This is a genomic window from Synechococcus sp. WH 8101 (genome assembly GCF_004209775.1).
Classification (GTDB): Bacteria; Cyanobacteriota; Cyanobacteriia; order PCC-6307; family Cyanobiaceae; genus Synechococcus_C.
Window position 1 is genome coordinate 2174034 of the sequence record NZ_CP035914.1, and the last position, 57305, is coordinate 2231338.

The 57305-nt window shown below is 63.5% G+C and carries 51 protein-coding genes, 1 tRNA gene and 1 pseudogene (2 of these 53 cut by a window edge); 28 read left to right on the plus strand and 25 right to left on the minus strand.

Features of this window, described 5'->3' with window-relative positions; genetic code table 11:
* The 5 genes from SynWH8101_RS11655 to rpsT all read right to left on the minus strand — a co-directional run.
* Positions 1 to 2857: the 5' portion of a DNA-directed RNA polymerase subunit beta' gene (locus SynWH8101_RS11655; RefSeq protein ID WP_130129899.1), read on the minus strand. 1238 nt of this gene lie to the left of the window's left edge; the window shows 2857 of its 4095 coding nt (coding positions 1-2857); its start codon is at positions 2855 to 2857; the stop codon falls past the left edge of the window.
* Positions 2858 to 2906: 49 nt separating this feature from the next.
* On the minus strand, positions 2907 to 4811 hold the full coding sequence (locus tag SynWH8101_RS11660; RefSeq protein WP_130129900.1) for a DNA-directed RNA polymerase subunit gamma: 1905 nt from the start codon (positions 4809 to 4811) through the stop codon (positions 2907 to 2909).
* Between the two features lie 49 nt (positions 4812 to 4860).
* Entirely contained in the window at positions 4861 to 8154 is a 3294-nt protein-coding gene (gene rpoB, locus SynWH8101_RS11665; RefSeq protein WP_130129901.1) for a DNA-directed RNA polymerase subunit beta, read from the minus strand.
* A gap of 265 nt (positions 8155 to 8419) precedes the next feature.
* Positions 8420 to 9205, minus strand: a complete 786-nt coding sequence (locus SynWH8101_RS11670; protein WP_130129902.1) for a TatD family hydrolase — start codon at positions 9203 to 9205, stop codon at positions 8420 to 8422.
* A 73-nt stretch (positions 9206 to 9278) separates the two neighbouring features.
* The gene (gene rpsT / locus SynWH8101_RS11675) at positions 9279 to 9581 is read right to left on the minus strand and encodes a 30S ribosomal protein S20 (protein WP_130129903.1); all 303 of its coding nucleotides are present in this window, start codon (positions 9579 to 9581) and stop codon (positions 9279 to 9281) included.
* 129 nt (positions 9582 to 9710) lie between these two features.
* Between rpsT and hisD the strand changes: the two genes are divergently transcribed.
* Complete coding sequence (hisD, locus tag SynWH8101_RS11680) at positions 9711 to 11033, plus strand: histidinol dehydrogenase (protein ID WP_130129904.1); 1323 nt, start codon at positions 9711 to 9713, stop codon at positions 11031 to 11033.
* 9 nt (positions 11034 to 11042) lie between these two features.
* Here hisD and rpiA read toward each other — a convergent pair whose 3' ends face one another.
* Both rpiA and SynWH8101_RS11690 read right to left on the minus strand, forming a co-directional pair.
* A complete protein-coding gene (rpiA, locus tag SynWH8101_RS11685) occupies positions 11043 to 11738 on the minus strand; it encodes a ribose-5-phosphate isomerase RpiA (protein WP_130130511.1) in 696 nt (231 codons plus the stop codon).
* A gap of 57 nt (positions 11739 to 11795) precedes the next feature.
* Entirely contained in the window at positions 11796 to 12905 is a 1110-nt protein-coding gene (locus SynWH8101_RS11690) for a trypsin-like peptidase domain-containing protein (protein WP_254427959.1), read from the minus strand.
* Positions 12906 to 13007: 102 nt separating this feature from the next.
* Here SynWH8101_RS11690 and grrP point away from each other — a divergent pair, with 102 nt between their 5' ends.
* Positions 13008 to 13925: an extracellular substrate binding-like orphan protein GrrP gene (grrP, locus tag SynWH8101_RS11695; RefSeq protein WP_130129905.1), complete on the plus strand. Its 918-nt coding sequence runs from the start codon at positions 13008 to 13010 to the stop codon at positions 13923 to 13925.
* Positions 13926 to 13998: 73 nt separating this feature from the next.
* Complete coding sequence (grrA, locus tag SynWH8101_RS11700) at positions 13999 to 14364, plus strand: GrrA/OscA1 family cyclophane-containing rSAM-modified RiPP (protein WP_130129906.1); 366 nt, start codon at positions 13999 to 14001, stop codon at positions 14362 to 14364.
* A gap of 13 nt (positions 14365 to 14377) precedes the next feature.
* Here grrA and SynWH8101_RS11705 read toward each other — a convergent pair whose 3' ends face one another.
* Both SynWH8101_RS11705 and SynWH8101_RS11710 read right to left on the minus strand, forming a co-directional pair.
* Positions 14378 to 15409, minus strand: coding sequence for a mechanosensitive ion channel family protein (locus SynWH8101_RS11705; protein ID WP_130129907.1), 1032 nt, complete (start codon positions 15407 to 15409; stop codon positions 14378 to 14380).
* 42 nt (positions 15410 to 15451) lie between these two features.
* A complete protein-coding gene (locus tag SynWH8101_RS11710; RefSeq protein WP_254427960.1) occupies positions 15452 to 18586 on the minus strand; it encodes a glycosyl hydrolase family 18 protein in 3135 nt (1044 codons plus the stop codon).
* A 193-nt stretch (positions 18587 to 18779) separates the two neighbouring features.
* Between SynWH8101_RS11710 and SynWH8101_RS11715 the strand changes: the two genes are divergently transcribed.
* From SynWH8101_RS11715 to SynWH8101_RS11745, 7 genes and pseudogenes are all read left to right on the plus strand, one after another.
* Positions 18780 to 19049 carry a hypothetical protein gene (locus SynWH8101_RS11715; RefSeq protein ID WP_130129909.1) on the plus strand — a complete coding sequence of 90 codons (270 nt, stop codon included), beginning with the start codon at positions 18780 to 18782 and terminating at the stop codon, positions 19047 to 19049.
* Between the two features lie 73 nt (positions 19050 to 19122).
* Positions 19123 to 20310: a cyclophane-forming radical SAM/SPASM peptide maturase GrrM/OscB gene (gene grrM, locus SynWH8101_RS11720; RefSeq protein ID WP_254427961.1), complete on the plus strand. Its 1188-nt coding sequence runs from the start codon at positions 19123 to 19125 to the stop codon at positions 20308 to 20310.
* 116 nt (positions 20311 to 20426) lie between these two features.
* Positions 20427 to 20894, plus strand: a complete 468-nt coding sequence (gene rimP / locus SynWH8101_RS11725) for a ribosome maturation factor RimP (protein ID WP_130129910.1) — start codon at positions 20427 to 20429, stop codon at positions 20892 to 20894.
* A gap of 51 nt (positions 20895 to 20945) precedes the next feature.
* Complete coding sequence (gene nusA / locus SynWH8101_RS11730; RefSeq protein WP_130129911.1) at positions 20946 to 22337, plus strand: transcription termination factor NusA; 1392 nt, start codon at positions 20946 to 20948, stop codon at positions 22335 to 22337.
* Positions 22334 to 22615, plus strand: coding sequence for a YlxR family protein (locus tag SynWH8101_RS11735; RefSeq protein WP_130129912.1), 282 nt, complete (start codon positions 22334 to 22336; stop codon positions 22613 to 22615). Before nusA ends, SynWH8101_RS11735 begins: the two co-directional genes overlap by 4 nt.
* A 62-nt stretch (positions 22616 to 22677) precedes the next feature.
* Positions 22678 to 26022 (plus strand): translation initiation factor IF-2, encoded by a 3345-nt coding sequence (infB, locus tag SynWH8101_RS11740; protein WP_130129913.1) that lies wholly within the window; start codon positions 22678 to 22680, stop codon positions 26020 to 26022.
* A 20-nt stretch (positions 26023 to 26042) separates the two neighbouring features.
* Positions 26043 to 26600: pseudogene (locus tag SynWH8101_RS11745) on the plus strand (low-complexity tail membrane protein); the annotation flags it as partial.
* A gap of 30 nt (positions 26601 to 26630) precedes the next feature.
* Here SynWH8101_RS11745 and SynWH8101_RS14205 read toward each other — a convergent pair.
* On the minus strand, positions 26631 to 26900 hold the full coding sequence (locus tag SynWH8101_RS14205) for a DUF3493 domain-containing protein (protein ID WP_370587031.1): 270 nt from the start codon (positions 26898 to 26900) through the stop codon (positions 26631 to 26633).
* A 29-nt stretch (positions 26901 to 26929) separates the two neighbouring features.
* On the opposite strand from SynWH8101_RS14205, the gene SynWH8101_RS11750 reads away from it, so the two are divergent.
* Both SynWH8101_RS11750 and SynWH8101_RS11755 read left to right on the plus strand, forming a co-directional pair.
* Positions 26930 to 27002 (plus strand) — tRNA-Thr (locus SynWH8101_RS11750).
* A 47-nt stretch (positions 27003 to 27049) separates the two neighbouring features.
* Positions 27050 to 28165, plus strand: a complete 1116-nt coding sequence (locus SynWH8101_RS11755) for a DUF389 domain-containing protein (RefSeq protein WP_130129915.1) — start codon at positions 27050 to 27052, stop codon at positions 28163 to 28165.
* Between the two features lie 99 nt (positions 28166 to 28264).
* On the opposite strand, the gene psbA is transcribed toward SynWH8101_RS11755, so the two are convergent.
* Complete coding sequence (gene psbA / locus SynWH8101_RS11760) at positions 28265 to 29344, minus strand: photosystem II q(b) protein (RefSeq protein ID WP_007100687.1); 1080 nt, start codon at positions 29342 to 29344, stop codon at positions 28265 to 28267.
* Between the two features lie 163 nt (positions 29345 to 29507).
* Between psbA and SynWH8101_RS14210 the strand changes: the two genes are divergently transcribed.
* The 4 genes from SynWH8101_RS14210 (at position 29508) to SynWH8101_RS11775 (ending at position 30979) form a co-directional block, all read left to right on the plus strand.
* A complete protein-coding gene (locus SynWH8101_RS14210; protein WP_165380986.1) occupies positions 29508 to 29648 on the plus strand; it encodes a hypothetical protein in 141 nt (46 codons plus the stop codon).
* A gap of 33 nt (positions 29649 to 29681) precedes the next feature.
* Complete coding sequence (locus SynWH8101_RS11765) at positions 29682 to 30035, plus strand: hypothetical protein (RefSeq protein WP_174719519.1); 354 nt, start codon at positions 29682 to 29684, stop codon at positions 30033 to 30035.
* Between the two features lie 105 nt (positions 30036 to 30140).
* A complete protein-coding gene (locus SynWH8101_RS11770; protein ID WP_130129916.1) occupies positions 30141 to 30518 on the plus strand; it encodes a hypothetical protein in 378 nt (125 codons plus the stop codon).
* A gap of 89 nt (positions 30519 to 30607) precedes the next feature.
* On the plus strand, positions 30608 to 30979 hold the full coding sequence (locus SynWH8101_RS11775; protein WP_130129917.1) for a hypothetical protein: 372 nt from the start codon (positions 30608 to 30610) through the stop codon (positions 30977 to 30979).
* Here the strand turns inward: SynWH8101_RS11775 and SynWH8101_RS11780 are convergent.
* Complete coding sequence (locus SynWH8101_RS11780; RefSeq protein WP_130129918.1) at positions 30958 to 31956, minus strand: aspartoacylase; 999 nt, start codon at positions 31954 to 31956, stop codon at positions 30958 to 30960. The genes SynWH8101_RS11775 and SynWH8101_RS11780 overlap by 22 nt on opposite strands.
* On the opposite strand from SynWH8101_RS11780, the gene SynWH8101_RS11785 reads away from it, so the two are divergent.
* From SynWH8101_RS11785 to SynWH8101_RS11795, 3 genes are read left to right on the plus strand one after another with little or no spacing between them, the layout of a single operon-like run.
* Positions 31955 to 32947: a glutathione S-transferase C-terminal domain-containing protein gene (locus SynWH8101_RS11785; RefSeq protein WP_130129919.1), complete on the plus strand. Its 993-nt coding sequence runs from the start codon at positions 31955 to 31957 to the stop codon at positions 32945 to 32947. The genes SynWH8101_RS11780 and SynWH8101_RS11785 overlap by 2 nt on opposite strands.
* Positions 32944 to 33600, plus strand: a complete 657-nt coding sequence (locus tag SynWH8101_RS11790; RefSeq protein WP_130129920.1) for a DUF2301 domain-containing membrane protein — start codon at positions 32944 to 32946, stop codon at positions 33598 to 33600. Before SynWH8101_RS11785 ends, SynWH8101_RS11790 begins: the two co-directional genes overlap by 4 nt.
* Positions 33597 to 35507: an ABC-F family ATP-binding cassette domain-containing protein gene (locus SynWH8101_RS11795; RefSeq protein ID WP_130129921.1), complete on the plus strand. Its 1911-nt coding sequence runs from the start codon at positions 33597 to 33599 to the stop codon at positions 35505 to 35507. Before SynWH8101_RS11790 ends, SynWH8101_RS11795 begins: the two co-directional genes overlap by 4 nt.
* On the opposite strand, the gene SynWH8101_RS11800 is transcribed toward SynWH8101_RS11795, so the two are convergent.
* On the minus strand, positions 35488 to 35973 hold the full coding sequence (locus SynWH8101_RS11800) for a hypothetical protein (protein ID WP_165380987.1): 486 nt from the start codon (positions 35971 to 35973) through the stop codon (positions 35488 to 35490). The genes SynWH8101_RS11795 and SynWH8101_RS11800 overlap by 20 nt on opposite strands.
* Positions 35974 to 36136: 163 nt before the next feature.
* Here SynWH8101_RS11800 and SynWH8101_RS11805 point away from each other — a divergent pair, with 163 nt between their 5' ends.
* Positions 36137 to 36355: a CP12 domain-containing protein gene (locus SynWH8101_RS11805; protein ID WP_130129922.1), complete on the plus strand. Its 219-nt coding sequence runs from the start codon at positions 36137 to 36139 to the stop codon at positions 36353 to 36355.
* A 110-nt stretch (positions 36356 to 36465) separates the two neighbouring features.
* On the opposite strand, the gene SynWH8101_RS11810 is transcribed toward SynWH8101_RS11805, so the two are convergent.
* Positions 36466 to 36648: a hypothetical protein gene (locus SynWH8101_RS11810; RefSeq protein ID WP_130129923.1), complete on the minus strand. Its 183-nt coding sequence runs from the start codon at positions 36646 to 36648 to the stop codon at positions 36466 to 36468.
* 93 nt (positions 36649 to 36741) lie between these two features.
* Positions 36742 to 37731: a GTPase ObgE gene (gene obgE / locus SynWH8101_RS11815; protein ID WP_130129924.1), complete on the minus strand. Its 990-nt coding sequence runs from the start codon at positions 37729 to 37731 to the stop codon at positions 36742 to 36744.
* 60 nt (positions 37732 to 37791) lie between these two features.
* On the opposite strand from obgE, the gene SynWH8101_RS11820 reads away from it, so the two are divergent.
* Entirely contained in the window at positions 37792 to 39018 is a 1227-nt protein-coding gene (locus tag SynWH8101_RS11820) for an ABC transporter ATP-binding protein (protein ID WP_130129925.1), read from the plus strand.
* Between the two features lie 17 nt (positions 39019 to 39035).
* Here the strand turns inward: SynWH8101_RS11820 and SynWH8101_RS11825 are convergent, their stop codons facing one another.
* Both SynWH8101_RS11825 and SynWH8101_RS11830 read right to left on the minus strand, forming a co-directional pair.
* Positions 39036 to 41432 (minus strand): endonuclease MutS2, encoded by a 2397-nt coding sequence (locus tag SynWH8101_RS11825; RefSeq protein WP_174719520.1) that lies wholly within the window; start codon positions 41430 to 41432, stop codon positions 39036 to 39038.
* Positions 41429 to 41800 (minus strand): VOC family protein, encoded by a 372-nt coding sequence (locus SynWH8101_RS11830; RefSeq protein WP_130130517.1) that lies wholly within the window; start codon positions 41798 to 41800, stop codon positions 41429 to 41431. Before SynWH8101_RS11830 ends, SynWH8101_RS11825 begins: the two co-directional genes overlap by 4 nt.
* Before the next feature lie 128 nt (positions 41801 to 41928).
* On the opposite strand from SynWH8101_RS11830, the gene SynWH8101_RS11835 reads away from it, so the two are divergent.
* Positions 41929 to 43233: an NHLP bacteriocin system secretion protein gene (locus tag SynWH8101_RS11835; protein WP_130129926.1), complete on the plus strand. Its 1305-nt coding sequence runs from the start codon at positions 41929 to 41931 to the stop codon at positions 43231 to 43233.
* Between the two features lie 120 nt (positions 43234 to 43353).
* Here SynWH8101_RS11835 and SynWH8101_RS11845 read toward each other — a convergent pair whose 3' ends face one another.
* From SynWH8101_RS11845 to SynWH8101_RS11865, 5 genes are all read right to left on the minus strand, one after another.
* Positions 43354 to 45120 (minus strand): TolC family protein, encoded by a 1767-nt coding sequence (locus SynWH8101_RS11845; RefSeq protein ID WP_254427962.1) that lies wholly within the window; start codon positions 45118 to 45120, stop codon positions 43354 to 43356.
* Positions 45117 to 45353, minus strand: coding sequence for a hypothetical protein (locus SynWH8101_RS11850; RefSeq protein ID WP_130129928.1), 237 nt, complete (start codon positions 45351 to 45353; stop codon positions 45117 to 45119). Before SynWH8101_RS11850 ends, SynWH8101_RS11845 begins: the two co-directional genes overlap by 4 nt.
* A gap of 10 nt (positions 45354 to 45363) precedes the next feature.
* Positions 45364 to 45609 carry a hypothetical protein gene (locus SynWH8101_RS11855; protein ID WP_130129929.1) on the minus strand — a complete coding sequence of 82 codons (246 nt, stop codon included), beginning with the start codon at positions 45607 to 45609 and terminating at the stop codon, positions 45364 to 45366.
* Positions 45610 to 45685: 76 nt separating this feature from the next.
* Positions 45686 to 46687 (minus strand): porphobilinogen synthase, encoded by a 1002-nt coding sequence (gene hemB / locus SynWH8101_RS11860; protein WP_130129930.1) that lies wholly within the window; start codon positions 46685 to 46687, stop codon positions 45686 to 45688.
* 56 nt (positions 46688 to 46743) lie between these two features.
* Entirely contained in the window at positions 46744 to 47733 is a 990-nt protein-coding gene (locus SynWH8101_RS11865) for a DnaJ C-terminal domain-containing protein (RefSeq protein WP_130129931.1), read from the minus strand.
* 135 nt (positions 47734 to 47868) lie between these two features.
* On the opposite strand from SynWH8101_RS11865, the gene SynWH8101_RS11870 reads away from it, so the two are divergent.
* From SynWH8101_RS11870 to SynWH8101_RS11880, 3 genes are all read left to right on the plus strand, one after another.
* A complete protein-coding gene (locus tag SynWH8101_RS11870; protein ID WP_130129932.1) occupies positions 47869 to 48243 on the plus strand; it encodes a hypothetical protein in 375 nt (124 codons plus the stop codon).
* A gap of 82 nt (positions 48244 to 48325) precedes the next feature.
* A complete protein-coding gene (locus SynWH8101_RS11875; protein WP_130129933.1) occupies positions 48326 to 49990 on the plus strand; it encodes a SulP family inorganic anion transporter in 1665 nt (554 codons plus the stop codon).
* 41 nt (positions 49991 to 50031) lie between these two features.
* Positions 50032 to 50289, plus strand: a complete 258-nt coding sequence (locus SynWH8101_RS11880; RefSeq protein WP_130129934.1) for a Nif11-like leader peptide family natural product precursor — start codon at positions 50032 to 50034, stop codon at positions 50287 to 50289.
* On the opposite strand, the gene SynWH8101_RS14215 is transcribed toward SynWH8101_RS11880, so the two are convergent.
* Positions 50282 to 50443 carry a hypothetical protein gene (locus tag SynWH8101_RS14215; RefSeq protein WP_165380988.1) on the minus strand — a complete coding sequence of 54 codons (162 nt, stop codon included), beginning with the start codon at positions 50441 to 50443 and terminating at the stop codon, positions 50282 to 50284. The genes SynWH8101_RS11880 and SynWH8101_RS14215 overlap by 8 nt on opposite strands.
* Before the next feature lie 399 nt (positions 50444 to 50842).
* Between SynWH8101_RS14215 and SynWH8101_RS11890 the strand changes: the two genes are divergently transcribed.
* Positions 50843 to 52000 (plus strand): THUMP domain-containing protein, encoded by a 1158-nt coding sequence (locus tag SynWH8101_RS11890; protein WP_130129935.1) that lies wholly within the window; start codon positions 50843 to 50845, stop codon positions 51998 to 52000.
* A gap of 47 nt (positions 52001 to 52047) precedes the next feature.
* Positions 52048 to 53415 (plus strand): cation:proton antiporter, encoded by a 1368-nt coding sequence (locus SynWH8101_RS11895; RefSeq protein WP_130129936.1) that lies wholly within the window; start codon positions 52048 to 52050, stop codon positions 53413 to 53415.
* Here SynWH8101_RS11895 and SynWH8101_RS11900 read toward each other — a convergent pair.
* Positions 53381 to 53797 carry a phage holin family protein gene (locus tag SynWH8101_RS11900; RefSeq protein ID WP_130129937.1) on the minus strand — a complete coding sequence of 139 codons (417 nt, stop codon included), beginning with the start codon at positions 53795 to 53797 and terminating at the stop codon, positions 53381 to 53383. The two genes, SynWH8101_RS11895 and SynWH8101_RS11900, sit on opposite strands and share 35 nt — an antisense overlap.
* Positions 53794 to 54273, minus strand: coding sequence for a DUF883 C-terminal domain-containing protein (locus tag SynWH8101_RS11905; protein ID WP_174719521.1), 480 nt, complete (start codon positions 54271 to 54273; stop codon positions 53794 to 53796). The genes SynWH8101_RS11900 and SynWH8101_RS11905 overlap by 4 nt, the downstream gene beginning before the upstream one ends.
* Positions 54274 to 54373: 100 nt before the next feature.
* Between SynWH8101_RS11905 and smc the strand changes: the two genes are divergently transcribed.
* Positions 54374 to 57305, plus strand: the 5' portion of a protein-coding gene (gene smc / locus SynWH8101_RS11910) for a chromosome segregation protein SMC (RefSeq protein ID WP_130129938.1). It continues 680 nt past the right edge of the window; 2932 of the gene's 3612 nt are visible here — the first part of the coding sequence; the start codon lies at positions 54374 to 54376; the stop codon falls past the right edge of the window.

Here is a 57305-nt window from a genome sequence, read left to right on the forward strand (position 1 = left end):
CGGCTTGACCGGCGCTGATCTCGTCGCCGTCGACGATGCGCTGCCCCACACTGACAGTGGGCGTGCCGGTGGTGCTGAGGGTCACCGTGTCCTCCTCCCGCTCCACAATCAGACGGCGCACGGGCTCACCATCCAGCTCCTCGGGCATCTGCACCACACCCTGCTGTTTGCAAAGAATCTGGGTGGTGGCCACCACATCGCTGGCTTTGATCGACTGACCATCTTCAACCTGCAGCTCGGTATGCGTCGAGCCATGGCTGGAGTCGGAGATGGTGTCGCGCCGCACCAGAATGCTTTCCAGAATCACCAGGTGGAGGCGCTCAATCGTCTTGGCCCGCTTGTCAGGAACCGCTTCCACATCCACCGTCATCTGCGGCGTGGTGTCAAAGGTTTCGAGCATCAGCTGGGTTCGCAGCAGCTCCACACCCTCCACCGACTTCACGAGTTCTCCGTCTTTGAACGCCAGACGCTGAGAAGCTTTCACCCCCAGATGGGGCCCCTTGGGTTGCTTCACATGCGACAACTCGGGCAACTGCGCTTCATTGGGAATGGTGTATTCCTCAACGGGCCGCAGCAGCAGACCCATCCCTTCTGGGGTTTCCACGGTCTGAACAAAGACCATGGCATCACTGCTGATGCCCTTGGCGATGGCCTCACCGGGATTCACCATCACACCCTCACCCTCAAAACGCTCGAGCGCTTTCTTGTCAGAGCAGAGGTGGAAACTGCCACTGCGCACAATGATCTCGCGCAGAATGTCATTCTTCTGCGTCACCGTCACAATGCCGGCGGTCTGACTAAAGATGTCCTTCACCACCTCGGTGCCGGCTTCGATCCACTGCCCGTCTTCGATCATCAACAGGGAGATGTCCTTGTTGATCTCGTGGGTTTCCTGAGGGATCCAGAGCAGGGTGCCCCCCTTGTTCACCTCGTAGCCGTTTTTGGCGGAACGCGCTTTTTTGATGGCTAAGCCAGGCGCAAAGCGCACCAGACCACCTGTCTGCGTGCGGAACCGATCGTCTGCCAACTCAGCGACGACCTCACCATGGCCGATCTTGCTGCCGGGGATCGTGTTTAGGCGATAACGAGTGCCGTCTTTGGCCTCCAGGTGCCAGATTTCGCCGGCATGGGTGGATTCGCCCAGCAGCTTGAAATCTTTGAGCGTCATCGCCGTGGTGACGATCTGCACCTCGCGTGAATCACCGAGGGAGTCACGCAAACGCACTTCACCGCCATACTCACTGGCCTGGCTTGCCTCAGCCAACACCTGCCCCTCGGTCACCTGGGCACGAGCTTCCACAACCGGACGGGCATTGGGAGGCAGGTTGTACACATCGCCAGCCAGCACCCAAAGGCGTCCCAGCCTCTGGGCCTTGCGCGTGATGTTGCCCTGACGATCCGTGACCTCTTTCGGCTGAATCACCTTCTCGTAGCGCACCTGACCGGCGAGATCGCAGATCACATCCTTGGTGGCTTTCTCCACGCTCTTCTTCACCGCACCGGCGGCGATCTGAGCGACTGTCACATCGGCACGAATGTCCTGACCGTTATCAACGAACAGCAGCGAGCCGTTGGTGACTTCAATTTTCTGTGCTTTGCCCTTACCGCCACTGGGCTTGATCGTGAGCGTGAAATCCACCTCAGCCTGCTGGGCATTGACGCCGTGGGGTGTGCGGTAGGGGCGCACTCGGGCCTTGGGACCGAACTCCACCGTGCCTTCGAGAGTGGAGCGCACCACACCAGTTTCAGCGGTGGACACACCTCCGGTGTGGAAGGTACGCATCGTGAGCTGGGTTCCCGGCTCACCGATGGATTGGGCGGCAATGATGCCAACGGCTTCGCCGAGATCCACCAGCTCGTTGTGGGCCAGTGCCCAGCCGTAACACTTCCGGCAGACCGAACGATTGGCCTCACAGGTGAGAGGCGACCGCACACTCACGGCCACCACACCGGCTGCCTCAAAACGCTTGGAAAGCGGCGGATCGATTTCAGCATCACGCTCAGCGAGCACTTCACCATCCGCACTCACCACCTGGGCGGCGGTCAGACGACCCACCAGACGGCTCCCGAAGCGGCCGTCTTCAGCTTTCACAAGAATCGATCGGGTGGTGCCACAGTCGTCTTCCCGGACGATCACATCCTGAGCGACGTCCACCAGTCGACGGGTCAGGTAACCGGAATCAGCGGTGCGAAGAGCCGTGTCCACCAGGCCTTTCCGTGCTCCGTAAGACGAGATCACGTACTCGGTGACCGTGAGTCCCTCACGGAAATTGGTGCGGATCGGCAGGTCGATGATCTCCCCCTGCGGGTTGGCCATCAGACCGCGCATGCCCACCAGCTGACGCACCTGCGACATGTTTCCGCGGGCGCCGGAGTTGGCCATCATCCAGACCGAATTGAGCGGATCGTTCTGGTTGAAGTTCTTCTTGACCGCATCCACAAGACGCTCATTGGTCTCGGTCCAGGTGTCAATCACCTTGGTGTGACGCTCCACCTCCGTGATCTCACCGAGGCGGTACGACTCCTCGGTGGCCGTGATTAGTTCTTCCGCCTGACCGAGCAGATCCTGCTTCGCTTCGGGGACCTTGAGGTCATCCACCGAAATGGAAACGGCAGCCTGCGTGGCGTAGCGGAAGCCCAGATCCTTCAGCTGGTCGGCCATGGCGGCCGTGGCAGCGGTGCCATGGGTTTTGTAAGCCCAGGCCACGAGCTGCTTCAAACCCTTCTTATCCACCACCCGATTGCGGAAGGGCGGCGGTGTTTTCGCCAGCGCTGGCGTGCTGATTGAGGCAGCTGCGGCTTTCGCTTTGGAGGCCTTGCTGGAGGACTTGCGGGACTTGGAGGGAGTGGAGGACATGAGCGCGATCAGATCGGGGTGAGGAGACAGGCGTTGCGAAAGAAGGGCTTCAGGTGGCCGCCACCGCGTCAATGATTGTGTGATTCATCACCACACGACCAACGGTTGTAAGGATGTAGCGACTGATCAAGGCACCGTCTTCGTCAAATCGATCGCGACGGAAGCTCCACTGTTCAAAGCGGGTGCCATCGCTAAGAGTTTCACTCTGGATGGGCTCATCACGCTCTTCATCGTCTTCCACTTGACCGTTGAAGCGGACCCAGACCCAGTCGTGCAAACCAATGCGCTTATCTTCAAAGGCATGGATCACATCTTCAAGACCAGCGAAGGTGCGGGAGCGATCGCCGAAAGCAACGGGTTGCTGATCGGGTTGTAGCGCTGTGAGGTAGTAGGCACCAAGCACCATGTCCTGCGACGGCGTGATGATCGGGTCACCGGTGGCCGGAGAGAGAATGTTGTTGCTGGCAAGCATGAGCATGCGCGCTTCGGTCTGAGCCTCGATCGCCAAGGGAACATGCACGGCCATCTGGTCACCGTCGAAGTCGGCGTTGAACGCAGGGCAGACGAGGGGGTGGAGCTGAATGGCTCGCCCATCAACCAACTTGGGTTCAAAGGCCTGAATCCCCAGACGGTGAAGCGTCGGTGCACGGTTGAGCAGGATTGGATGGCCATCAATCACCTCTTGCAGCACCTGCATCACCTCATCATCGGCGCGCTGAATCAACTTTTTCGCCGCTTTGATGTTGTTGACGATGTTCTGGCGGATCAGGCGATGAATCACGAATGGCTGGAACAGCTCGATGGCCATTTCCTTGGGAAGACCGCACTGATGCATCTTCAACTTCGGACCCACCACAATCACAGAGCGACCGGAGTAGTCGACCCGTTTGCCGAGAAGGTTCTGACGGAAGCGCCCCTGCTTGCCCTCAATGATGTCGCTGAGAGATTTCAGTGGGCGATTGTTGGCACCAACAACGGTGCGCCCCCGACGCCCGTTATCGATCAGGGCATCAACAGCTTCCTGCAACATCCGCTTTTCGTTGCGAACGATGATCTCAGGAGCAAGAATCTCCTGCAGACGCGCGAGGCGGTTGTTGCGGTTGATCACACGACGATAAAGGTCGTTGAGATCGGAAGTGGCGAAACGGCCGCCATCCAGCTGCACCATCGGGCGCAAATCGGGCGGAATCACCGGAATAACATCCAGCACCATCCATTCCGGGCGGGCATTGGTGGCGATGAAGTTGTCGATCACCCGTAGGCGTTTGATCAACTTGGCACGCTTCTGCCCCTTGCTACCGGCAATCTCCTCGCGCAGCTGCTCAGCAACTGACTCAAGCTCCAGGTCTTCGAGCAGCTGCTTGAGAGCCTCGGCGCCGATGCCCACGACGGGCTCGTTCTCAATCTCAGAATCCTCGGCGTAGATCTCATCTTCGATCTCCAGCCACTCGTCTTCCGTGAGCAGCTGCTTGTATTTGAGATCCTTGTGATCGCCCGGATCGAGCACCACATAGCAGTTGAAGTAGACAATCTGCTCCACATCCCGCAGGGGCATGTCGAGAAGGATTGCCACATAGCTCGGGATCCCCTTCAGGTACCAAACGTGGGACACCGGAGCAGCCAGTTTGATGAAGCCCATGCGGTGACGACGCACCCGGCTCTCGGTCACCTCCACGCCGCAGCGCTCACAAACGATGCCGCGGTGGCGCACCCGCTTGTACTTACCGCAGTGGCACTCCCAGTCTTTGGACGGTCCGAAAATCTTTTCGCAAAACAGCCCGTCCATCTCGGGCTTCAGCGTGCGGTAGTTGATGGTTTCAGGCTTGGTGACCTCACCCACCACCTGTCCATTAGGCAAGGTGCGCTGACCCCACTCCATCACCCGATCGGGCGATGCGAGCGTGATCTTGACGTAGTCGAAGTGGTTCTCGGTGCGGAGGTTGCTGTTGGTCATGGGCGGTTAAGGGAGAAGGAGCGGTCTGTCGGTGTGAACATCGGATCCATCAGTCTTCGTCGTAATCCGCAACCCCGAGTGATTCGTAGGTGGGACGACTGGGGGTGCTGCGACGGGGATTCACGTCTTGCATCAGATCCACTTCCTTGCCTTCATCGGTGAAGACCGCGATATCAAGACCTAGGGACTGAAGCTCTCGCATCAGCACCTTGAAGGATTCCGGAGTCCCAGGGCGAGGAATCGGCTTGCCCTTGACGATGGCGTTGAGCGCCTCGTTGCGGCCCTGCATGTCATCGGATTTGACCGTAAGCAGTTCCTGCAGGGTGTAGGCGGCGCCGTAGGCCTCAAGCGCCCACACCTCCATCTCACCCAGTCGCTGACCGCCCTGTTGGGCCTTACCGCCGAGGGGCTGCTGGGTGACCAGGGAGTAGGGACCGGTCGAGCGGGCGTGGATCTTGTCATCCACAAGGTGCACCAGCTTGAGGAAGTGGGAGTAACCAACCGCAACAGGCTGGTCAAAGGGTTCACCGGTGCGGCCGTCACGGAGCAGCAGTTTGCCGGGGTCATCCGGGTTGTAGATCCAGTCTTTGCCGGGCTGGCTCGCAGCCTCCTTCAAAAAGGCCTCCACGGTCTGCTGCGACTTCTCAGCCCCATACATCTCATCGAAGGGCACCACCTTGACGCGGCAATCGAGGTTGGAAGCGGCCCATCCCATCAACAGCTCGAACACCTGCCCCACATTCATGCGGCTCGGCACACCGAGGGGATTGAGAACAATGTCCACCGGGGTGCCATCGGGCAGATAGGGCATGTCTTCCCGAGGAAGGATGCGGCTGATGATGCCCTTATTGCCGTGGCGGCCAGCCATCTTGTCGCCCACCTGGATCTTGCGGCGCTGGGCCACATAGACCCGAACCACCATGTTGGCGCCGGGCGGCAGTTCATCGCCCTGCTCACGGGTGTAGATGCGCACGTCGACGACGCGGCCCCGTTCGGTGCTGGGAACACGAAGAGAATTGTCGCGGACGTCGCGGGCTTTTTCACCGAAGATCGCGCGCAGCAACTTCTCTTCCGGAGGCTGATCCGACTCCCCTTTTGGCGTCACCTTGCCCACCAGAATGTCGCCGCTTTCAACGAAAGCGCCGATTCGGATGATGCCCATCTCATCCAAGTTGCCGAGGCTCTCCTCGGCAACATTGGGGATCTCACGAGTGATCTCCTCAGGTCCGAGCTTGGTCTGCCGCGCCTCGATCTCATACTTCTCGATATGCACCGAGGTGTAGAGATCCTCGTTGACCAGACGCTCACTCACCAGAATCGCGTCCTCGTAGTTGTAACCCTCCCAAGGCATGTAGGCGATCAGGACGTTTTGGCCCAGGGCGATTTCGCCACCTTCACAGGCGGAGCCATCGGCCAGCACCTGACCCACGATCACCGGGTCGCCCTGGCGCACAATCGGGCGCTGGTTGAGGCAGGTGTCTTGGTTGGAACGCTGATACTTCTGCAGGAAATGGGTGTGATCCACACCCTCCTCGTCACGCACAACGATGGCCGTGGCATCCACAAAGGTGACGGTGCCATTGACGCGTGAGATCGGCACCATGCCGGAGTCGCGTGCCACCTGCGTTTCCAGACCGGTGCCCACCAGTGGACGCTCGGGACGCAGCAGGGGCACAGCCTGGCGCTGCATGTTGGACCCCATCAGGGCACGGTTGGCGTCGTCGTGCTCAAGGAAAGGAATCAGGGATGTCGCCACAGAAATCACCTGCACAGGCGACAGCTGCACGTAATCCACCTGCTCCGGCGGCACTTTTTCAAAGTCCTGGCGGTAACGGACGGGAATCAGATCGGCAAGGATCTGCCCCTCCGCGTCCGTGGCGACGTCACCGGGAGCGACCCGACACTCATCTTCCAGATCCGCAGAGAGATAAATGGGATCTCCCTGCTTGAGTACACGACCGTTGTCGACTTTCCAGAACGGAGTTTCGATGAATCCGTACTCATTCACTCGGGCGTGGGTGGCGAGTGAATTAATCAATCCCGCATTGGGGCCTTCCGGCGTTTCAATCGGGCAGAGGCGGCCGTAGTGGGAGGGATGGATATCCCGAACCGCAAAACCGGCGCGCTCGCGGGTGAGACCGCCTGGGCCAAGAGCCGAGATCCGGCGCTTGTGGGTGAGCTCGGCCAGAGGATTGGTCTGGTCCATGAACTGGCTCAGCTGGCTGGAGCCAAAGAACTCCTTGATCGCTGCCACCAGGGGCTTGGGGTTCACGAGCTGGGCGGGAGTGAGCGAATCGGTTTCACCCACGGTCATCCGCTCCTTGATGATCCGCTCCAGGCGATTCAGGCCGACACGCACCTGGTTCTGGAGCAATTCACCCACCGATCGCACGCGGCGGTTGCCCAGGTGGTCGATGTCATCCAGGCTGGCACCGCCCACGTCCAGTTCGAGGTTGATCAGATAATCCAGCGTGGAGAGCACATCCTCGTGGGTGAGGGTGCGCACCGTGTCTGGGATGGTGAGGCGCAGCTTTTTATTGATTTTGTAGCGACCCACCCGACCAAGGTCGTAGCGCTTGGGGTCAAAAAAGCGGGTCTGGAGAAGCTGTTGTCCCCCACTCACCGATGGAGGCTCACCCGGACGCAATTTCTTGTAAAGCTCTAGTAGGGCCTGATCTTCCGAACTGATGCCCTCATCATTCGCCGCTTCGATCGACTTGCGGTAGTACTCGGGATGGCGCAGCTTGTCGACAACATCATTGTCGGACAACCCCATGGCACGCATCAGCACATGGGCATTGATCTTGCGCGTTTTATCGACGCGCACATGCAGCAAATCGTTTTTATCGGTCTCGAATTTGAGCCAAGCACCCCGGTTGGGGATCACGCTGGCGTTGTAGGTGCGACGACCATTTTTATCCTGCTCATCCTTGAAATAAACACCGGGGCTCCGCACGATCTGGTTCACGATCACGCGCTCAGCACCATTGATGATGAAGGTGCCCCGCTCGGTCATCAGCGGCAGCTCGCCGATAAACACTTCCTGCTCCTTGATCTCCCCGGTCTCCTTGTTGACCAGACGGCAGGTCACATACATTTGAGACGCAAACGTTGCATCGCGTCGCTTCGCCTCCTCCACATCGTGACGGGGACGCTTGAGCCGGTACTCGCTACCGACGAAATGAAGCTCGAGCTTGCCTGTGTAATCGGTGATCGGAGAAAAACTCTCCAGCTCCTCAATCAGACCTTTTTCCAGGAACCACTTAAAGCTGGCCCGCTGCACCTCCACCAGATCGGGCAGGTAGGTGGCGGTCTTGGCGACCTGAATCGCGCTGCTGCTCATGCGGAGACCTGCAGTGAGTGAAGGGGAACAGAAGGCCTGAACGGGCAGCCGGACGATCCAGGACTCGCCGAGACATCAAAGCGGCGGCAGGCTTCCTGGTGGGGAAGACACTGCCGCGCGCAGGGGTCTCAGAGATCTCGGGGGCGAACGGCTGACGTCGTCAATGCACCGGAAGGGAATAAACGCCTCGGGAGCCTCAGCACAGAAAACGCGCTTTGGCCAGGCCAATAAATCATCCTACACTTCGGCAGCCCCGCCATCCAGGTCAGGGAAGACCGAACAGACGGCGGGCATTGGCGGTGCTGATCCTGGCCACCTCCTCGAGAGACTGACCGCGGAGTTCGGCCACCCGCGCCGCCACTGACGCAACGAAGGCCGGCTCGTTGCGTTTGCCGCGCCGAGGCACGGGCGCCAGGAAGGGGCAATCGGTCTCCACCAGAAACCGATCGTCCGGCACCTGACGTGCACAGGCATGGGTGGCCTCTGCCTTGGGGAAGGTGACCGTGCCACTGAAGCTGATGTCGAAACCGAGTTCGAGAAAGGCCTCCATCTCTTTGGGAGTTCCGCCCCAGCAATGCATCACCCCCCGGGGACAAGCGGCACGATCGCGGCGTTCCCGCAGTTCGCGCAGCATCGGCTCGGCGGCATCGCGGCAGTGGATGATGACCGGCCGATCCAGCTCCACCGCTAGATCGAGCTGGGGCCTGAGAACAGCGAGCTGTTGCTCGAGGTTTGTCTCCCGATACAGGTCAAGCCCGAGCTCACCGATGGCCACCACCCGAGCATCCTCCAGAGCAGCACGGCGAAGCAGGGCTGCGGTGCCATCGGTCCAATGTTCCGTGTCAAGCGGGTGGACACCAACCGAATAGCGGAGCTCGGGAAACCGATCCGCAAGAGCGCGAATCGCAGGGATCTCACCGGGTTCGACACAGGCGTGCAACAGCGACACCACGCCCGCGTCCCGCCAACGCTGAGCAACCTCTTCGAGGTCCTGATCAAAATTCCGAAAAACGATGTGACAGTGACTGTCAATCAGGGTGGGAGTCGTCACAAGGACCGGAAACGCGCCTTCCGACCCATTGTGACGACAACGATGCGGCGTTGAGGGAACAGGCTGGTCCCGGTCAGCCTGCGCTGGTGGGCTCGATCGCTTTCCTTACCGCCGCGCTGAGGCGCGACTTCTGGTGAGCGCCGTTGTTGCGATGGAGAACGCCGCACTTCACAGCTTTGTCGATCTTGCTGAAGGCCGCATTCATGCTGGCCTGAACCGTGGCCTTCGCCTCTTCGCCAGCAGTGGCGTCGTAGTCGGAGCAGGCGGTAAAGCAACGCTTCATCAAGGTGCGCAGCGCCGATTTGTACGACTTGTTGCGCAGGCGATTGCGCTCGGCGATCTGAACGCGCTTCTTGGACGACTTGTTATTGGCCACAGAGGCGGAGTAAGGCTCGACAATCCACGACCTTAGCTCAGCAAGGTGCCCGCTTCATGGGCGACACCACCGGGCAAGACGAGGCAGGTTCTAGCTTGAAATGATTGCGTTCCCCTGCGTCCAGCGCCGATGACTCCAACGAGCAGCCAGGCTCCCTCCATGGTCACCCTGCGCTGCCTCAGCGAGGCTGGCGCAGCCGCCACGGAGCTGGACCGCCTGGCGGCGCGCACGGGAGGAGAGGCCCAACAGGCCGCACAGTCCACCGTGGACTCCATCCTTGAGCGGGTGCGTCGTGATGGTGACCGCGCCCTCGTAGAACTCACTCAGCAACTGGATGGCTTCAAGCCGGAACCGTTGCGGCTGGACGCGGCCGAACTCGCGCAGGCCTGGGAGGCCACGCCCGCCAACCTGCGCGACGCCCTCGAACTGGCCCATCGCCGCATCCAGGACTTTCACGCCCGACAGAAACCCCAGGACCTCGCCTTTGAGGGGGTGCACGGTGAGCGGCTGGGACGACGCTGGCGACCGGTGCAACGGGCCGGACTGTATGTGCCCGGTGGGCGAGCCGCGTACCCCAGCACGGTGTTGATGAATGCCGTTCCCGCGCGCACGGCCGGCGTGGAGCGGCTGGTGATGGCGACACCGGCGAACCGAAACGGCGTGGTCAATCCGGTGGTGCTTGCTGCGGCTCACCTCGCCGGCGTGCATGAGGTTGTGCGGGTGGGAGGCGCCCAGGCCATCGCCGCCCTGGCCTTCGGCACCGAAACCCTGCCCCGGGTGGATGTGATCACGGGGCCGGGCAACCTCTACGTGACCCTCGCCAAGAAAGCCGTGGTGGGCCAAGTGGGAATCGATTCCCTCGCAGGCCCCAGCGAAGTGCTGATCATTGCCGATCACACCGCCAGGCTCGACCATGTGGCCGCAGACCTCCTGGCGCAGGCGGAACATGACCCCCTCGCCGCCGCCATCCTGCTCACCACAGAAGCCGACCTGGTGGCGGCCCTGCCGGCGGAACTCGAGCGGCAACTCACTGACCACCCCCGGGCGGCGATCTGTCGCCAGTCGCTCGCAGACTGGGGTCTGGCCGTGGTCTGCGACACCCTCGAGACCTGCGCAAGCCTCAGCGATCGGTTCGCACCGGAGCACCTGGAACTGCTGGTGGAGCGCCCGGAAGCACTAGCTGATCGCATCCAGACAGCCGGGGCGATCTTCATCGGCCCCTGGTCACCAGAAGCTGTGGGGGATTACCTGGCCGGGCCCAACCACACCCTGCCGACCTGCGGGACCGCCCGGTTCAGTGGTGCCTTGAGCGTGGAGACCTTCATGCGGCACACCTCGATCATTGCGTTCAACCAGGCTGCCCTGGAGGCGACCGGCGGTGCCGTGATCGAACTCGCCCGCAGTGAAGGCCTCCACAGCCATGGCGATTCCGTCCAGCGGCGCCTGGGCTGAAGCCGATCCTCAGCCTTGCCGCTCGAGCCGACGGACGCCGGCCACCCCATCGGTGACCTCACCGACCAGCACCTCATCGGCCAGATCCACAAACAAGCCGTTTTCGAGCACGCCGGGGATGTTGTTGATCGTCTGCTCCAGAGCTCGGGGGTCAGCAATTCCTTCGCCAAAGCGCACATCCAGCACCAGATTCCCCTGATCCGTCACCACGGGGCCGGCTTTGCGGGTGGCCATCCGCAGCTCTGCCGCCCCGCCCATGCTGGCAAGACGCGCCTGAACCTGCCTCCAGGCCCCCGGGAGCACCTCCACGGGCAGCAGAAAGCCAAGGTTGAGGCGATCCACCAGTTTGGTGGCATCCACCACAACGATGAAACGCTCGGCGCGAGCGGCAACCAGTTTCTCCTGCACGTGGCAGGCACCGCCGCCCTTGATCAGTTGAAACGACGGGTCCACTTCATCGGCTCCGTCGATGGCCAGGTCGATGCGCTCCACCGCATTGAGACTGCGCAGCGGGATGCCCAGCTCGGCAGCCAACACCTCGCCTTGAAACGACGTTGTGACGCCGACGATGTCACGCAGCTCACCGGCGGCCAGCTTGGCGCCAAGACCCTGGATCATCAGTGCGGCCGTGGAACCGGATCCCAGGCCGAGCACCATGCCGTCCTGGATGGCATCCACCGCGGCGGCGGCCACGGCCTGCTTCATCTGAGTCTGAAGATCCACCGGCGTCGAGCGGAAACTGGCGAGACCGTAGCAAGGGTTTCAACCAAGGCCCGGAAGCGGTTCCGGTCGCACCGAGAGTTGCAACGACTCGCCGTTGCGGAGCACCTCCAGGGGCAGCGGCTCACCGATCTCCGCCTGATCCACCTCTTGAAGCAGGGTCTGGGGATCACTCACAGGGTGCTGTGCTGCGGCCACCACCAGATCTCCGCGCCGGAGTCCCGCCCGCTGCGCCGGACTATCAGGAAGCACGGTCTGCACCAGGGCACCGGAACGCTCCGGCAGCTGCACCAGCGCGTTGGGATCCCGGTTGTGCTCCCGCGCCACCCGGGCGGTGAGGGGAACCAGCTGAAGACCGAGGTACGGGTGCACGACCTGACCATCGGCCACCAGTTGATCCACCACGCGCCGGGCGAGATTGATCGGAATGGCGAAGCCGAGACCGGCCCCGGGGCCAGAGCGCACCAAGGTGTTGATGCCGATCACCTCACCCGCAGCATTCACCAGCGGGCCACCGGAATTGCCCGGATTGATCGCGGCGTCGGTCTGGATCAGATCGAGGCGCTTATCGGAAAAGCCAAGGCTGCTGATATTGCGATGCAAGCTGCTGACAATCCCGAGCGTGACGGTCCTTTCGAGGCCATAGGGGGTTCCCAAGGCAATCGCCCAGTCGCCCACCTGCAGGGCTTCGGAATCGCCGAGACGGGCCGCCGCCGGTCGATCGCCTGAAGGCAGCCGTACAAGAGCCAGATCCGTCACAGGATCCGTGCCGATCACCCGGCCATCCCGTTGCTCCCCATCGGGAAGGGTCACGGTGACGAGGTCGGCGCGCTCCACCACGTGGGCATTCGTGAGGATCAACCCCTTGGCGTCAATCACCACGCCCGATCCCTGGCCCCGCTCCCGTTCCGGGCCCATCCCCGGTTCGCCAAGGAGATCGCGCAGGAGGGGGTCGATCAGGGTGGGGTCGTAGGGCTGACGCTGGACGCGGCGCTCGGTGTCGATCCGCACCACGGCCGGGGCCACCTGACGCACGGCCTCCGCCACGAAGCTATGGGGCGCATCCACCGCCGCCGCTACAGCAGCCGAGGGGATGCCGGTCCACAGCACCAGCGCCAGCCCCAGAGCCACCAACCGAAGCAACCACCCCATCGTCAACGACAAACACGGGAGTCACCACGCTAAGGGCCACGTGAGCGTGGACGAAATCGCCGGAAGTGCCTATGCATTGAGGGTTGTCAGCCCACGGGCTTCATGGCCTTGCTCCGCCGCCCACTCCTCACCTTGCTCGCCATGAGCAGCACCCTCCTCGTGGCCTGCCAGAAACCCAAGGCCAACGACACGACCCCAACCACTTCCACGAATCAAAACGCGGCGAACAGTGGTCAGCTCCGCGCCGTGGTGATCGGCGATGAACTGCCGATGGTCCGCAAGACCGACAAGGGCTACGACGGGCTCAGCTTCGTGGTGCTGGAGGCGATCCGCGACCAGCTGAATGCGGAACAAGGCGAAGGCCAAGCAGCGGTGACCTTGACCACCACCAACGCCGCCGATGTGGAGAGTGGTCTGGAGATGATCCGCAGCGGCAAAGCTGACATCGCCTGCGGTGTGGGCTTCTCGTGGGAACGGCAGAAACAATTCGATTACACGCTCCCCTTCGCCTCCAGCGGCATCCGTCTGCTGGCCCCAACCACGATCGATGGCACCCCGAAGAGCCTGGAAGGCCAGACCATCGGCGTGGTGGCCAACAGCGTGGCGGCTTCCGTTCTGGCCAACAACGTTGACAATGCCAGCTTCCAGAGTTTCGCCACACCGGCCGATGCCCTCAACGCCCTGAAGAAGGGCGATGTGAAACTGCTCGCCGGCGACAGCCTCTGGCTACGGGCCAACCAGAACCAGGCTGCCCCGGATGACGTGATTGTGCCGGCCGTGCCCTACGCCAGGGCCGCGATCGGCTGCATCGTGGGTGAGTCGTCCTCGTCACTGCTCGACACCAGCAACATCGCCATTGGCCGCTTGCTGCAGGCCTACGTGGATGGCAATAAGGAAGCGCGCCAAGAGATCAACGCCTGGATCGGCCAAGACAGTGCCATCGGTCTCACCGACGAGCAGATCAGTCACTACTACCGGATGGTGCTGTCAACGGCAGCTGAATTCCAGCCAACCCCTTGAGCCTCACTCCGGCCGATCGATTGTTATCCCGCGCCGCTTCGTCGTTTCCTTCCATCCACCACACGCCTCAGCCATGAACAAAGTCACCCTTCTCAGCTTCTGCACGTTGATGGCAGCCAGCGCGGTTTGGCAGCAGCCGGCTTCAGGTTCTGGAGTGTTCAGCCAGCCCGACTGGAACAATCCCCTGGAGCAGCGCATCCGCCAACTGCCCATCAGCAAGCCCGGGCAAGGTGATGCCAACACCACAACCCTTGCGCGCTACTGGGGCAACGGCGGCGGCAGGGGTTGGGGCAACGGTGGCGGCCGGCGCTGGGGGAATGGCTGGGGCAATGGTTGGCGCAACGGCGGCTGGGGCAATGGCGGCTTCCGCAATGGCGGCTGGGGGAACGGAGGAATCGGCTGGGGCAATGGCGGCGGCGGCGTGATCCTGAACTGGTGAGCCGCCCTGGAGATCAGCCCTGGAGCAGGGTGCGGGTTGGGAACGGCATCGAAGCGCCACAGCGATCGACAACGGACCCGATCTCCAGCAACACTTTTTGCTGGAGATCCCACGCCTCCGCCAGGCTGGCCCCTTTGGCGTGACACACCAATCGGAGATTGAGGCTAGAATCGCCGTATCCGACGAAATTGACGGCCAGGGTGCGCTCCGGATCCACATCGACATCCGCTCGGAGCCAGGCCTCCAATTCAGCTGTAAGGGCTTGAATTTTCTCACGATCAGCATAATTCAGACCGAATTCAATCCAGATCCTGCGGCGATCAATCTCGCTGATATTGATCACCGGCTTGGCGCTGAAAATGGCATTGGGCACAAATAGCGGCTGGCGATCAACAGAGCGAAGACGGGTGTAAAACCAGCTGATATTTTCCACCGTTCCCGACAGCCCCTCAGAGGGCAGATCGATGAAATCTCCCACCACAAAGGGGCGATTGATATAAAGACTCAGGCCGCTGAGGGAATTGGAGACGATGCTCTGGGCACCAAAGCCAACGGCAGCGGCACCAAAACCACCGGCCGTGATCAAGACGGCGGCTGAGATGCCAAGGATGCGCATCACCTGCAGCACCAGGATCAACACCGCAAGACCGAGCAGTAGCTTGCCGATCACATCCAACAGAAAGGTCCGGTCCTTGGCCTGCATCCCGGGCAGCAAGCGTTCGCCATAACGGTCGGGATGACGGCCGATCTCTGTTTTCCAACGCAGAAGCGTCCAGGACACGCCAACTACCGCAAAGAAGGCGCGGATCCCGAGCCCATCACGGGGAAGGTCAACAATTTCCGGGTCGAGCAAGGTGCCGACCCACCATCCCAACGTCGCCAGCGCGCAGCTCACACTCACACTGAGCCGACTGGAAAGCAGCAGATTGCGGCGCAGAGAGCCTGACGCGAATCGCCGTGCCAGCAGGTCGAGGCCAACCCAGAGAACCAGGGCCAGCCCCAAACCTGTGACGGGAATCTGTAAGTCGAAGGGTAACGGCGTCATCGCAGCGGGCCGAACGAAACGAGCGGACCCTACCAATGGCGCTCAGACCAGGGACGTGAAGTCACTGAGCCCGAATTGACCATCGCCACCGAGCACCGCGTCAAAGGACACCCCCCGATTCAGCACGTCTTCGGGCGCCACACCGGCGCGCAACAAATCGGATGCGGCTGCAATCAGACTGTCGTTACCACTGCTGTCATTGGAAAGCGCCCAGAACATCAGCCCCCCCAGGCCCTGGGCTTCGACATAGGCCGCCTTCCCAGCGATGGTGGCCGCCGTTTCGACTGAACTCCAAACCCCGGTCTGTTCGTTGTAAGCAAAGGACGCTTTGGCGTCGTCGTCCCAGATCAGGTCATAGGAGCCGTCCTCAATGCCGGTGAGCAGATCCTTCTGGTCGTAGCTGCCGGCTTCAAAGGATCCCGGAGCCATCCGAGCGGTACCGCTCTCACCGAGTCCGTACTGTTCCCCTGGCTCCACACCGCCCCAGGCGCGGGTGTAAGCAGGAACTCCAAGCACAACTTTGCTGAGGTCTACACCATTGGAGCGGAACTGCTCCACAGCCGTCAGCACGTCATAACCACCGGGGTCGTTGGTCATGGCGGCCTGATGGCCGGTCACCGACTCCCAACCACCATGGAAGTCGTAAGCCATCACATTATAGAAATCAACGGAAGGATCGATTCCTGGCAAATTGAGATTGGCCAGCTTGTCAGCCCCACCAGCAGTGGCAATGGAAATGGAATAGCTCTCGCCACTGCGCTGCTCGAGCGCATCAAGCTTCTGGCGCAAGAGAGACAGCGTCATCGCAAAGTTGGCGCCATCCTCAGCACTGGCAGCATTACCAGCCAGCCCACCACCGCCGGGATACTCCCAGTCAAAATCAACGGTATTAAAGAAATCGTATTTCTCCAAGGTTAGAATCACATTGTCGGTGAATTGCTCGCGCCCAGCGGCATCATCCAGAGCAAGACTAAATTCATCTGACAAGGTCCAGCCGCCAAGGGCAAGGCCGAGATTGAGGTTGGGGTTCAACTGCTTCAGCAGATCCAACTGACGCAAATTGCCAGCCAAAGCCGTAGAGCTATCCCAGCTCACGGGCACACCACGCACCGACACAGAGCCATCACCGTTCGTGCTGACATGAAAATCGCCACTGTCGCGATAGGCCTGCAGGCGACTCTCTGGCAAAGCCGACCACTCAGAAGCAGTGAAGGTGCGATTCACCTGCTCATCAACCGAGAAGCGTTTATCGGTGGCCGCCCAGGCGTCAAAGAGATTGATATCACCATTGGCCTTGACATCAAAGAAGCTGTAGTTGAGGTGAGTCAACTGATCGGCCTTGATGTCCTGCACCAGGAAATCGCGGGCATAAATCCCCCATTCCTCGAAGTAGGCCACCACCCGCTGCCCCTGATCAGCGATCGGCTTCGGGCTCAGGACCTCTGGACTAGGGACTTCTGGGTTCGCGACGTCCGGAGTCACGGCCTCTGAGCCGGGATCCTCTGAGCCAGGATCCGGTGTGACGGGATCCGGCTGTTCCAGCGCCGGTTGTTCCGGCGCCTGCGGAGCCTCGCCTGCAAAGAACAATGCATCCGTGAGGGTTCCACTCGTCGGCAGGCCCTCGCTCGCCGCATTGAAACTCACCTCGATGCTCGCACCGGCGGCGATGCTGCTGTTCCAGGACGCTGGCGTCAGAGTCACGCGGTATGTTCCGTCCGTTAGTGCCTCCACCTGGGCATCACCGGCCCAGCTCTGGAATGCACGATGCGGGGTGATGAAGCTGATCGACCAGTCCTCCACCGCCTGATCGCCCGTGTTGGTGATCGTCAGTCGGCCGCTCATCCCGCCCCAGTAGAGGGTGCCCCCCACCGACACGCTCAGCGGATCCGCGGGGTCCACCGGATTCGATGGGCCGGGATCCGGTGTGACTGGATCCGGCTGTTCCAGCGCCGGCGGTTCTGGCGTAACTTCCACCGGCTCCTGCACCTCGGGCGCCGGTTGTTCAAGCGCCTGCGGAGCTTCGCCTGCAAAGAACAATGCATCCGTGAGGGTTCCACTCGTCGGCAGGCCCTCGCTCGCCGCATTGAAACTCACCTCGATGCTCGCACCGGCGGCGATGCTGCTGTTCCAGGACGCTGGCGTCAGAGTCACGCGGTATGTTCCGTCCGTTAGTGCCTCCACCTGGGCATCACCGGCCCAGCTCTGGAATGCACGATGCGGGGTGATGAAGCTGATCGACCAGTCCTCCACCGCCTGATCGCCCGTGTTGGTGATCGTCAGTCGGCCGCTCATCCCGCCCCAGTAGAGGGTGCCCCCCACCGACACGCTCAGCGGATCCGCGGGGTCCATGCCGCTGTGGTCCATGCCGCTGTGGTCCATGCCGCTGTGGTCCATGCCGCTGTGATCCATGCCGCTGTGATCCATGGGTTCCGATGGCGACAGCCCGAGAGCACCCTGCGACGTCGTATCGGTGCCGAGACGGGTCTGGGAACCATCGGTGCTCGCACCACCGACAGCCTCTGGTGTCAGAAGAATCGTGCGATCCGCAAGGCTGAGGTCGGCGGCTTCAAAACCGAACACAGCCTCGAGATTGTCTTCCTCGATCTGATCAAAGTGGAACACAAGATTCCGCCCCACAAGGTCCGTGCTTTCCACGCCAACCAGGAGAAGACTCTGACCCGATGGCTGCACGGAAATCAACAAGCCATCCGCCGTGTCGATCGCTGAGAGACGCTCGCGCGTGCCGAGATAGAGAAAATTCAACTGATCTCTGGAGGGATCAAACCCCTCCACCCGCTCTTGCACACCGAACTCATGGGAGCGCACATACACAGTGCGCTCCGGATTGGGCCATGTGCTCCCAGGACCAACCCCCAACTCCCAGGAGAGCACGCCACCAATGTCCTCCCGCAGATGCTCATTACCAACCGGAGCGATGTTCTCCAAAGACAACTGATCCCATCGAATCGGCCGACCCGCCTCATCCAGGATCCGCTGATAATCAGCGTCTTGCCAAGGATTCACGATCACAGCTGAGCCATCAGCGAGCTTGCCCAGAATCAGACCATGCACGGAGATCTCACCGAAATCCAAACGGTCGCGTGAAGGGTCAAACCCCAGCAGATCGCTTCCAGACGGATTGACACTGACGACACGACCTCCAGGCAAAAGAGACATCACAAGGCGATTCATCTGCCCTTATCTTCATCCTGCAGAGAGGAGGATTGCCCCACCTCCAACGAAAGTTTCTGCCAACACTTTGCGGCAACTCAGCTTGCATTCAGGCAATCCTCAGAAACGCCGCGTCGCGCTGCGCGCCAGCAAGCGCCCATCGTTCGGCTTAGCTTGCTGTGCACGCCAGACCACCGTCATGCCCGATCCCTCCAGCACCCGTCTCCGTTGCGAGCTTTGCCAGGTGGAGATCGACCGCCAGCCTGGGCTCCCGGATCAGGTGCTGTTCAGCCGGGGGCCCAGCGGCAGCCGCAGCAAACTCTGGGCTCGCGTCTGCCAATACCTCACCTCCGCAGAACAGAAAGGTCGCTGCATCAATCAGGACCCCACGCTGCGCGGCGAAGAAAAGCCTGGAGACCGCTACGAGGACCTTCCGGCGATCGATCTGGGCAACCAAGCGGCGGGTTGATCCCACCACCCTTGTGGACAGAGCAGAGAAATCTCCCTATGTAGAGACTGCGACGGCCTGTGGGCGTGAGCTGATGACGGGAACGATGCCAACGGCCATGCCTACCCAGGTCGAACCAGCCAACCTGCGGACGTCCGACTGCGGACCGATCGGGCTCCTGGTGATCCAGGCCACATCTCTCTGCAATCTCGACTGCGACTACTGCTACCTCCCGGATCGACAGAAACGCCATATCTTCGACCTCAACAAGCTCCCCACACTGCTGCAACGCATCTACGAAAGCCCCTATTGGGGGCCGGAGCTTTCGATTCTCTGGCACGCCGGAGAACCACTGACCCTCCCGCCCTCTTATTACGACGAAGCGTCACGAATTCTGGAGCTCCACACGGCTGACCTGCAAGCACAAGGAGTGAGGATCGAACAACATGTGCAAACCAATGCCACACTGATCAATCGCGAGTGGTGCGACTGCTTTCAACGCAACCAGATCATCGTGGGGGTCAGCCTCGATGGCCCCGAGGACATTCACGACGCCCATCGTCGATTTCGTAATCAACGGGGCTCCCACGCCCTCACCATGCAAGGCATTCGCACACTTCAAGAGCACGGTGTGCCCTTCCATGCCATTGCTGTAATCACCAGCGCCGCCATGAACGAGCCGGAACGGATGTATACCTTCTTCCGTGATCACGGCATTCATCAGGTTGGTTTCAACGTGGAAGAGCAGGAAGGCGTGCATACTCAATCGTCCATGCAAGGGCGCGATCGAGAAGAGCAATACCGACACTTTCTGACCTGTTTCTGGAACTGCAACCGTCGCGATGGATTTCCAATCCATCTGCGCGAGTTTGACCAGGTTCTTGGCCTGCTTCAGGGAGAGCAACGTCTGACTCAGAATGAAATGAATCGTCCCTACGCCATCCTTAGCGTGGATGCATCGGGAGCCTTCTCAACATTCGACCCTGAACTGCTGTCTGTTCAAACAGAACGCTACGGACCATTCAACCTCGGCAACATCGACACCGTGTCGCTTGAGGCGGCGACCAGCGATGCAACCTTTCAGAAGTTGTGGCACGACATGCGCTCTGGCATGCAGCGTTGCCGTGATAACTGCGAGTACTACGGCTTCTGCGGTGGCGGCAATGGCAGCAACAAATACTGGGAGCACGGCACCCTCAACGCCAGCGAGACCTGTGCCTGCCGCTTTTCCAGCCAGATCCCCGTGGACGTGGTGGTGGAACGACTGGAGGCGGAAGGCTGATCCACGCGGACGGCCATCACCTACATTCGATTCAGGCCTGGTGAGTTCCTCTCTCCGGGAGGGTGATCCCTGCATCCACCATCGGGCCTGCGCCCGAGACACCTTCCCCGTCTGCCTTGCCCCATCCACTCCTGCCGGATCTCACCGCCGTGGCAGCCTCCACGGCACAAGCCCACGGCTTCGAGCTGGCCGATGTGCAAGTGATGACGCACCTGCAGCCGATGACGCTGCAGATTCAGATCCGACGCTCCAACGGGGAGGACGTCAGTCTTGATGACTGTGCGCGGCTGAGTGCTCCCATGGGCGATGCGATCGACAACGCCTCCCTCCCCATCGAGGCGTATGTTCTGGAAATCAGCAGCCCCGGAATCGGAGATCAGCTCCAGACCGATCGGGACTTCCGGGCGTTTCGCAGCTATCCCATCGAAGTGATCTATCGCGATGACGAAGGCGGGGAGCAACGGCAGCAGGGTTCCCTGCTCGAACGCACCGACGAACATATCCATCTGAATGTTCGGGGCCGCATCAAACGCATCCCCCGTCAGGCGGTGATCGCCGTCCAACTCACCAGTCCGTCGGGCTGAACCCGCAGCACTCTCGCCCCCCCCTTTCCTCTAATCCATTAATCCGCACCGATGGCACTCGTTCTCCTACCCGGCCTCAGCAACCTGATCGATGACATCAGCGAAGAGAAGAAACTGCCTCCCCAGGTAGTGGAAGCAGCGCTGCGGGAAGCCTTGCTCAAAGGCTATGAGCGCTATCGCCGCACTTTGTATCTCGGGATTAGCGACGACCCCTTCGACGAGGAATACTTCAGCAATTTCGATGTCGCCCTCGATCTGGAGGACGAGGGGTATCGGGTGCTCGCCAGCAAAATCATCGTGGAGGAGGTGGAAAGCGACGACCACCAGATCGCCCTTGCCGAAGTGATGCAAGTCGCCGATGACGCCCAGGTGGGCGACACCGTGGTGCTGGATGTCACACCGGAAAAGGAAGACTTCGGACGCATGGCCGCTGCCACCACCAAACAGGTGCTGGCTCAGAAACTGCGCGACCAACAGCGCCGGATGATTCAGGAGGAATTCGCAGACCTGGAAGACCCCGTGCTCACGGCACGGGTGATCCGCTTCGAGCGCCAGTCGGTGATCATGGCGGTCAGCTCCGGGCTGGGACGACCGGAGGTGGAGGCTGAACTGCCGCGGCGCGATCAGCTGCCCAACGACAACTACCGGGCCAATGCCACCTTCAAAGTTTTCCTGAAGGAAGTGAGTGAAGTGCCCCGCCGGGGTCCCCAACTGTTCGTCAGCCGGGCCAATGCGGGTCTGGTGGTGTATCTGTTTGAAAACGAGGTGCCCGAGATTCAGGAAGGTTCCGTGCGGATCGTCGCCGTGGCACGAGAAGCCAATCCGCCCTCCCGATCAGTCGGGCCCCGCACGAAAGTGGCTGTCGACAGCATCGAACGGGAGGTGGATCCGGTGGGTGCCTGCATCGGCGCGCGCGGCTCGCGCATTCAGCAAGTGGTGAACGAGCTGCGGGGCGAGAAGATTGACGTGATCCGCTGGTCAGCCGACCCCGGGCAGTACATCGCCAATTCCCTCAGCCCGGCCCGCGTCGATGTGGTGCGTCTCGTCGACCCCGAAGGACAACACGCCCACGTGCTGGTGCCACCCGATCAACTGAGCCTGGCGATCGGCCGCGAGGGCCAGAACGTGCGGCTGGCAGCCCGATTGACCGGTTGGAAAATCGATATCAAGAACGCTGCCGAATACGACCAGAACTCAGAAGATGCGGTGGTGGCGGAATTGATCTCCCAGCGGCAGGAAGAGGAAGCCCTGCAGCGACAAGCGGAGGAGCGACTCGCAGCGGAGCAAGCGGCCCGGGCCGAGGAGGATGCCCGTCTTCGTGAGCTCTACCCCCTGCCGGAGGACGCCGAAGATTACGTTGAGGAGGACACCGAGGCAGCGGCGGAGGAGCCTGCTGAAGGCGTCCAGGACGTGGTGGAGAACAACGAGGACGGAACCCGGTGAAGACTCCTCGCCCTGTCCTGCGTCGCTGCGTAGCCTGTCGTCAATTGCTGGATCGCCGCCAGCTCTGGCGCGTGATCCGCGACCACCAGGATGGGGTTCTCCTCGATGTCGGGATGGGTCGATCGGCCTATCTCTGTCCCAAGGAGACCTGTCTGGAGGAGGCGCGCCGACGCAAACGTTTGCAGAAGGCCCTGCGTTGCCAGGTGCCCGACAGCGTTGTTGAGGTGCTGCAGGAGCGGCTCTCCCTTCATCAGGGCACAGCCGCTGAGGCAAGATGACCATTGGCCCCACCTGGGTGGAGCCCCGAGGCACACCGTGCCCGGACCGACCGGAGACCTGAATGACCAGCAGCGGCAAAGTCAGAATTTATGAGCTGTCCAAGGACCTTGGCCTGGACAACAAGGACGTGCTTGATGCCGCTGAAAAGCTGTCCATTGCGGCCAAGAGCCACAGCAGCTCCATCAGCGACGGGGAGGCCACAAAGATCCGCAACCTGTTGAAGCAGGGAGGCCAGGCCGCTGCGGCTGCTCCGAGCAAACCCGCTGCCGGCAAAGCCATCCTCTCCGTGCGCAAGGCGGAGGCACCCTCTTCCCGGCCGACCCGACCGGTCGAACCAGCCGCATCGAGCCAACCGGCGGCACCGCAGAAGCCTGCACCGCAAAAACCCACTCCCCAGAAGCCTGTCGCCCAGCAACCGCTGCCCGAAAAGCCTGCAGCTCAAAAGCCTGCGGCCCAGAAGCCCACACCGCAGCAGCCTGTCCAGAAACCTGTGGTCCGCCAGCCCCAAACCAAACCGGCAGCTCCTGCGCCGTCCCGTCCGGCTGCTGCCAGTCCGAGGCCCCAGCCCCCCGCCCCACGTCCGGCTGCGCCCAGCCCAAGGCCGGTGCAGGCCAAAGGTGGCGGCGCCGGTCGACCGAGTGCGCCAGCACCGGTGAAACGCACCGCCCCGGCACCCCAGCGTCCTGCCAAACCCGAGTTGGTGGGTCGTCCCCAATCCAACAAGCCAGCGGCGGGCGCCCCGGCTCGCCCCCAGGGGCAGCGCCCGGGTGTCAGCCCCAGGCCCGTGGCCCCTTCAGCCCAGAACCAGCGCCCAGCGATGCCCCAGAGGCCAGGAGCGCCGCAACGACCGGGTGCTCCGCAACGGCCAGGGGCGCCGCAGCGGCCGACGTCCCCTCGCGGTGGCGCCCGCCCCAATACCGGGCGACCGGGCCAACCCCGTTCCGGTGGTGGTTTGGAGCTGGTGGGCAAACCGATCCGCAGGGATGGCCCTGGCGGCAGCGGTGGTAGCGGCAGAGACAGCAATGCCGGTGGACGGCCCTCGGCACCGCTGAGGCCCGGCTCCCCCGGTGGCATGCGGAAGCCCGTGGCTCCGGGCGAGCTCATGCAGCTGCAGAAACCGTCCGGTCGCCCTGGGGCACCACCACCGCGCCGTCCGGACGGCACCGCGGTCGCCCCCCGTGGCCAGGGAGGCGAAGCAGGCAAGGCCGTGCCCCCGGTGAACCGGCCGAACGCCCCCTCACCGGCCGCTCCCCCCCGTCGCCCTGGCTACCGCCCCGGCCCTGGAGCCGGCGGTCAACGTCGCCCCGGACGGCCCGATTGGGATGACAGCGCCAAGTTGGAAGCGCTGCGCAGTCGCTCACCCCAGAAACAGCGCCAGAAGGTGCACATCATTGGGGAAAACGATGATGCACTTACCGCTGAAACCGGTGGTTACGCCGGCGAACAGCAGGCCATGGTGCTGTCGGCGAGCCTGGCGCGCCCTGCCAAACCACGCTCCCAGCAAAAGGCCACACCCAAACCGGTGGCCGCCATGCGCAAGCGTCGCAAGGAAACCACCCGCCAGCGGCAACGGCGTCGGGCCATGGAACTGCGCGCCGCCCGCGAAGCCAAACAGGTGCGGCCGGAGATGCTGATTGTTCCGGAGGACAACCTCACGGTGCAGGAACTGGCCGACATGCTCAGTGTCGAGAGTTCCGAAATCATCAAATCTCTCTTTTTCAAAGGCATCATCGCCACGGTCACCCAGACCCTCGACATGCCAACGATCGAGACGGTGGCGGAGGAATTCGGCGTACCTGTGCTCCAGGACGACGTCGAAGAAGCGGCCAAGAAGACTGTGGAGATGATCGAAGAGGAGGATCTGGCCCATCTGATCCGCAGGCCTCCCGTGGTCACGGTCATGGGACACGTCGACCACGGCAAGACCAGCCTCCTCGACGCGATCCGCAAAGCACGGGTGGCGGCCGGCGAGGCCGGCGGCATCACCCAGCACATCGGTGCTTACCAGGTGGAAATCGAGCACAGCGGCGAACCACGTCGCATCACCTTCCTCGACACCCCGGGCCACGAAGCCTTCACCGCCATGCGTGCCCGCGGCACCAAGGTGACCGACGTGGCAGTGCTGGTGGTGGCGGCCGATGACGGCGTCCGCCCCCAGACCCTGGAAGCGATCAGCCATGCCCGGGCCGCTGAGGTGCCGATCGTGGTGGCGATCAACAAGATCGATAAGGAAGGAGCTTCTCCCGACCGGGTCAAACAGGAGCTCTCGGAACAGAACCTGCTCGCCGAGGAATGGGGTGGCGATGTGGTGATGGTGCCCGTCAGTGCGATCAAGGGCGAGAACATCGACAAACTGCTGGAAATGATCCTGCTGGTCACCGAAGTCGAAGACCTACAGGCCAATCCGGATCGACTGGCGAAGGGCACCGTGATCGAAGCCCACCTCGACAAGGCCAAGGGCCCTGTCGCCACATTGCTGATTCAGAACGGCACCCTGCGCACCGGCGACGTGGTGGCGGCGGGTCCTGTGCTCGGCAAGGTGCGCGCCATGGTTGATGATGCCGGTGCCCGTCTCAAGGCAGCCGGACCCTCCTGCGCGGTCGAAGCGCTCGGTTTCAGCGAAGTGCCTACGGCCGGCGATGAATTCGAGGTCTATCCCGACGAGAAATCCGCGAGGGCCGTGGTGGGTGATCGGGCTTCCGATGCCCGCGCCACCCGTCTGGCCCAACAGATGGCCTCGCGCCGTGTGTCGTTGGCCGCCATGTCCGGGCAAGCCAGCGAAGGAGAGCTCAAGGAACTCAACCTCATCCTCAAAGCGGATGTTCAGGGCAGCGTCGAGGCGATCCTCGGCTCCCTCGAGCAATTGCCCAAGGACGAGGTTCAGGTCCGGGTGCTGCTCTCGGCACCGGGCGAGATCACCGAGACCGATGTGGATCTGGCCGCCGCCTCCGGTGCCGTGATCGTGGGCTTCAACACCTCGATGGCCTCAGGCGCCAAACGGGCCGCAGACGCCACCGGTGTGGACGTCCGCGACTACGACGTGATCTACAAGCTGCTGGAAGACATCCAGATGGCGATGGAAGGCCTGCTGGAGCCGGAAATGGTCGAAGAGTCTCTGGGCGAAGCCGAGGTTCGGGCCGTGTTCACGATCGGCAAGAGCGCCGTGGCTGGTTGTTATGTCACCAACGGCAAGTTGCAACGCAACTGCAAGGTGCGGGTGCATCGCGGCAAGGAGATTGTTTTTGCGGGCGATCTCGACTCTCTGCGTCGCAACAAGGACGACGTCAAGGAGGTCGCCACCGGCTTCGAGTGCGGTGTGGGCTGCGATCGCTTCGCGAACTGGCAGGAAGGCGACCGGATTGAGGGCTTCAAGATGGTGACCCAGCGCAGAAAGCTCAGCACCTGACCCCTCGCCCCCAGCCACCCGTGAGTCCACGCCGCGAGCCCCTGCTCTGGCTTCAGCTTCTCGCCATTGGTGCGATTCCTCTGGAGCTGCTCCTCCTGAGCCTGGTTCTGGCCGGATCCGATCTTGGCCCCGTTCCAGCTCTGGAGCGCTTGCTCTGCTGGGGCATGGCCGCCCTGGCACCAGGCTTGCTGCTGTGGCGCCAACCCGCCGACTGGGGCTCCCTGCTGCTGGTGCGAGTGCCGCTTGAAGGCCGAACGCCGGAGCAACGGCAACTGAGCAGTCTCCAAGACCATGCCGTGGTTCGAATCGGCGGCGCGATCGGCGTGCTGGCCCTGTTGCCCCTGTTCTGGTGGCTCGACCGAGATGCCCTGCTGGTGGAGACCCTCTCTCCACTCCATGGCAGTGCTCGTCTCACCTGTCTGCTGGTCGCCCTGCCGCTCCTGGCGTTGCTCGTGTGGCACTGGCATCAACTGATCCAGAGCGTCTGGTTCCTCAGTCGGTCTGCCGAAAGCGTCGGCTCGAGCACACCCCTCGACACCACTGCACTGATGCGCTCCAGGATCTCTCCCGGACTGAGCGTGTTGCGGCTGTCAGCGCTGGAGTGGGACTCAGTCGATGCGGGAGCGGTCGAACCAGAGCAATCCAGCGAAGAGAAGAAGAGCTCCGAGTTGGATGCCGAGATCTCCGAGCGGAACGTCGTTGCCGCTGCTGAGGCGCAGGGCCATGACAGCGCTCCCCAGACCAGCGGACCCGAAGAGGGCGAGCCAGAGGAGCCGACGGAGCCCCCGCCAGGGAGTGCGTGATTCCTGGAGCAAGCGCTGCCGGAGCGCAGGATCCAGTGTGCCTTTGCCCTTCTGATCGCCCAAGGGACTGCTCACGCAATGCTGAATGTTAAGTTCCTCCAAGTGCCGATGTAGCTCAGCTGGTAGAGCAACGCTTTCGTAAAGCGTGGGTCGCGTGTTCAAGTCACGTCATCGGCTTCCCGCCACCACCAGCCCAGACTGATTGCTGACCTTCCCTTTGTGGAATGCGCAGCAGTGAACCGTCCCGACTGGATCGCCTGAGCCGGGGGAATCAGCGCGATGCGGCCCTCAATGAGGCCTTTGTCGTTCTTTCCATCGGCGCCAGCCTGATTGCCACGCTGGGCCTTCTGGCTAACAGCGCCGATGTAGTGATCGGGGCCATGGTCGTGGCCCCATGGATCAAACCCCTGCGAGCCGGCGCCTTTGCCGTGCTTCTCGGCGACGTTCCGCTCCTGATCCGGGCGCTACGGACCCTCCTGCTGGGCGTCGGCACCACTTTGGTGTTGGCTGCGCTTCTGGGCACGGTGGCCGGTTTGCCCCAGTTCGGCAGTGAGGTGATGGCTCGCACATCGCCCAACCTGCTCAATCTGGGGATTGCCTTGGTGGCCGGTGCGCTGGCCACCTACGCCAATCTCAGCAGGGATGCGGTGAGCTCCCTGGCGGGTACGGCGATCGCGGTGGCTCTTGTGCCTCCGGTCTGCGTGATGGGCCTGCTCCTAGCGCATCAGCATTGGGCGCTGGCGACCGGGGCTGGTTTGCTCTTTGCGACCAACCTGCTGGGTGTGCTCACCGGTGGCATGGTCTTGATGGCCTGGAAGGATCCACTTCTGCGGCAACAACTGCGTCGCAGTCACCTGAGCGTGGCCAACTTTGCCCTCACAGGCTTGCTCTTGATTCCCCTGGGAACGAGCTTCCTGGGGCTACTACGAAATGCCAGGCGGGAAAGTACCCGCGAAACGGTGCAGCTCACGATCGAGACCTTTCTCAAACGCCAAACCGTGACCTTCGGCGAGGGCAAGGAAGTGGAGCTGGAGAAATTGGAGATCGATTGGGATCCAAACCCGCCAGTCATTCGTGCACTCGTACGCGTCACCGATCCGACACTGCCGACCTTCAAACAAGTGTCGGCTGTTCAGGAGGAAATCAACCGGCGTCAGCTTTATCGCTTCCAACTGGTGGTGCAACGTACTGCGGTGGATGTGGTGGGCCCTGAAGAAGCACCCAATCCGAGCACGGTTGCTGAAGACAGCGTGTTGCAATCCATCCCACCAACCTTCCCACCGTTGCTTTCTCCGCCACCACTGCCGGCTGCACCGCCGGAGCAGCAGCAGGGCAACTGAAGATCCAGCAAAAGGGCCGGACGCAACAAAAAGCCCCCACCGTGTGGTGAGGGCTTTCCGATTCAACTGACGCTGAATCTTTTGGTAGAGACTTCAGCCTCAGCCGATGGCGGGAGCCTGCAGAGCCACGGGGGTGGACTCAGCAGCAGCCAGGTCGAGGGGGAAGTTGTGAGCGTTGCGCTCGTGCATCACTTCCATGCCGAGGTTGGCGCGGTTCAGCACATCAGCCCAGGTGTTCAGGACGCGGCCCTGACCATCAAGGATGGACTGGTTGAAGTTGAAACCGTTCAGGTTGAAGGCCATGGTGCTGACGCCCAGGGCGGTGAACCAGATGCCGACCACAGGCCAGGCAGCCAGGAAGAAGTGAAGGCTGCGGCTGTTGTTGAAGGAGGCGTATTGGAAGATCAGGCGACCGAAGTAACCGTGAGCAGCCACGATGTTGTAGGTCTCTTCTTCTTGGCCGAACTTGTAGCCGTAGTTCTGGGACTCGCTCTCAGTGGTCTCACGCACCAGGGAGGAGGTCACCAGGGAGCCGTGCATGGCGGAGAACAGGGAGCCACCGAACACACCAGCCACACCCAGCATGTGGAAGGGGTGCATCAGGATGTTGTGCTCAGCCTGGAACACCAGCATGAAGTTGAAGGTGCCGGAGATGCCGAGGGGCATGCCGTCAGAGAAGGAACCCTGACCGAAGGGGTACACCAGGAACACAGCAGAAGCAGCAGCCACAGGAGCGCTGTAAGCGACACAGATCCAGGGGCGCATGCCGAGGCGGTAGGAGAGTTCCCACTCGCGGCCCATGTAGCAGAAGATGCCGATCAGGAAGTGGAACACAACCAGCTGGTAAGGACCGCCGTTGTAGAGCCACTCATCGAGGGAGGCAGCTTCCCAGATGGGATAGAAGTGCAGGCCGATGGCGTTGGAGGAAGGCACAACAGCACCAGAGATGATGTTGTTGCCGTAGATCAGGGAGCCGGCGACGGGCTCACGGATGCCGTCGATGTCGACGGGGGGAGCTGCGATGAACGCAACGATGAAGCAGGTGGTGGCAGCCAGCAGGGTGGGGATCATCAGCACGCCGAACCAGCCCACATAGAGGCGGTTGTTGGTGGAGGTGACCCACTCGCAGAAGGACTGCCAGCCATTGGCGCCGGAGCGCTGCTGAATGGTGGTGGTCATGAGAACGGGAAAAGATGCTCCGAAGAGCGGTTACGGAAGGGCAGGGATGCCCTGCCACCAATGAGTGTAACGGAAGATTGCGCTCTGTGTGCGGGCCTTCACGAACCAGGGCAAGGGCTTCAGGATCGCTTAAGGTTCTTATGTCAAGTCTCTGGAGACTCAAGTGGTTCTGATTCGCTGGCTTCATGCCGGGCGACGTCTCGAAGAGACCGTGCCGATCGAGCAAGCACGCCACAGGCGGAACGAACTCGAAGCCCAGGGAGCTGTGATCTATTGGAGTGAACGACTGGCCAGCCAGATCTGAACACTCAGACTGGGGCCTGTTCTCGATCGATCCATGGCCCGACGCGCCCCGGGGGATCGTCCCCACACCCGCCTGGCTGGCGTGACCTGCCTCGCCGTGACTGTGCTGGGACTGAGCGCCTGTGACCGCGGCAGCAAGCCACCCAGCCAGGCCAGTCAGGCGGAGGCGATCAACCGCCTGGAGCTTCGGATGGAACAGATGGAGCGTCGCCTGGGGCAACAGCTCCCTCCCCCAACGGATCCAAGCGACAAAGCCCCGGCCGGACCGGTGAAATCCCTCACCCTGAGGGTCGGAACTGTCGATGACCGGCTCCGCATCTACTGGGCCGATGGCAGCACCAGCGACCTCCCCTGCACTAAAGAGCAATCCACCTGGGCCTGTGGCTGATCGAGAGCAGCGCAGCCACATGAGGCAGCGAACCGTCACATGCCGTCACAGATCGGTCATCACCTCGTCAGGTCTTGGCCTGATCCACCAGCCAAGGTTGGACCCATGACAACTCCGACTCTGATCCGCACCGGTGCTGCCGGCCTTCTTGGCTTGATGACGCTGGTGCCATTGCCACTCCGGGCCCAGAGCAACGGCGCCCTGCCCCTCGCCCAGCCCAAGGCAGCGAACCTGGCGCGCATGCGAGCCGAAGCCCTTAACGGTGGGCTCTCCCTCTATCGCGCCGATCAATGCATGTATGAAACCGGGGCACCGGCCTGCCTGCTCTCCAAAACCCAGCGAGGGTTTCTCTTCCGCTTCCAAGGTGGTGCTCCGGGCTGGCAGCAGAGTTCGCCGCCCGATCCATCCCTGGAAACCGAGGTGCTGGTCTCGCCCAATGGCGATCAGATTCTGGCCGTTCCCTACAACGGTCCGATCCGCTGATCCATGGCCTGGGCGCTGCGCAAGTATCACACTCAGTTGACAATTTCGTTGCTTGCTCCAATCAATAGGAGGCGATTTCTGCCTTTCTGATGGATTTCCGGTCCCTGTCCGCCGCCGCCGCCCTCGGTGGAGCATCCTTGCTCAGCCTCACCGCCCCTGTTCAGGCCCAGGCGCCCGTGCCCGCTGCCCAGGTGCGCGCGCTCAACCTGGCCCGCAACACGGCCGTCAGTGAAAACGGTGGCCTCACCGTCTACCGCCCCCAGCCCTGCATGTTCAACACCAGCAATGGCGGCGGTGAGTGCCTGATCAGCAACACCGCCCAGGGCTTCACGTTCAAGTTCCTCGGCGGCAAGCCTGGCTGGCCAGAAAACGGCAGTGACCCCACCACCGAAACCGAAATCCAGATTGCACCAAACGGTCGCAGCGTTAATCAGATCATCTACAACGGCTCCCCCCGCTGAGCGCAGATCAGCAGATCCTGCAAAGCCCCTGGCGCCTCCGGGCTCAGGGGCCATTCCTCTTTTGAGGTGACGCTAAGAGCAATGGCTTTTTCGGCATAGGCCGCCTCATTGATGAACAAGGGCACCACGCCCTCTGGACCCGAATAGCTGATCGTGTCGCCGGCGGCCGTCAGAAACAGAGGATCACCGCGGCGCAACGGCGACCAATCGCGCCCCTGTAGCTCAGGATGAATTAGGGCATTGGCGCGCCCCTGCGGATCACGAGGCAGGTCGAGACTGCCGAGATGGCGGTGCACCACCAAGCGCTCTGGGGTGAGCATGCGCCCGTTCCAGGCGGCAGCAATCAAGTGGAGGGCGGCTTGAAGCACAAGCTGGGTCTGCTCAATGATGCGCGCCGACAACACCATCTGCGGCACAGGACCGATTTCAATCACCAGACCGCAGGGCCAACGCTCCACCAGGAAACCCTGTTGAGCGGGATCCCCTTCGTGCAGGTAGATCGGTAGGCCGAGCCTGGCCTGGAGAGCCGCGGCCAGAGCCAGATCCGGCAGACGCCGGCCGTACACCACCAGCGAGCTGCCCATGGCCGCCGTGGTGCTGTGCAGATCCAGGGCGAGAACGCAGGCCTCAGAGCCTCCAGGGCCATAGCGATGCAGCAACGCACGGGCCCGGTCGATTTCCTGGTCCTGGGGCGCAGACGCATTCGGCTCCAGCCATTCGGGGCGGAAGCTCCGGTTCAGATCGCGGTCGACATAACGGCGACCCAGGCGCTGGGCCTCCGGATTGCCGATCACGGGCACCACATCCAAGCCATGTGGCTCCAGCAGGCCGGGAGAGCGCTCCCACTGCTGCAGCAGCCAAGGGGCGTTGACCTCGTTGCCATGGGTCCCTGCCACCACCAACACCCGCGGCCCCACCATCCCTCCTCCTCCGGTAAGGCCAGCGTCGCCGAAAATGCAGTCAAAAGGAAGCACCATGGCGATTCCGCCCGCAATCGTGGCCGGGGCACGCGCCGGTTGGCACTGGCAGTGGAAGCGGCTGATGCAGGGCCTGGCCCCAGCTGACGCCGCTGGCCACTACCGAAGACCGGCCAGCGATCGCAGCGCGGTGGAGGCTCCCGATTCAGCCGACCTGGCCGGGCGCAGCGAGGCCGCCCTGCCCAGGTTGATCGTGGGACGCAGTTGCCCCTGGGCCCATCGCACCTGGCTGGTGCATCGCCTGCGTCGTCTTGAGAGCACCCTCACCCTGCTGATGGCACGGGCCGACCATCGCGAAGGTCGCTGGCGCCTGGATCCAGGCTGGCTGCACTGCGACACTCTGTTGCAGCTCTATCAACACTGCGGTTGCCCGCCCAGCCATCGGGCCACCGTGCCCGCCCTCGTGGATCCGGGCCGCAACAGCGAGCATCCGGCCCGGCTGCTTGGCAATGACAGCGCTGGCCTCTGCCTGGCCCTGAACCGATGGCCAGCCCCGCACGACGCTCCCGACCTGGCACCAGAACCACTGCGTGCCGCGATTGAGCGTTGGCAGACGCTCTTGCAACCACTGGTGAATGACGGCGTCTACCGCTGCGGATTCGCGCGCACCCAGGCGGCCTATGACCAGGCCAGCGCCGCTCTCTTTGAAGCCCTGCAGGAGGTGGAGCAGGCCCTGAGTGGCGCTGGTCCCTGGCTCTGCGGTGAACAACTCACCCTGGCGGATGTGCGCCTTTTCCCCACCCTGATCCGCTGGGAAGCGGTCTATGCCCCCCTGTTCGGCTGCACCGCCCAACCCCTCTGGACCCTGCCGGCACTCTGGCGCTGGCGACAGCGCTTCTATGCACTACCAGGGGTGGCCGACACCTGCGATGCCAGCGTCTGGCGTCACGATTACTTCGGCGCCCTGTTTCCGCTCCATCCCAGCGGCATCATTCCCGCGGGCCTCGAACTGAGCAAACTGGTGAAGGCCGTTCCGCCTGACTCAGAATGAGTGAGCCATCCACCAGTGCCCCTGAACACGACGTGTTCGAGGGTGTCTACGGCCGTTACCGCATCACCGCTGAGGATGCCCGAGAGGTTCAGCGTTACAGGCAATCGCTGCTGCTATCCGGGATTGCCTTTGTCGGTGGCATGGGGCAATGGATGGCCTGGGGGCCAGCCCATGTGGGGCTCTGGCTTCTGCCGATGGCCATGGGTCTCGGCCTGGCCCTGCACTGGATTCACATCTACCTGCGTCCGTTGCACCGCGCGCTGCAGGGTCTCTGGGGGATCGGCTGCGTCGGCCTGAGCTGGCTGGCACTGCAGAGCGGCTCGGAACCGATGCTCGCCAGCGTCAGGGCCGAACCGGTGTGGATCTGGGCGATCGGCCCCTTCTTCGCCGCCCTGGCCGGCGTGGGCTTCAAAGAGTTCTTCTGCTTCCGCCGCCCTGAAGCGATCGGCCTCACCCTGCTGTTACCCATGGCCCTCCTGGGGTATCTGAGCGGCCTGATGGGTGCGGCGATGAGCGGCGGTCTACTGGCGCTGGCGGCCGTGCTGCAACTGGTGCTGGCCCTGCGCAAATTCGGGGGGCCGGCTGCTGCGGATGTGGGCGATAAGAGCGTGTTTGCTTATCTGGAAGCACAGCGGATGGCCGGGAGCGCGTGAGTCTGATCAGCCTGGTGGGGGCGGCGAAGGATTTCGGCATTCGCACGCTCTTTGCCGATCTCACCCTGCATGTCGGCGACCGGGACCGGCTGGGGCTGATCGGCCCGAACGGGGCTGGAAAGTCCACCCTGCTCAAAGTGCTGGCGGGGGTGGAGCCCCTGGGGTCCGGGGAACGCCGCTGCTCGCCGCGCCTGCGGATCGAACTGGTGGGGCAGGAGAGTGCCGTGCAACCGGGGCTGACCGTGCTCGAGCAGGTGCTCGCCGGCTGCGGTGAAAAGCGTGATCTGTTGCTGCGCTTCAACGCCCTCAGTGAAGCGGTGGCGGCCAACCCCCACGACGGAGCCCTGTTGTCGGCGTTGGGCCAGCTGAGTGAGCGCATGGATGAGGCGGAGGCCTGGGGCCTGGAGCAGCAATGCCAGGAAGTGCTGCAGCGCCTGGGGATCAGCGATCTGCAACGGCCGGTGGAAGCCCTCTCGGGGGGGTATCGCAAACGGGTCAGCCTGGCGTCAGCCCTGGTGGCCTGCCCAGACGTGCTGCTGCTGGATGAACCCACCAACCACCTCGATGCGGCTGCAGTGGAATGGCTGCAGTCGTGGCTTGATCGCTATCCGGGCGCCGTGGTGCTGGTCACCCACGACCGCTACGTGCTCGATCGAGTCACCAACCGGATGGTGGAAGTGGAACGGGGTGAGGCCCGCAGCTACGCCGGCAACTACAGCACCTACCTGCAACGCAAAGCGGAGCAGGACGCGGCGGATGCGGCCTCTGCGGCCAGCTTCAAAAGCGTGCTGCGCCGCGAGCTGGCCTGGTTGCGCCAGGGCCCGAAGGCGCGAAGCACCAAACAGAAAGCGCGGTTGCAGCGGATCGAAGCGATGCGGGAAGCGCCAACCCGCCAGGCCCGCAAGCAGCTGGAGATGACAAGCGTGAGCCGGCGCATCGGCAAGATCGCCATCGAAGCGGAGCAGATTCGAGTCACCGCCGATGGGACACCGGATGGCACCGTGCTGCTGGAGGACTTCAGCTACAGCTTCAGCCCGGAGGATCGGGTCGGCATCATCGGTCCGAATGGCAGCGGCAAATCGACCCTGCTCGATCTGATCGCTGGACGACGACAACCCAGCTCCGGCCAGTTACGCCTGGGCGACACCGTGCACCTTGGCTATCTCGATCAGCACACCGAGGCCCTCAGCAGCGGCAAGGGCCTGGAGCGCAAGGTGATCGACTTCGTGGAGGAAGCGGCCAGCCGCATCGATCTGGGCAGCGAGCAGCTCAGCGCTTCCCAGCTGCTCGAGCGTTTTCTGTTTCCACCAGCCCAACAGCACAGCCCCCTCAGCAAGCTCTCGGGAGGGGAGCGGCGGCGGCTGACCCTCTGCCGCTTGCTGATCCAGGCGCCGAATGTGCTGTTGCTCGACGAGCCCACCAATGATCTCGACGTGCAGACCCTGAGCGTGCTCGAGGATCTGCTGGAAGATTTCCGCGGCTGTGTGGTGGTGGTCTCTCACGATCGCTATTTCCTCGACCGCACGGTCGACCGCCTGTTCTGCTTCGAGCAGGGTCGTCTGGAGCGCTTTGACGGCAACTACAGCGCCTTCCTGGACCAGCAGCGGGAGCAGGAACGGCTGGCCAGTCAAGAGCGACCCAGCCCCAGCCGCCGCCCCGAGGCGCAAGCATCCTCAGCGAAGGCAGACCAGAAGCCACGGCGGCGCAGTTTCAAGGAATCGCGCGAACTGGAAGCCCTCGACCGGGAGCTGCCTGAGCTGGAGCAACGCAAGGCCGCACTGGAATCGGCACTCAGCACTGCACGAAGCGACGACCTCACCCGACTGAGCGAAGAACTCGCCGCCGTGCACCAGCAGCTGGAGCAAACCGAAGAACGCTGGCTGGAGCTCAGCGAACTGGCTCCCTGATCTCGGTGCTGACACCGCGGCGGCGGCGGCGAGGATGCGGGAGCTCCTGGAGACGGGCTGGGTTGGGCCATTCACAGCTGAGCACCGGTGAAGATCGGCCTTGCCAGGGCGCGGGGCGCACACGGCCACCGGCGGCTTCCGCCAGCTTCATCGCCGTGGGGCGGTAATCATCAGCGGAGCGATGCAGAGCCATCTGATCGCCCATCCGACGCAGATAGAGGTCGTGGGACCAGAGCACCTGGTTGTGCTCAAACGCTTCGCAGGCCTGAATGATCGAGTCGAACCGCTGACTGACCAGACCGGAGGGTGCGCATTGCTTCCACTCCAGGATGTCGTGAAACGACAGCCCCGAGCGCCACTGCCGTTGCTCGGAGAGATAACAGAAGCATTCGGGCCCGTTGATCCAGAACATCCGCCCCTCCTCGTCCATGAAATGACGGCCCTGCCGCTGCCTGATCCGAACCATGCCCTGCGCCTCCACTCCATACAGTTCTGGTAGCGCCCATGGGCGAATCCTGACAAGTGGGCTGTTACGGAAAGGCAGTGGCACCTCACCTTCAGTGCTTCAAGGCCGATCAGCCGTAAGGTGTGCGCGTTGCCTGCGTGCGGCGCTCACGACCGCGGATTTCATGAAATCAATCGACGAGCACATCCAGAAGGATCAGTCGGAAATCGAGGCTGCCCGTGCTGAGGGCAATGAAGCCAAGGTCCGTCATCTCACCGAAGAAATTCAGTCGCTCGAGGAGTACAAAGAGCACCATCCCGGCGACAATCACGACCCCACGTCGTTGGAGATGTATTGCGACGCCAATCCAGATGCTCCCGAGTGCCGCGTCTACGACGACTGAGTCGACTCCCTCCCAGCACCAGCGTTGCGCACGCTGAACCCAGAGCCTGCAGGTCATGCCTGCAGGCTTTTGTTTTGGTCCGACGCTCACGGCGTGGGATCTGGCGGAACTCAGAGCTCCTCGTCAAATTCAGATGGGCTGCCGGTGAGGGAACACACCACCGCCTCCTCATCTTTCATGGCACGCACCTCGGCGATCGGGCGCCCCATGCGGCGCAGCTCGTCGACCTGCTCTTCGGTCTGACAGCGGGCGATCACCGCACCCTGGGCATCAAAACAGGTGAAGAAAGTCATCCGTTCAGGACTCACTGCTCCCGTTATCGCCCTGAAAGCGATGACCCACAAGCGGCGATGTGAGCCGGAACACCGACGAGGGAGACTGCCGACTCAGACCCCGAGCTCCTGCCAGACCCGATCCAGCAAACGATCCAGCCCCTGGCCCATGGCTGCGGAAATCAGCAGCACCGGCCGACCGCTGGCCTGCTCCAAACGCATCATCTGCTCGTCGCGACCGGCCTCATCGAGCAACTCCAGCTTGTTGAGCACCAGCAGTCGAGGCCGCTCCACCAGGCCATGGCCGTAGGCCGCCAGCTCCTTCTCCACCACCCGCAGATCACTGACGGGATCCTCAGAGCCACCATCCACCAGATGAATGAGCAATCGCGTGCGCTCGATGTGCCGAAGAAAATCGTGCCCGAGCCCCGCCCCCTGGGCCGCACCGGCGATCAGGCCTGGAATATCGGCAAACACGGTGCCATCGCCGGTGGGACGGCGCACGACGCCGAGGTTGGGCACCAGGGTGGTGAAGGGGTAATCAGCGATCTTGGGCCTGGCGGCCGACAACACACTGATGAGGGTGCTCTTGCCGGCATTCGGCAAGCCAATAATCCCCACCTCGGCCAACAGCTTGAGCTCGAGCTGCAGCGGCCACTCCTCCCCATCGCGTCCCTCCGTGCATTTCTCCGGAGCGCGGTTGCGATTGCTCAGGTAATGGGCATTGCCGAGGCCGCCACGGCCACCGAAGGCCACCACCAGCTGCTCACCCGGATCCGTGAGATCCCCGAGCAGGATGCCCGTCGTGAGGTGGCGCACCTCCGTGCCGCAGGGCACCCGGATCACCAGATCCATGCCGGAGGCACCAGTGCAGCGATTCGGACCGCCGCGACGTCCATCCGCTGCGGGAAAGAGGCGCTTGTATTTGAAATCGAGCAGAGTCTGCAGGTTGGCGTCAGCCTCGAAAATGACGTTGCCGCCATGTCCACCATCTCCCCCTGAGGGTCCTCCGGCCGGCACATATTTCTCCCGCCGGAACGCCACGATCCCATCGCCGCCGCGGCCCGCGCGAACTGTGATGCGCGCCTGATCGATGAACTGCACAGGGAGCCTCGGGCGTGGCCAACCATCAACCCTAGGATCGCGGCGAACGGGACAAGAGCAGTGGCCGGGGTTCGCTTCGAGGCGCTCAGCAAGACCTACCCGGCGCGCGCCGGCGGAGAGCCGGTTCCGGTGATCCGCAGTCTGGATCTGACCATCGACGACGGTGAGTTTCTGGTTCTCGTGGGCCCGTCTGGCTGTGGCAAGAGCACCCTGCTCAGGCTGCTGGCCGGACTCGACACGCCCAGCTCCGGCGAAATCCTTGTGGGAGATAGACCGGTGAGCCTGCTCAGACCGGCGCAGCGCGATGTAGCCATGGTGTTTCAGAGCTATGCGCTCTATCCCCATCTCAGCGTGCGCGACAACATCGGCTTCGGCCTGCGGCGCAGCCACCCCCGCACGTTCTGGCAGCAACTGCAGGATCAGGGGCATCGCAGCACCCGTCACCTGCCCAGCCCGCTGCGGCTGACGTCGCCACGCGAACACCGCATCGAGGCACGCACCAGGGACGTGGCCCGGGCCCTGGAGCTGGAGCCTCTGCTCGATCGCCGCCCCAAGGAACTCTCCGGCGGGCAGAAACAACGGGTGGCGCTCGGACGGGCGATGGCCCGCCAACCGGCCGTGTTTCTGATGGATGAGCCCCTCAGCAACCTCGATGCCAAGCTGCGAGCCAGCACCCGCACCCAGATCGTGGATCTGCAGCGGCAACTGGGCACCACCACGCTTTACGTCACCCACGATCAGGTGGAAGCGATGACGATGGGCCACCGGATTGCGGTGCTGAACCAGGGGCGCCTGCAGCAGCTGGGCACCCCGATGGAGCTCTATCGCTGGCCATCCAATCTGTTCGTGGCCCAGTTCATCGGCAGCCCGCCCATGAACGTGCTGCCGATCCTCGTGGCTTCAGGCACCTTGCTCCTGGGAGAGCGTCGCCTCAGCCTCGAAGGCCCCCTCAGTGACGCCCTGCCCGCTCTGGAAGGACAGCAGCTCTCCGCTGGCATTCGTCCAGAGCAGCTGCGGCTGGCCCCGGCCACCAATCGGAATCTGCCAGCGGAGGTGAGCCATAGCGAAGTGCTGGGCAACGAACAACTGCTCACCTGCCGCCTGCTCGATGGCCAGCATCTCGTGCAGGTGCGGGCCGATCCGGATCTGACGGTGCGCAGCGGCAGCCGGGTCCACCTCGAACCCGACCCGAACGGCTGGCGCCTTTTCGATCGGAATGGTGAAGCGATCCCGGTGCCCGAGACCGCCCCAACGGCCCCCCGTGAACCGACCTTGCCGGAGCTGTAGGCGCCAACTGTGAGGCCTCAGCGAGGCCAGACCACACTGCATCCGGCACCGCCGTCTGCCTGCTCGGCATCACACACCCTCTCCACATAGGGCACCGTGCCCAGCCAGGCGCGCAGACCACGCTTCAGGCGGCCACTACCAACGCCATGAATCACCCAGACCGGCCCGGAGGCACTGCGCAACACCTCCTCCACCGCCGACTCGGCTTCATGCACACGCATGCCGCGCACATCCACGGTGTTGCGGGAGGTGCGTACCTGGGCACCAGACCCCCCGGCACGAGCCTTGACCTTCACCACTGGCTGCGGCGGCGTGGGGCGCCGGCCATCCAGGCTTTCCACCGCCGCCAGATCCACTGTGCTGCGCAGGACACCACAGCGGACGCTGAGCTGACAACCATCGTCGGAAATGGCGAGCACTTCGGCCGCTTTGCCCAGGGCCAGCAAGCGGATCCTCTCCCCCACCTCGGGGCGCCAGTCGCGATGCTCACGCCGCTCTGGGCGAGGTTTGTGGTCGGCCTCCAGACGCCGTAGGCGTTGACCCGCCTGCCGCGCCGTTTCACCATCCGCCTTGCCGTCGCGCAGCCGCCGGATCAGGCGCCGCACCTCCTTCTGACCATCACGAATCGAGGTCTCCAGACGCTGCCGGCCCTGCTCCTGGCGCTGAGAAGACTCCTGCCGCTGCCGTTCCCAGCGCGCCAGCAGTTCTTCGTGCAGCAATTCCGTTCGGGCCAACAGGGCTGCCGCGTCCTCCGCCGCCGCCTGCTGGCGCTGACGCTGATCCTCCAGCCCACGGATCACAGCATTCACATCCCCCTCGGCACGGGGGGCCAGAAGCTCCCGCGCCTGGGCGATCACATCAGCATCCAGCCCCAGGCGCGTGGCGATCGCCAGGGCATTGCTGCGACCGGGAATGCCCCAGAGGAGGCGATACGTGGGTGAGAGCGTGTCGCTGTCGAAGGCGACCGAAGCGTTCTCGAAGCGGGGATCGCTGTATTTGAGTGCCTTCAGTTCGCCGAAGTGGGTGGTGGCGATCGTGAGACGGGCCCGATCGGCGAGGCTGCGCAGCAACGCGGTCGCCAAGGCGGTGCCTTCGCTGGGATCGGTGCCGGCCCCCACCTCATCGAGCAGCACAAGCGCCGGAGCAGCACCGCTATGGAGCGCCTCGAGGATCCGCCCAATCCGCTTCACGTGGCCGCTGAACGTGGACAAGCTCTGCTGCAGCGACTGCTCATCACCGATGTCGGCCAACACCTGGGCACACCAGGGCAACGAGGGGCGACCGGAACAGGGCAGCCAAAGGCCGGCTCGGGCCATCAGAGCCGCCAGGCCAATGCTTTTCAGGGTGACGGTCTTGCCGCCGGTGTTGGGGCCTGTGATCGCCACCACCCGCAGGTGGCTCGACACCTCCACACTGATCGGCACCACGGCACCACCCCCCGCGCGGCGCTCCTGCCACACCAGCAGGGGATGGCGCAAGTCGTGGAGCACCAGGGGCGCCTCCGGGTCGGCCTCCAGCTGCGGCGGCACGGCGCCGAGCCACTGGCCATAGCGAGCCCGCGTCAGGCTCAGATCCAGCACCAGCAACACCCCGCCGAGGCGTGTCAGCGCCTCCCCCTCCACCGCAACAGCGGCACTGAGCTCGGCGAGCACCCTCTGCTCCTCCTCCCGAATCCGTCCCTCCAGATCGGCGAGGCGATTGCCGAGATCCACCACCTGGCGGGGTTCCACAAACACCGTGTTACCGGAGGCGGAGCTGTCATGCACCATGCCGGGGCAATGGGCCACAGCCCCCGCCTTCACCGCCAGCACCGGTCGACCATGCCGCTCGGCGATCACCGTGTCCTGGAGCTGGGATGCCCAGCATCGAATCACCTCCTGCAGCCGATCGCGACGCTGCTGGCGCACGGTCTGCCACTGGCCCCGCAGACCCGCCAACACCGCACTGGCCCGATCGGCCACTCGCCCCCCCTCTTCAAGGGAGAACTTCAGACGCTGCTCCAAATCGGGAAGGGTGGCCACATCCTTCAGCAGCTCGGTGCAGCGGGGGCGCAGCTCCGGGTCATCGATCTGTCGACGCAGGCGCCTGGCCGCCGCCAGGGTGTCGGCAACCGCCAGGAGCGCCTCACCATCCGCGGTGCCCCCCTTGCAACAACGCTGCAGCACTGGCTCAAGATCATGCACCCCCTGAAAACTGAGCCCCCCGTCCAGGAGTCCATCCAGACCTGCCAGCTCGATGCTGCGCGCCAGGCGCTCCTGGCTCTCCCTCAGATCGGAGGGCAGGGGCTCATCCAGGCAACGCCGTTGCCCGGCCGCCGTGCTGGCGAACTGGGCGAGGTGCTGACAGAGGCGGGGCCACTCGAGCAACTCCAGGGTGTCGTGCCACACATCAACGTGGCGTTCAGACCCGCTCAATGGCCGATGCCCCCCGGCGGTTCATACAGCATTTCCAGCCAGTTCCCCTCGGGATCCTGCAGATAAAAGGAAGCCGTGCCATCACGGTGATCATGCACGGCACCAACCGAGACGCCAGCAGCCTGGAGCTGGTCGTGCACCACATCCACCTCCGCCCGATCGCGAAAGTGGAAGGCGAAATGAGGACCGGCCGCCTTGTAATCAGGACTGAGCAAGGCGATGCCAGCCGATCCATCCGGCCACTGGAGATAACACCAATCGGGCGCATCCCAACTCAGCGTCAAGCCGAGCTGCTGATAAAAGGTCTTGGCCCGAGCCATGTCCTCGACCCGTAGCGCCACGTGCCCGAGGCGATGGGTCGCCTCCATTGGACTCTCAGCCATCGGCTCGCTGAACGATCGCCAATCCATTCTCGGGTCTGGCCGTCGCATTCCGGGGGCACCGCCCTGCACGACAGAAAGTTTTGCGGGAAGATGGCGCCAGCCGAACGACCCTGGTGACCTCCCACAGCCTGAAGCGGTGGCTGGTCGAGCAGTCGCAGGAGCCGAACGGGCAGGTGCGCCTCAGCCTCATCGCCCTTTGGAGTCTCACCGGTCTCTGGGTCCTGTTCTGGCCTGTTCCCACCGAGGTCACCGGGCGGGGGGTGATGATCGTGCCCGGCGCTTCCACCCTGATCGACAGCCGGGCGGAGGGACAGATCCGCCAGCTGAACGTGTCTGTGGGCGATACGGTTCGCGAGGGTGAGGTGTTGATGGTGCTGGATCAACCAGCACTGGAAACGCAGCTGCAGCGCCAGACACGGGATTTGCGGGAGCTGATCCAGATCAACGCCGATCTCAACCGTCAGGATGCCCAGCGCCTGAAGGATGCTCGAGCCGTGCGCGACACCGCTCTGAGCAAGCTGCAGCGCGAACAGAGTCAACTGGAGGAGCTGCAGGCCACCTACGCCCAGAAAGCCGCCGACTTCGCCCATCTGGCCGGCCAAGACGTGGTGGCGCCCCTGGCTAAAGACGTGGTCGCCACCTCCGATCGCAACACCCAGCTCAAGGTCGAACTCGACAACCTGGCGATTGAGCGCAAGGAGGTGATCAATGCCTTCAGCAAGGTGCAGCTGGCCATCGACACCGAGCAACAGCAGCGGCGCTTCCGTATCGACAATCTGCGCCGGGAAATCGACGTCACCAAAGCCACACTGCGGTATCAGGGTGAGCTGATCGCCAAACGGGATGGCACCGTGATCGACCTCCAGGTGATCCAGGGGCAGACCGTGAAGCCCGGCCAGCGCCTCGGCACGATCAGCAATGCTTCGCTGACAAAGCGCAGCCCCCAAAACCTGCGGGCTGTGGCCTACTTCCATCCCGCCGACGCTCGGCGACTGCAGCCCGGCCTGGGGGTGGAAGTGGTGCCCGACTGGCAACAGCGCGGACGCTTCGGCGGCATCCGCGGTCGTGTGGCCAAGGTGAGCCTGCTGCCGGCCACCCCGGAAGACATCAACACCACGATCGGCAATCCGCCATTGGCCGAATCCCTGGTGTCGAAGGGCCCGGTGATCCGCACCGAAATCGATCTGGGCACCAGCGACACCAGCTTTGATGGCTATCGCTGGACCCTCTCCCGCGGCAGCAGCGTCTTCCCGATCCGGGAAGGTCTCACCCTGCAGGCCCATTCCTACGTGGAATGGCGCACACCCGTGAGTTATGTGCTGCCGATCCTGCGGGATCTCACCGGCACCTATCGCACCCCCGGCCTGGATCAGCAGCAGGATCAACCGGATCGCCGCCAGAAGGAGACCCTGCCATGAAACGGGAATGGCCTTTTCTGGCCCTGGAGCTGCTGTTGCTCCTGGTCTTGCTTCAGGCCGATGCACCAGAGGTGTGGTTCTGGTTCATTGCCCTGGTGGTGCTGCTGAGCTGGCGCAGCCTCAGCCTCCGCTACCGGACACGGCTGCGCCAGATGGCCGAGCGACGGAAACAACGGGTCGACGCCCAGAAAGAGGCTGCACGGCAGCATCATCAGAGCGGCTCGGCAGAGTGATGACCGGGGCCTGGCCCTCCGGGCCCACGCCTGCAGGACCGGGCTGAAGCTGACGCAACATGCGCGCGTAACTGATGTTGGAGAGGGTCATCGATTCCGCAATCCCCTCCATCGACGCCGTCAGCAACGTGATCGTGTCGCTGACATCGGTGAAATCAGCAAGACCGAGCTCATAGCGAGCGCGGGCATCCCGAAAGGCTTCCCGTGCTGCTGCATAAGCCGCCTCGGCGGCGGCGAGCTGGCTCAGGGAGGCGCGGTACTCGAAAAAGGCGGTCTCCAGGCTCTGGCGAATCCGGTTGCGTTCCGCTGCCAAGCGTTGCAGCACCGCTTCGGCAGCGGCACGGCTGGCTGAAGCCTCCGCTGAGGCCGTTCCCGCATCGAAGAAGCGCCAGTGCAGTCGCAGGCCGGCGATCCAGTCGGCCCGCTGACTCGCCATCTGGCGAGTGTTCATCGCCTTGCAGCACCCCTGAAGATCAATCACGGGTTTGGTGAGTTGGTCGGTGGCACCACCGGCTGACGCGAACAGTTCCAATCGGGGCAACAGCCGGGCCTGATGGCGATCCGCCTGGTTGAGCAAGGCCTGCCGCTCCGAGGCCAGGGCCTCGAGTGCAGGGTTGTCGGTGAGGCCAGCCACAACCGTGCGCTCCAGATCCAGGGGCCAGGCCGGTTGCAGCTCCACCTGCACCGTGGCCGCCAGCTCCGTGTTGAAGCGCACGTTGAGCAGACTGATCAGAGCCTGCTGACGGCTGAGCTGGCGGGCTTCGGCCTGCTCCAGGCGGAAACGACTTTGTTGCAGCGAGGCCTGAGCCCGCAACAGATCCAGACGCGGCACGAGCCCTGAACGCTTCAAGGCCTCCACCTGCTCCAGCAGCAACTGATCGTTGCGCACCACCGCCGCCCGGATCCGTTGCAACTGTCCAGCGAGCTGGAGGTTGTAGTAAGCCTCACTCACGGCCAATTGCAGCGCACGCAGCCCATTGGCATAGGCCTGCCGCACCGCCTGCAGCTGCTGATCTTCCTCCGCGAGAGCCGCACCCCGTTCAAAACTGATCAGCTCCCAGCCAAGATCCATGCCGGCCCAGGCCATGCCGAGGTTGGCTTGAATCCGGTTCCAGCTGTCGGTCTCCACCAGAAAGGGGGAGTCGACCGGGTAAAGGCCGACATTCCCCTCCAGCACTTTGTTGTAAGCACTGGCCTGAGAGAAGGCACCACCAACACTCAGACCGAGGCGCGGCCAGAAACGCCCCTCCACCGCCCGCACCACCCCCTGCCGTTGCTGGATACGAGCCCGCTGCTCCGCCAGCTCCGGGTTGTTGGCCACCGCCACCGCCACCGCCTGAACCAGGCTGAGCCGCACCCGCTCGGGCTTGGCTTCGCTGCGGAGCGAGGGCCGCGCCTGGGGCGCCGGCGCCTGCAGGGCCGACAGTTGCCCATTGCTCGCATCGACCGCCTGCGGCTGGGCAGCCGTTCCCCGTAAGGCACCATCGAGCAAGAGCAGATCGCGATCAAAGGCCTCCAGCGAACGCAACAAACCGGAGGATGGAGGCAACGTCCCCGTCGGTTGAGCCGCCAGCCGGGGCAGCGCCGTCGGCACGGCGGCGGCGACGATGGCAGCCACTGCCAGGGCCCTGGGCCGCGGACGCAACAACCTCATGACCGATGCTGCTGGTCCTGGGCAGCCCGCAGCCGCTTGGCCCGTTGCGCCATGTCATGCAGGCCAACGCTGGTGCGAGCGAGACAACCGATCGAAAAGCAGATGCAGGCACTGCCCACCAGGCCCCAGTGCACCCGCTTGGCGTCACCATGCAATCGAGTCACCATCAACAGCACAGCCACGGCCGCCGCCCAAGGAAGGCCGATGATCAGGATCACAGAAGAGCGCGACACGTCTCCGCCCTCAATGCAGCATCAGGTGTTCGATCTGGCGCTTGGCGGCACTGCGGCGGCTGTTCAGCTGAGACAGCACCCAGGACACCTTGCAGACACAGCCGATCGAAAAACAGATCGAGGCACTGCCGAGCAAGCCCCAGCCGTGACCATGCATGGAGAAGTCTTCCAGGAGGAGAAGACGGATGGCCAGCACCAGCATCAGACCGGAGGCAATCCAGGGGCCATGCACCCAGAGCAGGAGATAGCGCGCCATGGACAGGCCTCAGATGCCAGCGATGCTGCAGGATGACAGCGAACCCGACGGCTGCCAAGCCGAAGGGACGTGGACCTCAGCCCTGACACAACCAGCTGGCGGCATCGCAGGCGTGATAGGTGAGGATCAGGTCAGCACCGGCACGTTTGAAACTGAGCAGGGTCTCGAGCACCACGGCGCGCTCATCGATCCAGCCCCGCTCGGCCGCCGCTTTCACCATCGCGTATTCACCGCTCACGTTGTAGGCCGCGATCGGCAGCTCGCTCTCCTGGCGCAGGCGCTGGATGATGTCGAGATAGGCCAAGCCTGGTTTCACCATCAGGATGTCGGCGCCTTCCTGCTCATCGAGCTGGGCCTCCGTGATCGCCTCGCGGGCATTGGCCGGATCCATCTGATAAGTGGCTTTGTCTTTGGGGATCGGCTTGCCACTGGACGCCCGCGGCGCTGAATCCAGGGCTTCACGGAACGGTCCATAATAGGCCGAGGAGTATTTGGCCGTGTAACTGATGATGCCCACATGGGCGTATCCGGCGTCATCCAGAGCTTCCCGGATCGCGCCGACCCGCCCATCCATCATGTCGCTGGGTCCGATTAGATCAGCCCCGGCCTCAGCCTGCATCACAGCCTGCTTGCAGAGCTGCTCAATCGTTTCATCATTCAGCACCACGCCCTCGGCACTGACGATGCCGTCATGGCCATCACAGGAATAGGGATCGAGGGCCACATCGGTCATGATCGCCATCTCGGGGAGCTCCTGCTTGAGCTGGCGAATAGCCCGTGGAATCAGACCATGGTCGTTGAAGCACTCGGCGCCATCCTCCGTTTTGAGCCCCTCCGCCACCTTGGGGAACAGCACCACGCAGCGGATGCCCAGATCCCAGGCCCGCTGCACCTCCCCAGTGAGCTGATCGAGACTCCAGCGATTGGCCCCCGGCATGGCACCGATCGGCTCCACCTGCGTGCCTTCGTGCACAAACAAGGGATAGATGAAATCAGCCGCCTGCAGATGGTGTTCACGCACCATGGCGCGCAGAGCCGGGGTGCGGCGCAGACGGCGCGGGCGGTAGGGGAGATCCATCGAGGCGCGGTGGACGGGGGCTGAAAGGTTAGGCCCTGCCTCGGCCACGCCCTGCCTCAGAGGCGCGCCGATGACAACCAGTTGCGACGCGGATCCTGAGCGCGGGCCTGGCGCAGTTGCTCGAGCAGCTGACGCTCCTCGGCCGACCAGGATTCCGGCCACTGCAGGCTGAGGGTCAGCAACAAATCGCCGCGGCCTGATTTGAGGGGCCAGCCCTTGCCCTTCAACCGCAGACTGCGGCCTGGTGCGGTGCCGGCGGGAATGGTTACGTCCGCCTCGCCATCCGGGGTCATCACGGTGATCGAGCCGCCGAGAGTCAGCTCATCCAAGGCAACCGGAAGCTCAGCGCGCAACTGGTCGCCATCGAGCCGCCACACCGGATGGGGCTGGACCTCAAGATTGAGGTACAGATCACCGCGTCGCCCGGTGCCCGGCTGCGAGTTGCCCTTGCCCTTGAGACGCAGTCGCGAGCCGTTTTTCACACCCGCCGGAATCCGCACCTGCACGCGCTCGTCATTCACCGACAGGGTGCGCTCACTGCCGCGGAAGGCTTCAGCAAAGCTGATTTTGACGCTGGCTTCGGCATCCAGATTGATCGGCTGACGCTGTTGGGCGCCGCGAGGAAAGCCACCTCCTGGAAAACCGCCACCCGGGAAGCCCGACCCGCCGCCGAACCCACCGGGGAAGCCAGCGCCACCACCAGCACCTCCGAAACGGCCAAGCAGGTCATTGATGAAATCGTCGAAATTGCCGTAACGGCCGAAATCCACGTCAAAACCAGCCCCGCCGGCACCGGGGCCACCACCGCCAACCTGATTCCAGTACTGGCCGAACTGCTCATAGCGACGCCTTTTTTCCGGGTCCGAGAGCACCTCGTAGGCCTCGCTCACCTCCTTGAATTTGGCCTCAGCTGTTGCGTCACCAGGATTCACATCCGGGTGATACTGACGCGCCAGTTTGCGAAACGCCCGTTTAATCGCATCGGCATCGGCGCTGCGATCGACCCCGAGCACCTTGAAGTAATCGCGGTAGCCACTGCCGGCCATGACGGTTCCAACGGCCCATGGCCTGACGCGTTTCTCATCGTCTCAGGAAACATGACGTGCTGAAGAGGCGCGGATGGAGGGAAGCCCGAACGCCACAGACCCCTGCTTACGATTCGGCTCTCTCACGCTGGCCTGATGCGCACTGTGCTCTTCTCCAGCCTCGGTGGATTGGCGCTGATGCTGGTTCCTGCGCTGGCAGCCTCCAACCCGGCAGGACCTGACCCGATCACCCTGGCGGAGCGTCTCAGCGAAGCCAAGGTGGTGTACTACGGCTCCTGGCGCTGCCCGGCTTGTCAGGCCCAGACGCGGCTGTTCGGTGAGGAAGCCGCCCCAAACCTGCCCTATGTGGAGTGCGCTAAGCCGAAGGAGCTGCCGGATCAGGCGAAAGCCTGCGTAGCCGCAGGCATCCGGGCCTATCCCACCTGGATCCTGCCCAGTGGGGAACGGCGCGAAGGCGTGCAGAGCCTTGAGGAATTGGAGATCTGGATCAGTCAGCCGAGCCAACCCTGAGCCATCCGCCGGCTGCATCCCGTCACAAGGCGATGTCAGCTGGGTGAATCCTGAAAAGAATGCCTGCAGCGGCGGTTGAACCATGGCAGCCCGGTGGCAAGGCCTCAGCATCCATGGCCTCGACCCAAGCCAGTGGCGCGGTGATCTGCTCGGAGGCCTGACGGCCGCGGTGGTGGCATTGCCTCTGGCCCTCGCCTTCGGCAATGCGGCCCTCGGGCCTGGGGGAGCGATCTACGGCCTGTATGGCGCCATCGTCACCGGGTTCCTGGCGGCGCTCTTCGGAGGCACGCCGGCTCAGGTGAGTGGCCCGACCGGCCCGATGAGTGTGACCGTCGCCGGTGTGGTGGGAAGCCTGGCGGCCGTGGGCGTCTCCCAGGAGCTGGGCGGTGGTGCACTGCTGCCGTTGGTCATGGCGGCCGTCGTGATCGGCGGCCTGGTGCAGATCCTGATCGGGCTGCTGGGCCTCGGTCGCTACATCACCCTGGTGCCCTACTCGGTGGTGTCGGGCTTCATGTCGGGCATCGGCGTGATCATCCTGTTGCTGCAGATCGGCCCCTTACTGGGCATCGCCAGCAGTGGCGGGGTGGTGCAGGCCCTCAGCCAGGTCGCCGGCACGTTCCAACCCAATCCGGCTGCGCTGACGATCGGCGCCATCACCCTGCTGGTGGTGTTGTTCACACCCGCCTCTCTGAGCCGCTGGCTGCCCTCTCCCCTGCTGGCCCTGGTATTAGTCACGCCCCTGTCGCTGCTGCTGTTCGGGAAAGACCAGCTGCCCAGGATCGGCGCCATTCCCGAAGGAGGGTTGCAGATGGCCTGGCCCGACTGGCATCAGCATCTGCCCGTGCTCGTGCAGGCGGGCGTGATGCTGGCGCTGCTCGGCTCAATCGACTCCCTGCTCACCTCCCTGGTGGCCGACAACCTGACCCGCAGCCGCCACTGCTCCAAGCGGGAACTGATCGGCCAGGGGATCGCCAACACCGTGGCGGGACTCTGCAGCGGCCTGCCGGGGGCCGGCGCCACGATGCGCACGGTGATCAACATCAAATCTGGGGGGCGCACACCGCTCTCGGGCATGACCCACTCGCTGGTGCTGCTGGTGTTGCTCCTGGGGGCAGGACCACTGGCCGAAGGCATTCCCACGGCTCTGCTGGCCGCGATCCTGATCAAGGTGGGGCTCGACATCATCGACTGGGGCTTTCTGCTGCGGGCCCACCGCCTCTCGCGCAAAACGGCGCTGGTGATGTGGGGCGTGTTGTTGATGACCGTGTTCTGGGATCTGATCGGTGCGGTGCTGGTCGGCATGTTTGTGGCCAATCTGCTCACGATTGAGTCACTCACCGCCCATCAACTGGAGGGTATGGCCGTGGGTGGGGAGGATCTCGATCCGGAGGAGGCCCAGCTGGTGGAGCGCTGTGGCGACGACCTGCTGCTGTTCAGCCTGCAAGGCCCCCTGAGCTTCGGTGCCGCCAAGGGCATCAGCGAACGGATGATGCTGGTGCGCCACTACAGAATGCTGATTCTCGACATCGGCAAGGTGCCCCACCTGGGTGTGACCGCCGCCCTGGCCCTGGAACGGATGGTGGAGGAAGCGCGCCACCATGGGCGCACCGTGCTGGTGTCGGGGGCCTCGGGCAAGGTGCGGCAACGCCTGCGGGAATTCGGAATCCACGACCTGGTGAGCAGCCGTCATGAAGCGCTGCGACGGGCAGCCGATCAGCTGGGCGGGGATAACGCATCCTTTAGCTGAAGCTCCAAAGATGGAGTTCAAACCCGTTTGTGGGCACCGTCATGAGTCAGCAGAATCTGGACCGTTTTCTGAAGCAGGCCGCCGCTGATCCCGGCCTCACCGCCAAAGTGCAGGCTGCCAGAACGCCGGAAGAACTGATTCAGGTGGCCGCCGATCACGGCCATGAGCTGCATCACGCCACGGTGGTGCGTCACAACCTGCACAACATGGCCGGCATGAGCGACGAGGAGATCACCGCCATGGGCAACAAGATCTTCGAACAGAACTTCGGCGACGTGTTCATCGGTCGCTTCATCTGAGCGGATCGCCAGGCGGGCGCAGCCCCTTGGACTCGCCCGCTTCCAACTGGTCTTTGCAGCTCGAGCAGAGCAGATGGCCCTTATGGCGCCAGAAGCTGCGGGTGGAGCGCTCAATGTCCTTGCCGCAGATCAGGCAACGGAACAAAGGGCTCATGGGGATCAAGGCGAAACCGACACCCTGAATCTGCAGAGCCGGGCCCAAGCCAGCGGTGCCTGCCGTTACCGAACGAGTGGTTGAGGGGGCCTTCCAGCCCCCGCGAGTCATTTGGGTGATAAGGCTGACCTCACCCCATCTCCCTTAAAAGGGTCAGGCAGCCACAGGGGCGGTCTGACGGGAGAAACGAACGATGTTGTTCGCAGTTACGGGTTTGCTCTCACCGAGCAGGCTTCAGTCACCCTCCTCATGCCCCGTCGAAACCATTGCAGCCCCGGGAAGTGGGAATGGAGCTGAGCGGAATCGAACCGCTGTCCGAAACACTGGTGTGGATCACCTAGTCCGGTCGAGACCGGACGTTGTCATTCTGACAGCAGTGGTGACGGAGAGCACAGGATCGTGGGGAGGGACAACCGCCATGCACACCAAAGGATCCCCGCAGTGGCGGTGCTGCCCCAGGGACTCGAGGAAGCGGGAGCCCAGGAGCTGATCGACCTGGGGGCCAAGGCCGTAAGGCCGCTACGCCGAGCCGCGGCCTTCGAAGCTGATATGGCCTGCCTCTATCGGCTGCACTTGCAGTGTCGCCTGCCCTTCAGGCTGCTTCGAGAGCTGAGCCGCTTCCCCTGTGATGGCCGCGACTCGCTCTATCACGGCGTGCAGGACAGCGTCGACTGGGAACGCTGGCTGCATCCCTCCATAAGCTTCCGGGTGGATGCCACCGGCAGCGTCCAAGGGCTCAACCACAGCCACTACAGCGCCCTGCAGGTGAAGAACGCGATCGTGGATCGCCAACGGGAGTTGTGGGGCGAACGCTCCTCCATCGACCTGGAGCAGCCCGACCTCCATCTCCACCTGCACCTGGGACGAGGCGAAGCTGTGCTCAGCCTCGATGGCTGTGGCGGCAGTCTCCATCGCCGTGGCTACCGGGCGGCCATGGGTGCCGCACCGCTCAAGGAAAACCTGGCCGCTGGGTTGATCCGGCTCACGGGTTGGGACGGCACCACTCCCCTGGTCGATCCCCTCTGTGGTTCAGGCACCCTCCTGATCGAAGCCGCGAGCCTGGCCCGCAGGCAATGCCCTGGCCTTGAGAGGACCTTCAGCCTCGAAGGCTGGGCGGATTTCAATGCTGAGCTCTGGCGCGATGAACTGGAGCGGGCCCGGAGGCGCAGCCAGCCCCAGCAGCCCTCAGCACCCATCCTGGGCTGGGAGCAGGATGCCGCCATTGCCGAGCAGGCTCGCAGCAACGTGGCTGCCGCCGGTCTCGAGGAGTCGATCCGCATCCACACCGGTGATTTCCGCGATCTGTCACTACCAGCGGGGCCTGGGATCGTGGTTTGCAACCCGCCCTATGGGGTGCGCATCGGCGCTGAGGACGAACTCGAAACTCTTTATGCCGACCTGGCCCAGGTGGTGAAACGGGAAGCGTCCGGCTGGGAGTTCTGGCTGCTCAGCGGCAACCCTGCTGTGACCGGAGCGTTGCGCATGAAGGCCTCCCGGCGGATCCCAATCAGCAACGGCGGCATCGATTGCCGCTGGCTGCACTACCAGGTGCGCTGAGACCCTCCACTGACCGCCGAGAATGCGCCCGGTGTTCCGGCGCTTTGATGCCTCCACTTCCCAACCTGCTGATCCCGATCGCCGGCAGCGTGACACCGCTGGAAGCCGCTGAAGCCTCACTGGAGGCCGTGCCTCTGGAAGCACGGGTGCTGTTCATCGGCGTGGTGTTTCTTGGCACCCTGATCGTGAGTCGGTTCTCGATCCGGATCGGCATCCCGGCCATCCTGGGCGTGCTCGCCCTTGGGCTCGTGATCAACATCCACATCCTGGATGTGAGCCATGAGGAAGTGGAAAGCATTCACACCTTCGCCCTGGCCCTGTTGCTCTTCTACGCGGGCCTGAAAACGGATCTGCAATCGATCCGGGGCTTCCTGGAATACGGGCTGCTCCTCGCCGTCGGAGGCGTGGCGATCTCCACCGCTCTGCTGGGTGCCGCCATCGTGTGGCTCAGCTCATCCACCGGCACGGGCCTGGCCCCAGGACTGTCAGACATCATGCCTCTGGGCGCAGCCTTTCTGATTGCCGCCTGCCTCGGCTCCACCGATGCCGGCGCCACCCTCAGCGTGCTGCGACAAGTGCAGCGTCAGGTGCCTGAACGGGTGCGGCATCTGCTCGAATTCGAATCCTCGGTGAATGATCCCTCCGCCCTAATCATCTTCAACATCTGCCTGGGGGTGTTCACGGTCACGTCGGGGCCACCTGACTCCTGGCACAGCCTGGCCCTCAGCGCGACCAGCAACCTGTTGCAGAAGCTGGGCTCAGGACTGCTGGTGGGTGTGGGTTTCGGCTATCTGGCCAAGCTGGTGATCGATCGGTTCGTCATCGACAAAGAACAGCTGTTGATCGTTGCCATGTCGATCGCTTTCGTCGATTACGGCTGTTCCCATTTCCTAGGCGGATCAGGATTCGTGTCGGTCTATGTGACCGGTGTGTTCATGGCCAATCTTCATTACCACGACGAGCAGATCAATCACCAGAGCATCCAGGAGGTGCTGCTGCCGTTCAACACGATGACGGAGATCAGCATCTTTCTTCTCTTTGGCTTGCTCGTGAATCCAGCCGATCTGGTGCCGAGCCTGCCAGCGGGAGTGGCCGCTGCTGCCGCCCTGATGCTCCTGGCCCGCCCTCTGAGCGTGTTCTGTTTTCAGCGTTTCTCCCCGTTCAACCTGCGTGAATCGAGCCTGGTCGCCTGGTGCGGGCTCCGTGGTGCCGTGCCCCTGGCATTGTCCTTCAATGTGGCCAATGCGATTCCCAATCTCAAAGGACTGGATCCCGATCTGGCCATTCAGCTGGCCCAGAACTGCCAGAGCATCGTGTTCATCGCTGTGATCCTGAATCTGCTGCTGCAGGGCCTGACGCTGCCCCCGATCTGTCGATGGCTCAACGGCCCACCAAGGCCCGAGTGGTCTTCATGAGACCAGCCATCGTTTCCTGCAGATAGGGCCCCTTGGTGTAAACCCCGCCCAGCCGGAGCAGCACGCCGCTGATTACCAGATTGGCTGCCGCGAACGCGAGCATGGCGGACACCCAAGTCCATCCCTGCACCAACACCAACCACAGCAGCAAGGCGATCTCGGCCGACACCAGCGCGGTGAGCAGCGAAGCCAGGCCAGCGGCGAGCAACACCAGCCCGATAATCAGGCGCCGTTTTTCGCGATCCACCTCTTTCAAGGCGATTCGCACATGCAGATCGAGCAGGGAGCCGGCGAGAGCCGTGACGCGGGCAGCCGCGCCAAGCCGTCTGGAGCGGGGTCTGTCGGTGGCGGGGCCACCATCATCGGTTGGGAATGAGGTCATGCCGAGCGTCGGCCACCGGCGAGCAGGGAGCCCAGCAGCATGCCGACACCGGCGGCGACCGCCAGGGCAAGCAGGGGCCGCTCGCGAACGGGACGCTCAATTCGAGGACGAAGCGTGTGGTTCAACTCATCGAGCAGCTGTTCCAGCTGACGCTCCAAGGGCTCCAGGCTGTCGGCCAGATTGCGGCCACGCTCACCGGCCAGATGGAGCATTTCCTCGAGCTGGGGCCTCACCACGGAGGTAGCTCGACCGGTTTGCTCCGCAATCACCCGAACCGCCTCATCCAAGCTCCCCCGGGTGGCTTCGAGCGCATGGCTGGCCACCTCAGGCCAGCGCCGCTGGATCTCCGGCATCAAACTGTCGAAGCGATCGCGGAAGCGTTGCGCCAGGCTTTCTTGGGTGGTCGGCGACTCCGCGGCGTCCGGCGCCGGGGCCTGGGAGCTCGAATTCTGTGCGGTGGCGTCTGACGAATCCATCGTTGTCCCTCGCGACGTTCGAAGGATAGGGGTGATGGAACGGTCTTGAGCTTTTTCAGGGGTCCGCTACTTTTGAATCACTGACAGCCCTGTTGTCCTGTTGGTTCACATCAATCAGGTCGGGTTGACGCACTTCAAGTCCTTCGGGGGGACGATGTCGATCCCCCTGGAACCGGGCTTCACGGTGGTGACCGGCCCGAATGGTTCGGGGAAGAGCAACATCCTGGATGGGGTGCTCTTCTGCCTTGGCCTCGCCACCAGTCGCGGCATGCGCGCCGACCGCCTTCCCGATCTGGTCAACAGCGGCGTGCTCAAAGCCGGCAAATCCGCCGAAACCAGCGTGAGCGTCCGCTTTGACCTCTCCGACTGGCAGCCCGATGCGGCCGAGGAGGGGCTTGAGCCTCCGGCCGAGGGTCCCTGGATCCGTTCCGATCAGAGGGAATGGACAGTGACGCGCAAACTGCGCGTGATGCCAGGTGGTTCCTACAGCAGCAGCTACAGCGCCGACGGGGAACCCTGCAATCTTCAACAGCTGCAGACCCAACTGCGCCGCCTCCGGATCGATCCGGAAGGGAGCAATGTGGTGATGCAGGGCGATGTGACCCGCATCGTGTCGATGAGCAACCGCGAGCGCCGCGGCCTGATCGATGAGCTGGCCGGCGTCGCCCTCTTCGACAATCGGATCGAACAGACCCGCCGCAAACTCGACGATGTGCAGGAACGGCAGGACCGCTGCCGGATCGTGGAGCAGGAACTGCTCAGCGCCCGCCAGCGTCTCGAAAAGGATTGCGCCAAGGCCCGCACCTATCAGTCGCTGCGCCAGCAACTCCAGCTCGGACGCCAACAGGAACAGGTGCTCAGCTTTGAGGCTTCAAAGCAGGACCTGGAGCAGCAACGGGAACGGCAGCAGCAGCTCGGAGAGCAGCTGATCCGCGACCGCGAGGCCCTGGAACGCGGTGAGGCCGAGCTGCAGGACGCTGCCAGTGCTCTGCAGACCCTTCAGGAGAGCGTCAAGGCGCTGGGGGAAGACCAGTTGCTCGGTGTGCAGGCGGAGCTGGCGGGTCTGGAGACCACCGCCCGGGAACTGGAGCGACAGGCGCAGCAGCAGCAACAGGAGGGAGAACGGCTCCAAGGGCTGCGTCATGACCTCGCCAATCGACGCCAGCGCCTGCAGGACGACGCCAGAGAGGACTCCCAGGGGACCGACACCCAGGCGCTGGACGAAGCCGAACAGGTCTGTCGCGATGCCGAAGCGGCGGTGGAGGTGTCGCGTCGACGCCTCGGTGATGTGGCCGGACGGTCCGGACACTGGATCGAGGAGCAGCGGCAACGCAGTGGACGCCGCCTGGAGCTGCAGAACCAGCTCACGCCCCTGCAGCGGGAGCAGCAACAACTGCTGGAACGCTCGCTCCAGGACGAGGAGCGGCTGATCGAACTGCAGGCAGAACTGGACAGCGATGGCGCCGAAGACCGGCGGGTGCAGGACGCCCTGGAGCAGCTGGATCGGGAATGGCAGGCCCTGCTTCAGGACCTGCAGGCGGGCCAGCAGCAGGTGCAGGCCCTGGTGGAGGCGCTGGCAGTGCAACAACGCACCCGCGCACGGCTCGAGCAGGAACAGGGCAGGCTCGAACGGGAGATCGCCCGACTCGACAGCCGTCGGGAAGCCCTGCAGGAGAGCCGCGGCACCGGTGCCCTGCGCCTGTTGCTGGAAGCAGGGCTCGATGGCATCCACGGACCTGTGGCCCAGCTGGGGGAAGTGGAGGAGCGGCACCGGCTGGCTCTGGAGGTGGCCGCCGGCGCCCGTCTCGGCCAGGTGGTGGTGGATGACGATCGGATCGCCGCCCGCGCCATCGAGCTGCTCAAGAGTCGCCGGGCCGGTCGGCTCACCTTCCTGCCCCTCAACAAAATCCGGGCTCCGGGCGGCGGCAGTGGTGGAGCGGCGATGGCCCGGGCCCGCCGCCCCGATGGCGCCCTGGGGGGAGCTGGCCTGATCGGCCGGGCCGTGGAGCTTGTGCGCTTCGAGCCGATCTATGCGGATGTGTTCGCCTATGTGTTCGGCGACACCCAGGTGTTCTCCGACCTGACCAGCGCCCGGCAACAGCTCGGGCGGCAACGCGCCGTGACGCTGGATGGCGAGCTGCTGGAAAAGAGTGGTGCCATGACGGGTGGCAGCCTTTCCCAGCGCAGCGGCGGCCTCAGTTTCGGTGTGAGCAGCGACAGCGACGACGCCGCTCCCCTGCGGCAACGCCTGCTCGAGCTCGGTGAAGCTCAGGTGGCCAGTCAGCGGGAGGAGCAGCGGCTTGTGGCGGCGCTAGACAGCGCCAGACCCCAACTCCGCGAACGGGAGCAACGTCAGGCCGCGCTCGAGGCGGAGCGAAGTGCCGCCCGACGCGCCCATGCCCCCCTACTGGAACGCACCCGTCAGCGTCAGCAGCGCCTGGAGACGCTACGCAGCAACCAGGCCGGGCTTCAGGAACGGCTTGGCGTTCTGCAGTCCACGATCACACCACTGCAGGAGGAACTCGACAGGCTCCTCCAGCTGGAACAGGAGGCCCAGAGCCAGGGTGACGCCGGCAACTGGCAGCAGTTGCAACACGACCTGGAGGCGGCTGATGCGGCACTGGCGGCGGCACGACAGCGGCGGGATGGCCTGCTGCAACAGCAACGGGAACGCCAGCTCGCGATCGAACGGCTGGCCGATCAGGAGCAGGTGCTGGCGGCTGAGGAACAACGGCTGCAGGAGGCGGTGCAGGCCCTGCAGGTGACCCACCAGCGCTGGAAGGGTGACCAACAGGCGCTCCATGAGCGCCGCCAGGTGCTGGAACAGCGCCAACAGGAGCTGCAGACCCGCTTCGGTGAACAGCGCCGGGCCCGCGATGAAGCGGAAGCCGCGGTAGCGGAACGGCGCCAACGCCTTCAACAGGCCCGCTGGGAGCTGGAGCGGCTCCAGGAGGAGCAACAGACCCTGGCGGAACAACTGTGCAGCGGCACGATCCGCCTGCAGGAACTGGAGGCCTCTCTGCCGGATCCCA

Bases quoted from the DNA above. Each gene is read 5' to 3' on its own strand.
- grrA (WP_130129906.1), top strand. From the start codon at position 13,999: ATGAACAAAGTCACCCTTCTCAGCTTCTGCACGTTGATGGCAGCCAGC.
- SynWH8101_RS11905 (WP_174719521.1), bottom strand. From the start codon at position 54,273: ATGGATTCGTCAGACGCCACCGCACAGAATTCGAGCTCCCAGGCCCCG.
- SynWH8101_RS11855 (WP_130129929.1), bottom strand. From the start codon at position 45,609: ATGGCGCGCTATCTCCTGCTCTGGGTGCATGGCCCCTGGATTGCCTCC.
- SynWH8101_RS11805 (WP_130129922.1), top strand. From the start codon at position 36,137: ATGAAATCAATCGACGAGCACATCCAGAAGGATCAGTCGGAAATCGAG.
- SynWH8101_RS11875 (WP_130129933.1), top strand. From the start codon at position 48,326: ATGGCAGCCCGGTGGCAAGGCCTCAGCATCCATGGCCTCGACCCAAGC.
- SynWH8101_RS11780 (WP_130129918.1), bottom strand. From the start codon at position 31,956: ATGGTGCTTCCTTTTGACTGCATTTTCGGCGACGCTGGCCTTACCGGA.
- SynWH8101_RS11690 (WP_254427959.1), bottom strand. From the start codon at position 12,905: ATGGGGTGGTTGCTTCGGTTGGTGGCTCTGGGGCTGGCGCTGGTGCTG.
- SynWH8101_RS11865 (WP_130129931.1), bottom strand. From the start codon at position 47,733: ATGGCCGGCAGTGGCTACCGCGATTACTTCAAGGTGCTCGGGGTCGAT.
- psbA (WP_007100687.1), bottom strand. From the start codon at position 29,344: ATGACCACCACCATTCAGCAGCGCTCCGGCGCCAATGGCTGGCAGTCC.
- SynWH8101_RS11660 (WP_130129900.1), bottom strand. From the start codon at position 4,811: ATGACCAACAGCAACCTCCGCACCGAGAACCACTTCGACTACGTCAAG.
- infB (WP_130129913.1), top strand. From the start codon at position 22,678: ATGACCAGCAGCGGCAAAGTCAGAATTTATGAGCTGTCCAAGGACCTT.
- SynWH8101_RS11765 (WP_174719519.1), top strand. From the start codon at position 29,682: ATGGCCCGACGCGCCCCGGGGGATCGTCCCCACACCCGCCTGGCTGGC.
- SynWH8101_RS11785 (WP_130129919.1), top strand. From the start codon at position 31,955: ATGGCGATTCCGCCCGCAATCGTGGCCGGGGCACGCGCCGGTTGGCAC.
- SynWH8101_RS11775 (WP_130129917.1), top strand. From the start codon at position 30,608: ATGGATTTCCGGTCCCTGTCCGCCGCCGCCGCCCTCGGTGGAGCATCC.
- SynWH8101_RS11810 (WP_130129923.1), bottom strand. From the start codon at position 36,648: ATGACTTTCTTCACCTGTTTTGATGCCCAGGGTGCGGTGATCGCCCGC.
- rpiA (WP_130130511.1), bottom strand. From the start codon at position 11,738: ATGAAGCAGGCCGTGGCCGCCGCCGCGGTGGATGCCATCCAGGACGGC.
- SynWH8101_RS11880 (WP_130129934.1), top strand. From the start codon at position 50,032: ATGAGTCAGCAGAATCTGGACCGTTTTCTGAAGCAGGCCGCCGCTGAT.
- SynWH8101_RS11705 (WP_130129907.1), bottom strand. From the start codon at position 15,409: ATGACGCCGTTACCCTTCGACTTACAGATTCCCGTCACAGGTTTGGGG.
- SynWH8101_RS11900 (WP_130129937.1), bottom strand. From the start codon at position 53,797: ATGACCTCATTCCCAACCGATGATGGTGGCCCCGCCACCGACAGACCC.
- SynWH8101_RS11770 (WP_130129916.1), top strand. From the start codon at position 30,141: ATGACAACTCCGACTCTGATCCGCACCGGTGCTGCCGGCCTTCTTGGC.
- grrM (WP_254427961.1), top strand. From the start codon at position 19,123: ATGACGGGAACGATGCCAACGGCCATGCCTACCCAGGTCGAACCAGCC.
- grrP (WP_130129905.1), top strand. From the start codon at position 13,008: ATGGCCTTGCTCCGCCGCCCACTCCTCACCTTGCTCGCCATGAGCAGC.
- SynWH8101_RS11800 (WP_165380987.1), bottom strand. From the start codon at position 35,973: ATGGTTCGGATCAGGCAGCGGCAGGGCCGTCATTTCATGGACGAGGAG.
- SynWH8101_RS11755 (WP_130129915.1), top strand. From the start codon at position 27,050: ATGCGCAGCAGTGAACCGTCCCGACTGGATCGCCTGAGCCGGGGGAAT.
- SynWH8101_RS11845 (WP_254427962.1), bottom strand. From the start codon at position 45,120: ATGAGGTTGTTGCGTCCGCGGCCCAGGGCCCTGGCAGTGGCTGCCATC.
- SynWH8101_RS11870 (WP_130129932.1), top strand. From the start codon at position 47,869: ATGCGCACTGTGCTCTTCTCCAGCCTCGGTGGATTGGCGCTGATGCTG.
- rpoB (WP_130129901.1), bottom strand. From the start codon at position 8,154: ATGAGCAGCAGCGCGATTCAGGTCGCCAAGACCGCCACCTACCTGCCC.
- hisD (WP_130129904.1), top strand. From the start codon at position 9,711: ATGACTCCAACGAGCAGCCAGGCTCCCTCCATGGTCACCCTGCGCTGC.
- SynWH8101_RS11715 (WP_130129909.1), top strand. From the start codon at position 18,780: ATGCCCGATCCCTCCAGCACCCGTCTCCGTTGCGAGCTTTGCCAGGTG.
- SynWH8101_RS11895 (WP_130129936.1), top strand. From the start codon at position 52,048: ATGCCTCCACTTCCCAACCTGCTGATCCCGATCGCCGGCAGCGTGACA.
- hemB (WP_130129930.1), bottom strand. From the start codon at position 46,687: ATGGATCTCCCCTACCGCCCGCGCCGTCTGCGCCGCACCCCGGCTCTG.
- SynWH8101_RS11710 (WP_254427960.1), bottom strand. From the start codon at position 18,586: ATGTCTCTTTTGCCTGGAGGTCGTGTCGTCAGTGTCAATCCGTCTGGA.
- nusA (WP_130129911.1), top strand. From the start codon at position 20,946: ATGGCACTCGTTCTCCTACCCGGCCTCAGCAACCTGATCGATGACATC.
- SynWH8101_RS11790 (WP_130129920.1), top strand. From the start codon at position 32,944: ATGAGTGAGCCATCCACCAGTGCCCCTGAACACGACGTGTTCGAGGGT.
- SynWH8101_RS14215 (WP_165380988.1), bottom strand. From the start codon at position 50,443: ATGAGCCCTTTGTTCCGTTGCCTGATCTGCGGCAAGGACATTGAGCGC.
- SynWH8101_RS11830 (WP_130130517.1), bottom strand. From the start codon at position 41,800: ATGGAGGCGACCCATCGCCTCGGGCACGTGGCGCTACGGGTCGAGGAC.